This window comes from Reyranella humidisoli (genome assembly GCF_019039055.1).
GTDB classification, from domain to species: domain Bacteria; phylum Pseudomonadota; class Alphaproteobacteria; order Reyranellales; family Reyranellaceae; genus Reyranella; species Reyranella humidisoli.
Window position 1 is genome coordinate 893,598 of record NZ_JAHOPB010000001.1, and the last position, 56,672, is coordinate 950,269.

Consider the following 56,672-nt stretch of genomic DNA (forward strand, 5'->3'; position numbering starts at 1 on the left):
GGGTGCAGCCAACCGGCAATCTCCATCTCGGCAACTATCTCGGCGCCATCCGCAACTTCGCGCGCCTGCAGAACGATTACGAATGCCTCTACTGCGTGGTCGACCAGCACGCGATCACCGTATGGCAGGATCCCGCCCAGCTCGCCGCGCAGACGCGCGAGATCGCCTCGGCCTTCCTCGCGGCCGGCGTCGACGGCAACAAGCAGATCATCTTCAACCAGTCGATGGTGCCCGAGCACGCGCAGCTCGCCTGGATCTTCAACTGCGTCGCCCGCATGGGGTGGATGAGCCGCATGACGCAGTTCAAGGAGAAGGCCGGCAAGGACCGCGAGAACGTCTCGCTGGGCCTGTTCGCCTATCCGGCGCTGATGGCCGCCGACATCCTGATCTACAAGGCTACGCACGTGCCGGTCGGCGAGGACCAGAAGCAGCATCTCGAGCTGACGCGCGACATCGCCATCAAGTTCAACAACGATTTCAGCCAGCCCGACTTCTTCCCGATCACCGAGCCGCTGATCTTCGGTGCGGCGACGCGCGTCATGAGCCTGCGCGACGGCACCAAGAAGATGAGCAAGTCCGACCCGTCGGACTATTCACGCATCAACCTCACCGACGACGCCGATGCGATCGCCCAGAAGATCCGCCGGGCCAAGACCGATCCGCTGCCGATGCCGGACACGCTAGAGGATGCGGAGAAGCGGCCCGACGCCGACAACCTGCTGGGCATCTATGCCGCCCTCGCCGACCAGGAGAAGGACGCCGTCGTCGCCCAGTTCGCCGGCAGGCAGTTCTCCGAGTTCAAGACGGCGCTGACCGAACTCGCCGTCGCCAAGCTCGGCCCGATCGGCGCGGAGATGCAGCGGCTGATGAAGGATCCGGGCCATGTCGACGGCGTGCTGCGCAACGGCGCCCAGCGCGCCCGTGCCATCGCCGCGCCGATCCTCGACGAGGTTTATCGGACGGTGGGATTCCTCAGGCCGTAAGCCTCAGCCTTCCATGCGCGTGAGGGCCCACTTCACCGTGGTGCCCTCCGGCGGGACCTGGCCGACCAGCACGATCTGCTCGGTGCGGCGCACGCGGCCCTCTTCGCCGAGATAGATGCTCTCGGCGAGGCCGATGCCGGCGCCGGTCGCGCGCAGGCGCCAGCCGCGGCCGCTCGGCAGGCGCATCAGCACCGCCTGGCCGCTCTGGGCGAGGGTGGCCTTCACCGTCGGATGCAGGTGGAAGCGCACGATGTAGCGCTGGTCCGGCACCGTCACGGGGCGGCCCTCGTAGCCCAGGAACGAGTCTTCGCCGCGCAGGTCGCCGCCGTCGGGCGAGAGCCAGAGGCGACGGCGGTGGATGATGCCATAGAGCGAGCGATAGCCGTCGTGGCACATGTCGAGCCATTGCGCGCCGCCATCGTCGGCGCGATCGATCAGCACGTTGCCAGCGCGATATTCGAGCGCGCCATGATTGGTGATCTCGGTCGAGTTCACGTCGTCGACCACCGCCGTCGAATGCGCGGCGGTGAAGCGCATGAAATGCTGCCAGTCGCGCGGAGCCCCCGGATAGGTGCCGCAGTTCACGATCAGCCGCTCGTGCGCCGCGCTCATCTCGAAGCTCAGCGTGCCAGCGTGCGCGATGCCGTCCATCCCGCGCCCCGGCGGGCTCCCGGCATCGGCGATCACCAGCGAGGTACCGGCCGACAGCCGCTGGAAACCGCTCGCCAGTGCCATGGTCGGCGCGACTTCGCCCGAACCCGAGCGCGCCAGCACGAGGTCGATCAGGCGGCGGTCGCCTTCCCAGGTGCCGTTGAACAGCGACAGGCCGCCGTCGCCGTGGCGGAAGAAGCGCAGCATCGGCGCCATGCGATCGATCGCGGCAACCAGTTCGGCGGGCGCCCGGCGTTCGGCCGAGGCCAGCGCCGCGCGCACGTCGATCAGGTGGCGCAGCACCGCGAGTTGCAGGTGGGGCGCGCGTTCGGAAACGATGCCGTCGTGCAGCACGTAGCGCTTCACGAACTTCGCCAGCCGCGACAGCGACTGGTCGAGGCTCTTCTCGAAGTGCTTGCCGTCACGGATGAAGGCCAGGTCGGCGAAGATCAGCGCCTTGTAGACGGCGACGGCCTCGTGGCCGACCATGCCGCGGCGCGCGACGCGGCGCAGATGGACGCGCTGGCGGCCTAGCGAGAAGACGAAACGCGCGGCGAAGCCGGGGTCGGCCGCCGAGGCCAGCCATTCGTAGTGGCGGATCCAGGCGACCATGCGGGCCGCGAGCACGTCGCGCTTCCACGTCACCGGCGACCAGCGCCATTCGCGATTGGTCCAGTCGTCGACCAGCTTGGCGGCCAGCATCGCGCCGTGCGGGTCGCCATTGTCGCGCAGGTCGCGCAGCCAGGCGAAGCCGTTAAGCGCATCGAGCCAGAGCGGGGCGGCGCCGGGGCGCTGCCAGGGGGGATCGTCCGATTCGGGCAGGACCGTCCCGACGCTGCCGGCGGCGGCAAATTCACCGGCCTGGAGCAACCGCTGGCCCAGCACCGGATCGCCCGGCCAGGAATCGGAGGCGACCGCGAAGAAGCTACGCGGCGTGTTGTAGCCCAGCGTGAGCGAATAGAGGGAGGAGCCGAGGAGCCAGCGTCCGAATGCCTGCCGCTCCCGCTTCGCGGCCGCGGAGGGGCGTGCCGGCACCGAGCGGATCGGCCGGGCTCCGGAAACCAAAGGCTCACCGGGCCGTCTTGTGTCAGAGGCGACCAGCGTCATCGTTTCTGTTCTTTGGCCCGGGAGGCTCGAGCGGCCGGGCGGTGGAGGGGTTTTTTTGTATTTTAGCCCAGTCGGAGCCCGGTGGCGATGGGCAGCAGGGCCCGCGACCAGCCCTTGAACCGCAGATCACGCACACCAGATTCATTCCAAGGGAACGCCCGAACGGGGTTCCCGGCCACTCGCTCCACGGAGGAGGGTTACATGAGTCGCGTAACGATGTTCAATTCGCCCTTGTTACTGGGCTTCGACCAGCTCGAGCGGACGCTCGACCGGCTGGCCAAGAACGCCGAGGGCTATCCCCCCTACAATATCGAGCGGATCGGCGAGAACGGACTGCGAATCACGCTTGCGGTTGCCGGCTTCACCAGCGACGGCCTGACGATCGAACTGGTCGAGAATCAGCTCACGGTGCGCGGCAAGCAGACTGACGACAGCGACCGGATTTATCTCCATCGCGGCATAGCGGCCCGCCAGTTCCAGAAGGCGTTCATGCTCGCCGACGGGATCGAGGTGGTCGGTGCCCGGCTCGACAACGGCCTTTTGTCGATCGACCTGGTCCGGCCCGTCGTGGAGCCCCGAATTCGAACCATTCGCATCGATGCTGGCCAGGCGGCCGGTGCTGCGGATCAGACGATCGATATTACCGCGCGTCGCAGCCGTTGAGGCGGAGCGCGTTGATGCTGCCAAGGAGGTAGCCATGGAAAACAATGTTCTGAGCTTCACGCCGCTCGCCGACGAGGCTTTCCTCAGCCTGGGCGCGGAGCAGATCGCCTACGTGAAGGCCATCAACCTGCCCGACGGCGCCCATGCGGTCGGCATTTTCTCGGCGGACGGCAAACCGATGGCGTCGGTGCCTTCAATCGAGATCGCGCAGGCGCTCATCCGCCAGCACGAGCTGGAGCCCGCGCTGGTCCACTGAGGAAAAGTCGGCGGAAAGCGGTTCAGGCCGCGCTTTGGGTCTGGACCGTCTCGATGAGCAGCGCATACAGCGCCTCGGCATTCTCGGTCGCGCGCAGCTTCTCGACGAGGCTGCGATCACGCAGCAGACGTGAAACGCGGGCCAGCGCCTTCAAATGGTCGGCGCCGGCACCTTCCGGCGTGACCAGCAGGAACACGATGTCCACGGGCCGCTCGTCGATCGCATCGAAGTCGACGGGATGCGCCAGGCGGGCAAACAGGCCGAGCGGCCGGGTCATGGTCGAGAGCCGCCCATGCGGGATCGCGATGCCGCCACCGATACCGGTCGACCCGAGGCGTTCGCGCTCGAGCAGACGGTCGAACAGCCTGCGCTCGTCGATCTGGAAGAGACCGGCCGCGCGGCTGGCGATCTCGGCCAGCAGCGCCTTCTTGCCGGTCGCCTTGGCGCTGGCCAGAACGGCATCCGGGCCGGTCAGCAAATCGGCGATTTCCACAATGTCACCAATGGGTTAGCAAGCGCGAACTTGAATCCGCCCTGCGAGGGGTGCGCCCCTATAAGCGCCTCCCCCGACCGGGTCAAGCCATCGCTCGGCAGCACGGGTGAGCCCGCCGCGCGTGGCGTGTCAGTCGGCCGGACCGGTCATCGCCTCGATGGCGACGGCGGCGGACGAGAGGCCCGGCATCGGGCGGTTCATCCCGAGGCGGCCCAGTCGGCGGCGCTCAGCCGACGAGGGGATGCGCATGGCTTCGCGATACTTGGCGACCGTGCGTCGCGCGATCTCGACGCCCTCGCCCTTCAGCAGATCGACGATGCGATCGTCGCTGAGCGGCTGGTGCGCATTCTCGCCGCCAACCAGGTGACGGATGCGCGAGCGCACCGACTCAGAGGAGACGACCACGCCCGGCGTGCGCGCCGGCAGGGACGAGGTGAAGAAATATTTCAGCTCGAAGATGCCCCGCGGCGTGTTGATGTACTTGTTCGAGGTGACGCGGCTCACCGTGCTCTCGTGCAGCTCGGTGGCGATGGCGATGTCGCGCAGCACCAGCGGCTTCAGCGCGCTGACGCCGTGGCGGAAGAAGCCGTCCTGCTGGCGCACGATCTCGCGCGCAACCTTGAGGATCGTGGTGGCGCGCTGCTCCAGTGTCTTCACCAGCCAGTTGGCCGACTGGAAACGCTCGGCGACGAAATCGCGATCGGGCTTGGCGCGCGCGCCCTTCATGAGCGTGGCGTGATAGTTGCGGTCGACCAGGACCTTGGGCAGCGCATCGGTGTTGAGTTCGATGTGCCAACCGTCCTCGCCGGTCTCGGGATCCTTGGCCGGCGTCAGATAGAGGTCGGGCTGCACGGGCTGGATCGGTTCGAAATCGAAGGCCTGGCCGGGGCGCGGATCGAGCGTGCGCAGCTCGGAGAGCATGTCGCGCAGGTCCTCGTCGTCGACGCCGCAGCGGCGGCGGAGCTGGCCGAGTTCGCCGGCAGCGACGAGTTCCAGATTGTCGAGCAGGGCCTTCATCGCCGGATCGAGCCGGTTGCGCTCGGCGAGCTGGGCGCCCAGGCATTCGGCGACGGTGCGCGAGAACAGACCGGCCGGCTCCATCTGGCGCAGGCGCGCCCAGATCTTCTCGACCAGCGCGATATCGGTCGCGACGGCTTCGGCCACCGCCGCCGCCTCGAGACGGCAGTAGCCGGCCTCGTCGAGCCCTTCGGCGATCTTCAGGGCGATGCGGCGTTCGGCCGGGTCCTCGAACATGAGTTCGAGCTGCTCCAGTACATGGACGGCCATCGACCGCGGACGCTCGGCCACGAAATCGAGGGCGTCGGGCGCATCCTCGCGCTGGCCGACGCGGCTGGCCGATGCATCGCCGCCGCGATCGGCGTGTTCGCGGGTCCAGCGATCGTCGGCGTCCGCGAGGGCCGGCGCCGCGGCCTGCAGGGCTTCGGCGGTGTCGCGGGGCGCTTCGACGGGAGGCGCCTCGTATTCGGCGGCGGCGCCATCGTCCGCGGCGCCCTCGGACAGCAATGGGTTCTTTTCCAGCTCCTGCTGGATGAAAGCCGCAAGCTCCAGATGCGAAAACTGCAGCAGCTTGATGGCCTGCTGGAGCTGGGGCGTCATCGCCAGGGTCTGGCGCGACGCAAGAATGAGACTCGGACCGATACGCATGTCACCCCGCCCCGAAGGTCGTTGGACCTCCCCGATGGGCAGTCTTATGCAAAAACCATGCCAATGTCAGCATGGTTCATCTTATCAGTGAGCGAAAATATCCGTTTCGGGCCAGCCGGCGACGTCCAGGCGCGCGCGGGTGGGCAAGAACCGGAAGGCGGCGTCCGCCAGTTCGCGACGGCCCTCGCGCTCGAGAAGCGCGTCCAGTCGGGCTTTCAGCGCGTGCAAATGCAGCACGTCGGAAGCGGCATAGGCAAGCTGCTCGTCGGTCAGGCTGTCGGCACCCCAGTCGGAGGTCTGCTGCTGCTTGGACAGGTCGACGCCCAGCAGCTCGCGACACAGGTCCTTGAGGCCGAAACGATCGGTGAAGGTGCGCACCAGCTTGGCCGCGATCTTGGTGCAGTAGACCGGCTCGCAGCGCACGCCCAGCGAATGCTCCAGAACGGCAATGTCGAAACGGCCGAAATGAAAGAGTTTCAGCACCTTAGGATCGGCGATCAGGGCGGCCAGCCGCGGCGCCTTGGCCGCGCCTTTGGGCGCCCCACGCGGGATCTGGACCAGATGGGCGTTGCCGTCGCCGCCCGAGAGCTGGACCAGGCAGAGCCGGTCGCGATGGGGGTTGAGACCCATGGTCTCGGTATCGATGGCCACGACGGACCCAAACGAAACGTCCGCGGGAAGATCGCCGCGGTGAAGGCTGATCGCCATTAGGGGGTGCTCCGACTGACCTGCATGGTGCCCAGGAGAAGACTCGAACTTCCACGCCTCGCGGCGCTAGTACCTGAAACTAGTGCGTCTACCAATTCCGCCACCTGGGCACGGCATGCGGTCTAGTGCGGGCGCTGAGTTAGGGCTGTGCCGCCCGGATGTCAACCGCGCTGCGCTCCCCAAGGTCACGCCAGGGCGCTACACCCCTTGCGCCGTCGTGGCTTTGGGCTATAGGCAGCTTCCATGAACATCAAGCAGGTCACGGTCTTTGGTGGCAGCGGCTTCGTCGGCCGCGCCATCGTACGAGCGCTCGCGCAGCAGGGCTATCAGGTCCGCGTGGCCTGCCGGCGCATCGAACTGGCGGAACGCATCAAGACGGCCGGCGATGTCGGCCAGATTACCATTATGCGAACCAATTTGCGCGTGCCCGCGTCCGTGGCGGCAGCCATCGCCGGCAGCCACGCCGTGGTCAATGCCTCGGGCATCGCCTTCCAGCGCGGCCGGCAGAATTACCGGAGCGTCCATGTCGACGGCGCCAGGGCGATCGCGGAAGCCGCGAAGGCCGCCGGGGTGCAGCGCCTCGTGCACATGTCGGGGATCGGCGCGGACCAGCGCAATTCGACCAACAAGTACATTCGCTCCAAGGTCGACGCCGAGGATGCGATCGTCGCGGGCTTCACCGACGCCACGATCCTGCGGCCCAGCGTGATCTTCGGGCCCGAGGACGCGATGTTCAACCGCATGGCCCAGATCGCGGCCAAGGCTCCATTCGTGCCCGTGGTTGGCAACGGATCGGCCAAGGTCCAGCCGGTCTATGTCGGCGATGTCGGCAGCGCCGTCGTGGCCGTGCTGGCGCGACCCGACACCGCCAAGACGGTTTTCGAGCTGGGCGGCCCGCACGTCTACACCTATCGCGAGATCGCGGCGCTGGTGCTGCGCGAGATCGATCGCAACAAGCGGATCGTCGGCGTGCCGGCCGGCCTGATGCGGGTGGCCGGCTTCTTCGCGGAATTCCTGCCGGTGCCGCCGCTGACGCACGACCAGGTGGATCTGCTGATCACCGACAACGTCGCCCGCCCCGGCGCGCCCGGCCTTGCCGCCCTCGGCATCGAGCCGACCGCCGCCGAGGCCATCCTGCCGATGTACCTCGACCGCTATCGCGTCGGCGGTCGCTACAACCTGCACGCCCCGGCCTAAGCACCCCAAATCACGGCGTCACAAGCGGCCATTATGCTCGCCTGAATCATATAGTCCGAAATCGGTAATATATTTTGAGAAATAGATCCTCATCGGGGTGTTCAAAATAGTAATGGGACCGCCCTCGTTATAATTAGGTCAGTATAGTTGACTATCGTCCATTGGCATGGTTAAACACGCCAACAAAGCAGCAAAGGCGCGATCGGCGCGCTTCTTGCGTAATAAAATTTCACAAAATATTCCGAGGAGGCCGGGGATGGCCGAGAGGATGCTGAAGTTCGTCGGAACGCCGCAAGCCATGCCCGACAAGCGGCCGGCAGCCGAGCGCCGTCGCGACTTCGACGAGATCTATCAGAGCTATGCCCAGCAGAAGGCCGGCGAACAGGCGTCCCGCTGCTCGCAGTGCGGCGTGCCCTTCTGTCAGATCCATTGCCCGCTGCACAACAACATCCCGGACTGGCTGAAGCTGACGGCCGAGGGCCGGCTCGACGAGGCCTATGAACTCTCCTCGGCGACCAACAACTTCCCGGAGATCTGCGGCCGCATCTGCCCCCAGGACCGGCTGTGCGAGGGCAACTGCGTCATCGAGAAGGGCTTCGAAGCGGTCACCATCGGTTCGGTCGAGAAGTACATCACCGACACCGCATGGGAGCGCGGCTGGGTGAAGCCGATCCAGCCGCGGCGCGAGCGGCCCGAAAGCGTCGGCATCGTCGGCGCCGGTCCCGCCGGTCTGGCGGCCGCCGAGCAGCTTCGACGCAAGGGCTACCAGGTCGCGATCTACGATCGCTACGATCGGGTCGGCGGCCTGCTGATCTACGGCATCCCGAACTTCAAGCTCGAGAAGGAGATCGTGCAGCGCCGCGAGACGCTGTTGCGCGACTCCAAGGTGACCTTCCATCTGAACTGCGAAGTCGGCCGCGACGTCACGCTGGAGGAATTGCGCGCACGCCACGGCGCGGTCCTGATCGCAACGGGCGTCTACAAGGCGCGCGACATCGCGGCTCCCGGCGTCGGCCTCGCGGGCATCGCGCCGGCGCTCGACTATCTCACGGCTTCGAACCGCCAGGGTCTGGGCGACACCGTGCCTGCGTTCGAGTCGGGCGTGCTGAACGCGGCGGGCAAGAACGTCGTGGTGATCGGCGGCGGCGACACGGCGATGGATTGCGTGCGCACGGCGGTGCGCCAGGGCGCCAAGTCTGTGAAGTGCCTCTATCGCCGTGACCGCGCCAACATGCCGGGCTCGCAGCGCGAGGTGAAGCACGCCGAGGAGGAAGGCGTCGAGTTCGTGTGGCTGGCCGCACCGCAGGCCTTCCTCGGCAACGAAAAGGTGAGCCACGTCCGCACCGTGCGCATCCATCTCGGCATGCCCGACGCCTCGGGCCGCCAGACACCGCAGGAGATTCCCAACAGCCATATCAACATCGAGGCCGATCTCGTGCTGATGGCGCTGGGCTTCGATCCCGAGGACCTGCCGGCCGCGATGAACGCGCCGGACCTCGGCGTAACCGGCTGGAACACGCTCAAGATCGACTGGAAGAGCATGATGACGAGCCTCGACGGCGTGTTCGCCGCCGGCGACATCGTGCGCGGCGCGTCCCTCGTCGTGTGGGCGGTGCGCGACGGGCGCGATGCCGCGGAGCGCATCCACACCCATCTGACCACCAAGGCGCTGGCCGCCCAGCGCATCGCGGCCGAGTGAGGATCCGATGCTCAAGGTTTACGACTTCACCGGATCGGGCAACGGCTACAAGGTCTGGCTGCTGCTGTCGCAGCTCGGCGTGCCATTCGAGCGCATCGAGCGCGACATCCTGAAGGGCGAGACGCGCACCCAGGAGTTCCTGAAGAAGAACCCGAACGGCCGCATCCCGACCCTCGAACTCGCGGACGGTACCTTCCTCTTCGAGTCGGGCGCGATCGTCTGGTATCTCGCCGAGGGCACTGAATTCGCGCCGAAGGACCGGCTGGCGCGCGCGCAGACGCTGCAGTGGATGTTCTTCGAGCAGTACAGCCACGAACCCTATATCGCCGTCGCGCGCTTCTGGAAGCACTTCCTCGACAGGCTCACGCCGCAGCAGGAAGCCAACCTGCCCGACATCATGAAGAAGGGCTATGCCGCGCTCGACGTGATGGAGAAGCATCTCGCGACGCGGCAGTTCTTCGTCGACGACCGCTACGGCCTCGCCGACATCGCGCTCTATGCCTACACACATGTCGCCGACGAGGGTGGGTTCGACCTGTCGGATTACCCGAACCTCACGGCCTGGCTCGCGCGCGTGAAGGCGCAGCCCGGCCATGTCGCGATCGACCACAAGTTCTAACCAAGGGAGAAGAAGAAGATGCCGATGATCAACGTCCAGATGTTCGAGGGCCGCACCATCGAGCAGCGCCGTGCGCTGGCGAAAGAGCTGACCGAAGGCACCTGCCGCGCGCTGGGCTGCACGCCGGACGCCGTGCAGATCGTCCTGACCGACATCAAGAAAGAGAACTGGGCCGAGGCCGGCAAGCTGTTCTCAGACACGTAGCAACATGACCCCTCCGCCCGCGTAAGACGCGGGCACCTCCCCCGCTGACGGGGGAGGAAAGCTTCCTCCCCATTCAAATGGGGAGGTGGCGCGAAGCGCCGGAGGGGTCAGGAGCCAAAGGAAGATCGTCCCATGTCCACCCTTCCCTTCGATGCCGAGCAGTTCGTCCGCGACTACAAGAGCGGCACCGAGAAGCTCACCGCCGCCTACGGCTACAACCCCGCCGAGGGACTCGATTCCTGCGGCGTCGGTCTCGTGGTCGCGCTGGACGGCAAGCGACGCCGCGACGTCGTGGCGGCGGGTATCGATGCCCTGAAGGCTGTGTGGCACCGCGGCGCCGTCGACGCCGACGGCAAGACGGGCGACGGCGCAGGTCTCCACGTCGAGATCCCGCAGGACTTCTTCAAGGAATATATCCGCGACGCCAGCGGCGAGCTCCCGCAGGTCGGACGCATCGCGGTCGGCATGGTGTTCCTGCCGCGCACCGACCTCGGCGCGCAGGAGCGCTGCCGCACCATCGTCGAGACCGAGATCCTGCGCTTCGGCCACACGATCCTGGGCTGGCGCCAGGTGCCGGTCGACATCTCGGTCATCGGCGCCAAGGCCAACGAGACCCGGCCCGAGATCGAGCAGATCCTGATCGGCCGCGGCGATGCGAGGCTCGACAACCGCGAGTTCGAGAAGCAGCTCTACATCCTGCGCCGTCGCATGGAGAAGGCCGCGCTCGCCGAGAACATCGCCGAGTTCTACGTCTGCTCGCTCTCCTGCCGGTCGGTCGTCTACAAGGGCATGTTCCTCGCAGAGCACCTGTCGACCTTCTATCCCGACCTGCTCGACGAGCGCTTCACCTCGCGCTTCGCGATCTTCCACCAACGCTACTCGACCAACACCTTCCCGCAATGGAAGCTGGCGCAGCCCTTCCGCGTGCTCGCCCACAACGGCGAGATCAACACCATCCTGGGCAACGTCAACTGGATGAAGAGCCATGAGGCACGGCTCGAGCACGAGACCTTCGGCCGCTTCATCGAGGACCTGAAGCCGATCGTGCAGCCCGGCGCGTCGGATTCGTCGGCGCTCGACAACGTCTTCGAGCTGCTGGTGCGCGGCCATCGCAACCTGCCGATGGTCAAGACGATGATGATTCCCGAGGCCTCGGCCACGAACCCCAACGTGCCGGCCGATCATCGCGCCATGTACAACTACGTGAACGGCGTCATGGAGCCGTGGGACGGGCCGGCCGCCATCGCCGCCGTCGCCGGCAAGTGGGCGCTGGTCGGGCTCGACCGCAACGGCCTGCGGCCGATGCGCTACGTCATGACGTCGGAAAACCTGCTGATCGCCGGCTCCGAGGCCGGCATGGTGCCGCAGGACGAGGCCAAGATCGTCGAGAAGGGCCGCCTCGGCCCCGGCGAGATGCTGGCCGTCGATATGGACCAGCCCCGGGTCTACAAGGACCGCGAGCTGAAGGACATGCTGGCGGCGACGCACGACTATGCGAGCTGGACCGAGCGCACGGTCGAGCTCGATTCGCTGATCCGCCAGGATGCGCCGGCCACCGAGCACTTCCCGGCCGACGAATTGCGCCGCCGCCAGTTCGCGGCGGGCTGGTCGATCGAGGACCTCGAGACGATCCTCCATCCCATGGTCGAGGACGCCAAGGAGGCTGTCGGCTCGATGGGCGACGACGCGCCGCTCGCTGTACTGAGCGACACCTATCGCGGCATGCACCATTACTTCCGGCAGAACTTCAGCCAGGTGACGAACCCGCCGATCGACTCCTTGCGCGAGCGCAACGTGATGACGATCCGCACCCGGCTGGGCAATCTCGGCAACATCCTCGACGAGACGCCCGACCAGAGCGAGATGCTGTCGCTGCAGTCGCCGATCGTGCTCAACGCCGAGTTCGAGGCGATGCGCAAGTACATGGGCGACACGGTCGCGCGCATCGACTGCACCTTCGATCCGAAAGGCGGCCTCGATGCGATGCGCCAGTCGTTCGAGCGCATCTGCAAGGAGGCCGAGGACGCCGTGCGCAGCGGCTGCCTGCACATCGTCCTGACCGACGCCAACATCGACTCCGAACGCGCCGCCCTGCCGATGATCCTGGCGGCCGGCGCCGTGCACTCCTATCTGGTGCGCCAGTCGCTGCGGACCTTCACGTCGCTGAACGTGCGCTCGGGCGAGTGCCTCGACGTGCACTATGCCGCCGTCATAATCGGCGTCGGCGCGACGACGGTGAATCCCTACCTCGCCGAGGAGACGATCGCGGCCCGCCATGCGCGCGGCCTGTTCGGCAAGCAGTCGCTCGGCCAGTGTCTTGCCAACTTCAAGAAGGCGCTGGACGAGGGCCTGCTCAAGGTGATGTCCAAGATGGGCATCTCGGTCCTGTCGTCCTATCGCGGCGGCTGCAACTTCGAGGCGGTCGGCCTGTCGCGCTCGCTGGTCGCCGAGTTCTTCCCCGGCATGCCGTCGCGCATCTCCGGCATCGGCCTGCGCGGCGTGCAGGCCAAGATCGCCGAGCAGCACGCCCGCGCCTTCGACGAGGACGTGATCGCGCTGCCCATCGGCGGATTCTACAAGGCCCGCCGCGGCGGCGACCGCCACAACTTCGAGGGCGCGCTGATCCACATGCTGCAGGATGCGGTGAACACCGAATCCTATGCGAAGTACCGCAAGTACAGCGAGGCGGTGCGTCGCCAGCCGCCGATCAACCTGCGTGACCTGCTCGACTTCAAGACCGACCGTGCGCCGATCGCGCTCGACGACGTCGAGTCGATCACCGAGCTGCGCAAGCGCCTGGTGGCGCCCGGCATCTCGCTGGGCGCGCTGGGACCGGAAGCGCACGAGACGCTGTCGATCGCCATGAACCGCATCGGCGCCAAGTCCGACTCGGGCGAAGGCGGCGAGGATTCCGCGCGCTACAAGCCGCGGCCGAACGGCGACAATGCCTCGTCGGCCATCAAGCAGGTCGCGTCGGGCCGCTTCGGCGTCACCGCCGAGTACCTGAACAACTGCCGCGAGCTCGAGATCAAGGTGGCCCAGGGCGCCAAGCCCGGCGAGGGCGGGCAATTGCCTGGCCTCAAGGTCACGGAGATGATCGCGAAGCTGCGTCACTCGACGCCCGGCGTCACGCTGATCAGCCCGCCGCCGCATCACGACATCTACTCGATCGAGGATCTGGCGCAGCTCATCTACGACCTGAAGCAGATCAACCCCGAGGCACGCGTGACCGTGAAGCTGGTCGCGCGCTCCGGCATCGGCACGATCGCGGCCGGCGTGGCCAAGGCCAAGGCCGACGTGATCCTGGTGTCGGGCCACAACGGCGGCACCGGCGCCTCGCCCCAGACCAGCATCAAGTATGCCGGCATCCCCTGGGAAATGGGCCTGTCGGAGACGCACCAGGTCCTGACCTTGAACCGGCTGCGCGACAAGGTGCTGCTGCGCACCGACGGCGGCATCAAGACCGGCCGCGACGTGGTGATCGCCGCGATGCTCGGCGCCGAGGAGTACGGCCTCGGCACCGCCTCGCTGATTGCCATGGGCTGCATCATGGTACGGCAGTGCCATTCCAACACCTGTCCGGTGGGCGTCTGCACGCAGGACCCGAAGCTGCGGGAGAAGTTCGAGGGCTCGCCGGAGAAGGTGGTGAACCTGTTCAGCTTCGTGGCCGAGGAGGTGCGCGAGATCCTGGCGCAGCTCGGCTACAAGTCGCTGCTCGAGATCGTCGGCCGCTCCGATCTTCTCAAGCAGGTGAGCCGCGGCGGACGCTATCTCGACGATCTCGACCTGAACCCGCTGCTGACGCGGGCCGATGGCGGCCACGAGGCCGTGCACTGCACGGTCGAGGGCCGCAACGAGGTGCCCGACACGCTCGACGCCCAGATGCTGCGCGATGTGCAGCCGCTCTTCACGCATCGCGAGAAGATGCAGCTCCAGTACAGCGTGCGGAACACCCATCGCGCCGTGGGCACGCGCCTCTCGGCGATGATCACGCGCAAGTACGGCATGACGGGACTTCAGCCGGACACCGTGACCGTGCGCCTGCGCGGCACGGCTGGCCAATCGCTCGGCGCCTTCGCCGTGCAGGGCATGAAGCTCGAAGTGTTCGGCGACGCCAACGACTATGTCGGCAAGGGATTGAGCGGCGGCACCATCGTGGTGAAGCCGACCATCTCCAGCCCGCTGGTGCCGGAAGCCAACGCCATCATCGGCAACACGGTTCTGTACGGCGCGACGGCCGGCAAGCTGTTCGCCTCGGGCCGCGCCGGCGAGCGCTTCGCCGTGCGCAACTCGGGCGCCGACGCGGTGGTCGAGGGGCTGGGCTCCAACGGCTGCGAATACATGACCGGCGGCACCGCGGTGATCCTGGGACCGATCGGCGTTAACTTCGGCGCCGGCATGACCGGCGGCATGGCGTTCCTCTACGACCCGGAAGACGCCTTCAAGCTGAAGGTCAATCCCGAGACGGTGACGTGGCAGCGTATCGACCATCCGCACTGGGAGGCCGTGCTGAAGGCACAGGTCGCAGAGCATGTCGCGGAGACCAAGTCGCCGCTGGGCGCGCGCCTGCTCAACGACTGGAACCGCCAGCTCGAACACTTCTGGCAGGTCGTGCCGAAGGAAATGCTGACGCGCCTGCCGCAGCCGCTCACCGTCGCGCAGGAGAAGCGCGCCTAGGCTCGACGAAGGATTTGACCTCTCCGCCCCTGCGGGGCACCTCCCCATCTGAATGGGGAGGAACGAAGAACCTTTGCCTCCCCATTCAAATGGGGAGGTGGCCGAAGGCCGGAGGGGTCAAAGGGACGAACGCAGTATCAGCCGACGCGCCGGGCAATGAATAGTTGCGCGCCAAGCGCGCACCACAGGAGGAAACGTCCATGAGCGACGCGCGGCCCTCGCGCGTGGCCTGGCTGCAGCTCGGCCTCGTCGTCGTGCTGTTCGGCCTCGCCTGGCCGGTCATCAAGATCGGCCTCAGCGCCGGCACGCCGATCTGGTTGGCGGCGGCGCGCGCCACGCTGTCGGCCGCGACCGCCTTCGTGCTGGTCGCGGCGCTGAAGCGGCTCGCCTGGCCGGGCCGCGCCGACTGGCCGATCATCCTCTCGGTCGGCGCGCTGCAACTCACCTGCTTCTTCGCCTTCGCCAATCTCGGCGTGCAGATCGTGCCGCCGGGCCGCTCGGGCGTGCTGGCCTACACGACCATGCTCTGGATGGTGCCGCTCTCCTGGATGATCGGCGAGAAGGTCGGCCGCCGCGGCTTCGCGGGTGCCGCGCTGGGTGTCGCCGGCATCGTCGTGCTGGTCGATCCGGTGCGCTTCGACTGGAACGATCGCCGGGTGATGCTGGGCCATGCCTGGCTGCTGGCCGCGGGCTTCACCTGGGCGCTCGCCATCCTGCACGCGCGCCGCCATTCCTGGCGCATGCCACCGCTCGACGTGCTGCCGTGGCAGATGGGCGTCGCGACCGTGCTGCTCTGGATCCTGGCGTTCACGCTCGAACCGACCGGCCATCTCGACCTGCAGCAACCCTCGCTGTGGATCGCGCTGCTCTATCTCGGCGTGCTGGCCGGTCCGACCGCGACCTGGGCCGCCGTCTCGGTGGCCCGCGCCCTGCCACCGGTCACCGGCTCGCTCGGCATGCTGGGCGTTCCGCTGCTCGCCATCGCCAGTTCGATCGTGCTGGTCGGCGAGCCCGTGACCTGGCCGCTGGCGATCGGCACCGCGCTGGTGATCGCGGGAATTGCCATCGTGATCCTGGACAGGAACAATTGAGCCCATGTCCCTGATCGAAATCGAACGGCGCGACGCCGTCGCCATCGTCCGCTTCAACAACCCGCCCAAGGGCTACATGAACGCCGCGATGGTCGGCGAGCTCGACGAGGCGGTCGACCGCCTGCTGACCGACGAGGCCGTGCGTGTGCTGGTGTTCACCGGCGCGCTGAAAGGCGTGTTCATCGAGCATTACGACGTCTCGGAACTGCTCGGCCTCTCGGAGAAGCTGCGCGCCAAGGGCGCGAGCTTCTCGCTCGACCGGCTCTCACCCGAGAGCACCTATCACAGGATCCTGACGCGGCTCGAAGCGGCGCCCAAGCCGGTGATCGCCGCCATCAACGGCACGGCGATGGGCGGCGGCTTCGAATTCTGTATGGCCTGCGACATCCGCCTCGCCGAGCGCGGGCCCTATTGGCTGGGCCAGCCCGAGATCAACATCGGCATCCTGGCCGGGGCCGGCGGGACGCAGCGCCTCGCCCGGCTGGTCGGCGAGGCCCGCGCCCTCGAATTGTCGCTGATGGGCCGCACGGTGTCGCCCGACGAAGCCGCGTCCCTCGGCATGGTTCATGCAGCGGTGGACGGGCCGGTGCTCGACCACGCGCTGGCGATGGCGCAGCGGCTGGCGACGCAACCGCCCAAGGCGGTGGCACACATCAAGCGGCTGGTCCGCTCGGCGGCTGAAACGCCTTTGTCACAAGGTCTGGCCCACGAGCGGACGCTGTTCATGGACCTCGCGGTGAGCGACGATGGACACCGGTTGATGGGCGAATTCGTCACCGGAAAGCGCACGATTCGCGACTGATTGACAGGCAAGCGCCAGCCCTTCCATATGCCGACACCCCCAGAGTGATTACGGGCCCGCGAGGACGGAACACAGCGATGGCGAACAAGGTCTACAAGGATGCGAAGTCGGCCCTCGACGGCCTGCTGCGCGACGATCTGATGCTGATGTGCGGCGGCTTCGGCCTGGTCGGCATCCCCGACAAGCTGATCCGCGCGGTGCGCGACTCCGGCGTGAAGGGCCTCACCTGCGTCTCGAACAATGCCGGCATCGACGGCGCGGGCCTCGGCCTGCTGCTCGAGACCGGGCAGGTCAAGAAGATGATCAGTTCGTACGTCGGCGAGAACAAGACCTTCGCCAAGCTGTACCTCGACGGAAAGCTCGAACTCGAATTCAACCCGCAGGGCACGCTGGCCGAACGCTGCCGCGCCGGCGGCGCGGGCATCCCGGCCTTCTATACCAAGACCGGCGTCGGCACGCTGGTCGCCGAGGGCAAGGAGACCAAGGTCTTCGACGGCGAGGAATATGTGATGGAGCGCGGCCTGTTCGGCGACATCGCGCTGGTGAAGGCCTGGAAGGGCGACACTTCGGGAAACCTGATCTACCGGAAGGCCGCGCGGAACTTCAATCCGATGATGGCGACGGCCGCGAAGATGTGCGTTGCCGAAGTCGAGGAACTCGTGCCGGTCGGCGAGCTCGATCCCGATCACATCCACACGCCGGCGGTCTTCGTGAAGCGCATCTTCTGCGGTGCGCCCTACGACAAGCAGATCGAACAGCGCACAATCCGCAAGGCTTGAGGAGAGAACGATGGCCTGGACCCGCGATCAGATGGCGGCGCGCGCCGCCAAGGAACTGGAAGACGGCTTCTACGTGAACCTCGGCATCGGCATTCCGACCTTGGTGTCGAACTATGTGCCCGAGGATGTCGACATCACGCTGCAGAGCGAGAACGGCATGCTGGGCGTCGGCCCCTTCCCCTATGACAACGAAGTCGACGCCGACATCATCAATGCCGGCAAGCAGACCGTGACCGAGGTCAAGGGCACGTCCTACTTCAGCTCGGCCGACAGCTTCGCGATGATCCGCGGCGGCCATATCGACCTGTCCATCCTGGGCGCCATGGAAGTGGCGGAGAACGGCGACCTCGCCAACTGGATGATCCCCGGCAAGATGGTGAAGGGCATGGGCGGCGCCATGGACCTGGTCGCCGGCGTGAAGCGCGTGATCGTCACCATGGAGCATGTCTCCAAGGACGGCGCGTCGAAGCTGCTGGCCGAATGCACCCTGCCGCTCACCGGCCGGCGCGTCGTCGACATGGTGATCTCCGAACTGGGAGTCTTCAGCGTCGACAAGAAGGGCACCGGCGGCGTGACGCTGATCCAGCTCGCCGACGGCGTCACCGTCGACGAGGTCAAGGCGAAGACGAAGGCCAAGCTCTCGATCGCCGCGGGCCTGAAGGTCGCTTAAGTCCTCCTCCCCATTCACATGGGGAGGTGTCGCGCTTTGCGCGACGGAGGGGTCATGACCCCATCGCCCTCGCAAGACGAGTGCACTTCCCCTTTGCGGAGTCCGCAAAGGGGAAGGGATCAGATCACCACTTCGACAGATATTGCCGCAGCGGCTCGGCGCCCGGGTTGGTGTAGCGGCGGTCGAGGATGACGCCCTTCGCGTTCGCGCCGCCACCGTAGTAGAGCGCGTTCCAGTCGTTGTCGGCGTCGATGTAGGAGCCCTCGATCGAGGCGCCGGCGAACAGGCCCTGCGAGTTCGCGAAGGCCACGATGTCGGCACCGCCGGCGCCCGTCGTGGCGCCTTCGAGGCCGATGCCGACCGCGACCATGGTCACGCCCGCTTCCGCACCGACCTTGAACTTGTGGTCGATGATCGCCTGCAGGCCCTTCTCGGTCCGGATGATGAACACGATCTCCGAGACCTTGCCACCGACCTGGAGGCCGACGCTGCCGGAACCCATGATGTAGAAGGCCGGGAAGCTCCAGTTGTTCGGCGAGTTGCGGCCTATCAGGACACCGCGGCCACCGGCGGCGCCGAAGATGAAGCCGCCCTGCACCAGCTCGGGGATGATCAGGACGCCGCGCGCCGTGGTCATGAGCTTGGCCGCGTCGGGAAAGTCCGGCCCCCCCAGGACCTTGCGCGCCGTGGCGAGACAGGAATCGACCAGCGACTGGCGCTTGGCGTCGGCGCGGGCCGGCATGGACGTGAGAAACGGCGCGGCGAACGCGGCCGCAGTCCCCGAAAGGACGGTTCGGCGATCGAGCTTCATTTTATGCTCCGTGTGGCTGGCGACCGACGCCGAGGGAGCGCCTTGATGGTCACAAGAGCTGAATCATACCATGTTTCGGGCCGCGATTCCCGGGCCCAATTGCGGTGTTCAGCGACCGGAGGCCGGCCGGTCCTTCATCACCAGGGGCAGTCCGGCGGCCATAAAGATCACCCGGTCCGAGCGCTCGGCAATGCGCATGTTCATGCGGCCCATCGCGTCCCGGAAGGATCGGCCGAGCGGCGTCTCCGGTACCAGTCCGAGACCCAGTTCGTTGCTCACGAACACCACCGGCTGGTTGTGATCATCCAGTGACTGCACCAGTTCGTCGGTCGCCTGGTCGACGTCCTCGCCGGCATGCATGAGGTTGGAGAGCCAGAGCGTCAGGCAGTCGACCAGGATCGGCTGGCCGTGCGAGGCGGCCTGCTCCAGCACCTCGGCAAGCTTCAGCGGCTCCTCGATGGTGGTCCAGCCGACGCCGCGACGGGCACGGTGCGCCATGATGCGGGTCGCCATCTCGACGTCGCCCGCCTCCGCCGTCGCGATATAGACCGCCGGCCGCGGCGATGCGCCGTGCAGGGTGCCGGCGACCATCCGCTCGGCATGGGTGCTCTTGCCCGAGCGCGCGCCGCCCAGGACGAGGCTCACCGGCGGCAGCGGAAAGGTCGAGACGTGTTCCATCAGCCGCGCGTCGTGCTCGCCAAGCCAGGAAGCGAAGGATCCCTCACTGCGTTCGGGATGACACTGTTGGGGAGATGGATGCCGTGCGCCAATGCAGAAATCGGTGTCATCCCGAACGCAGTGAGGGATCCTTGAGTCATGTGCGATAGCCCAAGGCGGTCACGCAGGCCCGCCGCGGGCGAAGGCGAGGGCGCGCGGCATGTAGTTCACGAAGGCCACGCGCCAGGCATGTTCGGGATTGGCCTGCTCGAAATGCTCGATCATCGTGATCGAGACATTGTCGATCTCGAAGCGCACCGCCGCCTCGGGATGCAGGTCGAAGGCGTGCGCCAGCGCCGCGCGGATCGTGCCGCCATGCGCCGTCGCCACGATGTCGCGGCCCTTATGCTCGGCGGTCAGTCGGTCGATGCTGCGCACGGTGCGGTCGCGCAGGTCGACGAAACTCTCGCCGCCCTCGGGCCGGAACTCCGGCGGTCCCAGCCAGAACAGATGGTTGTCGGCATGGTTCTCGGCGATCTCGACATAGGTGAGGCCCTGCCACTTGCCGAAATGCTGCTCGGCGAGATCGGGATCGATGTGGAGCTTGTCCATCTCGGCGCCGGCCCTGGCGAGATGCTCGGCGGTCTTGCGCGCGCGCAACAGGTTGGAGGCGTACCAGACCGCGCCCTTGGGCAGCAGCTTCGCCTGGTGACGGAACAGTTCCTCGTTGCTCACGTCGCAGTCCATGTCCGACTGGCCGTAGCAGCGGCGCTCCGGATTGGGGACCACGGCATGCCGCACCCACCACCACCGCGTGACCGCACCCGTGATCTTGGCGCCCGTCGCCATGCTCGTCCTCCGATCCCTTTACAGCGGCCGCCTTCTTAGCGGCCGATGAAGAGCGCCGCCACCACGAGGAAGACGATCTCGGCCTTCTGCTGGACCGCGCCCAGCGTGTCGCCGGTGTAGCCGCCGAGCCGCTTGGCGATCCAGTGCGTGGCGAACCAGGCCGAGGCCATGACCGCGAGCGGCGCCAGGATCGCCACGAACAGGCCCTTGCCCAGCATCAGCAGGAAGGCGAGCCCCGCGCCGATGGCGATGGTGAGCCAGACGTCGTTGTCGGTCGGCTTGCCGGCCTTCGAGCCAAGCCCGTTGTCATGGACGGGCGAGAAGGCGAGCAGCGGATAGGCCAGCACCGACCGCGACAAAGCATGCGCCGAGATCAGGACGACGAGGCCGGTCGCGGCGCCGAACTGCGCCAGGCAGGCGACCTTGATCAGCACGCCGAGCGCCAGGGCCAGCACGCCGAAGGTGCCGTTGCGGCTGTCGCGCATGATCTCCAGCCGCCGCGCCGGCTCCAGCGCGTGCGGCCCCAGCCCGTCGGCGGTGTCCGCCAGCCCGTCTTCATGCAGGGCACGCGTCAGGATCACCGCCGCTCCCACCGCCAGAACCGCTGCCAGCCAGCCCGGCCCGGCGATGCCGCGCACGATGGCGAAGACCAGACCGGAGGCCAGCCCGATCGCGGCGCCCACGAAGGGCAGCACCGGCAGGACGTCGGCCAGCGGCCAGCGCGGCAGGCCGACATCGAGCTTAAGCCCGGTGAAGAACGTCATCTGCTCCTTGAAGGCCTGCAGCCATTCGTCGAACGAGGTGGGCCGGTTTGCGCCGCCGCTCTCGAAGGAAGGGGAAGAGGGTTCGTTGGGACTGGTCATGATCCCCCGAATATAGGATGGTCCGGCCCCTTCCAGAATGCCCCCGGACGAACAATGTCGGCTGCCTCCTTCGACGAAATACGCCGGATCCTGCGCGAACTGCCGGGACCCGACCTCACCGCCCAGACCGAGGTGGTCCGCCGCCAGTCCGAACTGACCAAGCCGCAGGGCTCGCTCGGCCGGCTGGAGGAGATCGCCGAATGGCTGGCCTGCTGGCAGGGCCGCGCCCAGCCGCGGGTCGAGCGGCCGCGCGTCGCGGTGTTTGCCGGCACCCATGGCGTCGCCGCGCGCGGCGTCTCGGCCTATCCGCCCGAAGTCACCCAGCAGATGGTGAAGAACTTCCTGAACGGCGGCGCGGCGATCAACCAGCTCGCCGCCGCCATCGACGCCGACCTGCGCATCTACGAACTCGACCTCGACCATCCGACCGCCGACTTCACGCAGGGCCCGGCGATGGACGAGACGCGTGCCGCCAACGCCATGGCCTACGGCATGATGGCGGCCGAGCCCGGCATCGACGTGCTGTGCCTGGGCGAAATGGGCATCGCCAACACCACCGCCGCCGCCACTTTGTGCGCCGCGCTCTATGGCGGCACGGGCGCCGACTGGGCCGGCCCCGGCACCGGCGTCACCGGCAAGGCGCTGGCGCACAAGATCGCGGTGATCGATGAGGCGCTGGCCCGCCACAAGGACGCGATCGCACGCCGAGATCCGCTCGAACTGCTGGCTGCGGTCGGCGGCGAGGAGTTCGCGGCCCTGACCGGCGCCATCGTCGCTGCCCGCATGGGCCGCATCCCGGTGCTGCTCGACGGCTATGCCTGCACCACCGCCGCCGCGGTGCTGCACTCCGTGGACCGCCGCGCGCTCGACCATTGCCTGGTGGCGCATCGTTCGGCCGAGCCCGGCCACACGCGCCTGCTCGACGCGCTGAAGATGCGCCCGCTGCTCGACCTCGACATGCGCCTGGGCGAAGCCTCGGCCGCCGCGCTGGCCGTGCCGCTGCTCAAGGCCGCCGCCGCCTGCCACAACGGCATGGCGACCTTCGCCGAGGCCGGCGTATCCTCGAAGGATGCGTAGACGCACCCTGCTCGCGGGTCTCCCGTTTCTACTCCTGGCTCCTGAAGCCTTCGCCCATCCGCCGCGCCAACCCGATTCGGCGGAAGCGAAGAAGTTCATCCAGGAAGTCACCGACTTCCGCAGCAAACTCGCGAAGGCCGTCCTCGCCAAGGACTTCGCCGCGATGCGCCCGCTCTATGCCGACAGCTTCACGCACACGCACGACTCGGGGAAACTCGACAACAAGGATGCACGCCTGGTCGCCGCGATGGCCGGCGAACCGCTGATCGAAGCCGCTCCCGTCTCCGACCTCGTCTTCCGCGTCTTCGCCGGTCCGACTGTGATCGTGACCGGCAAGAGCCCGATCCTGAACGTCAAGGAACAGAAGACCTACGACTTCCGCTGGGTGAGCGTTTACGTGACAGCGCAGGACGGCTGGCAGCTGGCGGTGAGTCAGGCGACGCGGCTATCCTGACCACGTCGAAGAGCAAGGTCGTGAAAATAGCACTCGCCATCCTTACCCTCCTCTCAAGCTTTTCACTTCTCTATTTCTTTGTGGTGGCCGCCCTTGCGATCGTCGGCGCCCGGCTGGAGGTGAAGCTTCCTTCGTCTCAATCGTCGCTTCTTCGCGGCTCGCGGGACGGCGGCCCGTATACGGAGCGCGGCAAGGAACTGATGGCGCGCTACTATCGCAGCCTCTTTCTCGTCTTCGCTTCCGGCGCAGTCATGGTCGCATCGGGTGCCGGCTATGTTTACCTGCGGGACGGCGCAGTTGGACCATCTCCGTTCAAGTCTCCAGCCTTCATCGCAGCACCGGCGATTGTGTTTGGCAATGCGCTGATAGCCTTTCTTGGTTGTGCCGTATGGTTGCTGGTGTGCTTGGCCGGTGCCACCCTTCGAAAGCGGCGCAGCCAGCCAACGAGCGACGCTCAACGCCGACAGATCATCAAGAGCTTGCAATGGACGGCCGGCTGCTTTGTCGTTGCGGCGTTGTCGCTCGTGATAATGCGGCACCAGTAGGACCAATCCGCCAGGCAAATCAGACGTCTCACTGGCGGCCAGCTTCTGTTGACACCGCCCCACCCCGCCCGCTTCATCGACGCAACGAATAATGTCGGGCAGAAACAATGGATCTTCTCAAGACCCTGTCGGCGGCGGGTGAGTTCGCGACGCCGATCGTCGATGCGCATCATCATCTGTGGGACCTGAAGGCCGGGCACTATCCGACCAAGACGGACCAGTACGACAAGAACTTCTTCCTCGGCGACTATCGCGCGATCTGCCGCGACTACATGCCGTCGGATTATGTCGCGGCGCTCAAAGGCTTCAACGTCGTCGGCAGCGTGCACATCCAGGCGGCGCGCGCGATGGACGAGCAGGTGGCCGAGACGGAATGGCTCGGGACGATGAACGAGCAGTTCGGCCTGCCCTCCGTCGTGGTGGGTCACGTCTCGTTCGTCCAGCCCGATTGCGCGGCGATCCTCGAAGGCCATGCGAAGTCGCCGTTGATGCGCGGCATCCGTTCGCGGCCCACGACGTCGCCGGGGCCGCACGCCTCGGTCGCGGGCGCGCCGGGCACGATGCAGGACGATCACTGGCGGCGGAACTTCGCGCTGCTGGAGAAGCACGGCATGTCGTGGGACATGCGCATTCCCTACTGGCATCTCGAGGAAGGCGCCGAGGTCGCGCGCTCGTTCCCGGGCATTCCCATGGTGGTCAACCATACCGGCCTGCCGCTCGACCGCTCCGAGGAAGGGCTCGCGATCTGGCGCAAGGGGCTGGCGGCGCTGGCCGACTGTCCGAACGTCGTGATCAAGATCTCGGAACTCGGCCTACCGCACGGCAAGTGGGACGTGCCGAGCAACGTCCGCGTGGTGCGCGAGGCCGCGTCGATCTTCGGGCCGGACCGCATCATCTTCGCGAGCAATCTTCCCGTCGCGAGCCTCAGCACGACCTTCGGCGGCATCGTCGCGGTCATGCGCGAGGCGCTGGCGAAGGAGACACCGGAGACGCTCGCGAAGTTCTTCGCGCGCAACGCCATCCGTTTCTATCGAATTCCGATCCAACTGCCCTGAAGGCAGGCCGACACAACAACCAGTCCCGGGAGGACGAACGATGGCCCATCGAGTGACGAGACGAAACCTGCTGGCCACCACGGCCGGCGGCCTCCTGGCGACTGCTGTGCCACTCGCCGGCGCGAACGCCCAGGATGCCTGGCCCAACAAGCCGATCAAGGTGATCATGCCGTTCGGCGCCGGCGGCTCGATGGACGTGCTGTCCCGCCTGCTCGCGCCGATCGTGTCGGAATCGCTCGGACAACAGGTCGTGGTCGAGAACCGGCCCGGCGCCACCGGCACGGTGGCGATGGCGGCGGTCGCCGCGGCACCGGCCGACGGCTACACGCTGATGTTCACCGGCAGCAGCTACTCTATCATCGCGCTGCTGATGCCCAACCTGCCCTTCAAGATGGACGCCTTCACGCCCCTGTCGCGGCTCACCGTCGGACCGACGTTGATGGCAGTACCGGCGCAGCTCGGCATCAAGACGATGGCCGAGTTCGTGGCGGCGGCGAAGAAGCAACCGGGCAAATGGTCGTACGGCAGCTCGGGCATCGGCACATCGGTGCATCTGGGCGGCGAGCTGTTCAAGATGGCGGCGGGCGTCGACCTGGCGCACGTCCCCTATCGCGCCACGCCCGCGATCGTCGCAGACCTGCTGGAGAACCGCCTGCAGATGTCGGTGCTGGGCGTGGCGGATTGCCGGCAGTACGTCGCCTCGGGACAGCTGCGCGCGCTGGCGGTCAGCTACACCGAGCGGATGCCGGAATTCCCCGACGTCCCGACCTTCGCGGAAGTGGGCTATCCCAACGTCCGGGCGAGCAACGACTTCGGCATCTCGATCCGCGCCGACACCCCGGCCCCGATCAAGGCGCGGCTTGAGGAAGCCTACCGGTCGGCGGTGCGCCGGCCGGAGATCGTGCAGCGGCTGAAGGACTTCGGCCTGATCGTCGTGGCCACGTCCTCGGCCGACTTCACCCGCGTGCTCGCCGAAGACGCCGCGCGGTACAGCGAGGTCATTCGGGTGGCCAACGTGAAGCTGGAGTAGACCCACCCACCTCATCCTGAGGAGACGTGCGCAGCACGTCGTCTCGAAGGATGGGCAACAGGCGTGGTGCGCGTGCCGACCCTTCGAGACGCACTGCTACGCAGCGCTCCTCAGGGTGAGGTGATTGTTGAAAACAAAAAGCCCGCCACGGTTTTCACCGGGCGGGCTTTCCGTTCTCTGGTGACGCGGCTCAGGCGCGGACGTCGAAGCGGTCGAGGTCCATGACCTTGGTCCAGGCGGCGACGAAGTCCTTCACGAACTTCGCCTTCGAGTTGGACTGGGCATAGACCTCGGCCAGCGCGCGGAGCTGGCTGTGCGAGCCGAAGATCAGGTCGACGCGCGTGCCGGTCCACTTCACGGCGCCGGACTTGCGGTCGCGGCCCTCGTAGATGCCCTCCTCCGCGGCCGGCTTCCACTCGGTCGCCATGTCGAGCAGGTTCACGAAGAAGTCGTTGCCGAGCGTCTCGGTCTTCGCGGTGAAGACGCCGTGCTTCGACTTGCCCGTATTGGCGCCCAGCACACGCAGGCCGCCGACCAGCACCGTCATCTCCGGCCCCGTCAGGGTGAGACGCTGGGCATGGTCGACCAGCCGTGCCTCGACCGGCTGCTGTGTCTTCGTGCCGACGAAGTTGCGGAAGCCGTCCGCTGTCGGCTCCAGCGGCGCGAAGGAATGGACGTCGGTCTGCTCCTGCGTCGCGTCCATGCGGCCCGGCGTGAACGGCACCTTCACGTCATGCCCGCCGGCCTTCGCTGCCTTTTCGATGGCGGCGGCGCCGCCCAGCACGATCAGGTCGGCCAGCGACACCTTCTGGCCACCCCCCACCGCCGACGCGTTGAACTCCTTCTGCACCGCTTCGAATTTCTGCAGGACCGCCGCCAGTTCGGCCGGCTGGTTGACCGCCCAGTCCTTCTGCGGCGCGAGGCGGATGCGGGCGCCATTGGCGCCGCCGCGCTTGTCGGCGCCGCGGAAGGTCGCGGCCGAGGCCCACGCGGTCGCGACGAGCTGCGACACGGTGAGGCCCGAGGCCAGGATCTTCGCCTTGAGGGACTCGATCTCGGCCTCGCCGATCGGCGGATGGTCGGCGGCGGGGATCGGGTCCTGCCAGACGAGAGGCTCCTTCGGCACGAGAGGGCCGAGATAACGGGCGACCGGGCCCATGTCGCGATGCGTGAGCTTGAACCAGGCGCGCGCGAAGGCATCGGCGAACTGATCCGGGTTCTCGTGGAAGCGGCGCGAGATCTTCTCGTAGGCCGGGTCGAAGCGCAGCGCGAGATCGGTCGTCAGCATCGACGGCGCGTGGCGCTTCGACTTGTCGAAGGCGTCGGGCACCGAATCGGCGCCGGCACCGTTCTTCGGCCGCCACTGGTGCGCGCCGGCCGGGCTCTTGGTCAGCTCCCAGTCGTAGCCGAACAGGTTCCAGAAGAAGTTGCTGCTCCACTTGGTCGGCGTCGAGGTCCAGGTGACTTCAAGACCGGAAGAGATCGCATCATGGCCCTTGCCGGAGGCATAGCTGCTCTTCCAGCCGAAGCCCTGCTGCTCGATCGGCGCGCCTTCCGGCTCCGGGCCGACCAGGGCGGCATCGCCCGCGCCGTGCGTCTTGCCGAACGTGTGGCCGCCGGCGATCAGCGCCACCGTCTCCTCGTCGTCCATCGCCATGCGCGCGAAGGTCTCGCGGATGTCGCGCGCCGCCGCGACCGGATCGGGATTGCCGTTGGGGCCCTCGGGATTGACGTAGATCAGGCCCATCTGCACGGCGCCCAGCGAGCCCTGAAGCTCGCGGTCGCCGCTGTAGCGCTCGTCGGCCAGCCACTTGCCCTCGGGGCCCCAGTAGATGTCCTGCTCGGGCTCCCAGGTGTCGACCCTGCCGCCGCCGAAGCCGAATGTCTTGAAGCCCATCGACTCGAGCGCGACGTTGCCCGTCAGGATCAGCAGGTCGGCCCAGGAGATCTTGTTGCCGTACTTCTGCTTGATCGGCCACAGCAGGCGGCGCGCCTTGTCGAGGTTGACGTTGTCGGGCCACGAGTTGAGCGGCGCGAAGCGCTGCTGGCCGCCACCGGCACCGCCGCGGCCGTCGCCGACGCGATAGGTGCCGGCGCTGTGCCAGGCCATGCGGATGAAGAACGGGCCGTAATGACCGAAATCGGCCGGCCACCAATCCTGCGAGTCCGTCATCAGGGCGTGCAGGTCCTTGATCACGGCGTCGAGGTCGAGGCTCTTGAATTCCTTTGCGTAGTCGAACGCCTCGCCCATCGGATTGGACAGGTCGGAGTGCTGGTGCAGCACCTGCAGGTCGAGCTGGTTGGGCCACCAGTTCCGATTGGAGGGTCCTTTGGGGCCGCCGCTGAAGGGGCACTTGCTTTCGGTCGTCATGGTCCATCCCTCGCGTTTTGATCGTCCGTACTTTAGAATGATTCCAGACAATACGTCACGTTCATTTTCGAACGGAGCGACGGGCGACGCCACCCAGCCTTGGCACGGTTCTGGCCTTCCAGCGTCCTGCAACGATCTCGCAAGAAGGACAGGAACCGTCGTCATGATCATCCAGAAGAAGGCGCTGCTGGGCGCCGCCGCCGCATTTGCGGCATTTTCCGCCGCGCCGGTGCTGGCACAGGGCACGCTGCGCATCGGCATGACGGCCTCGGACATTCCGCTCACCACAGGCCAGACCGACCAGGGCGGCGAGGGCATGCGGTTCATGGGCTATACCGTCTACGACGCGCTCATCAACTGGGACCTGTCGTCGGCCGACAAGGCGTCGGTGCTGGTGCCGGGCCTCGCCACCTCGTGGAAGGTCGACGAGGCCGACCCGACACGCTGGGTCTTCACCCTGCGCGACGGCGCGAAGTTCCACGACGGCAGCGACTTCAAGGCCGACGCCGTGGTGTGGAACCTAGAGAAGCTGCTGAACGACAAGTCCCCGCAGTTCGACCCGAAGCAGGCCGCACAGGGCCGCTCCCGCATTCCGGCCGTCGCCTCCTACAAGGTAATCGACGACAAGACCGTAGAGATCCGGACCAAGACGCCCGACGCGTTCCTGCCCTACCAGATTTCCTGGATCATGATGTCCAGCCCGGCGCAGTGGGAGAAGGTCGGCAAGGACTGGAACAAGTTCGCGCAGACGCCGTCGGGCACCGGCCCGTGGAAGGTCACGGCCTTCCAGCCGCAGACCCGCGCCGAGCTGTCGCCCAACAAGGACTATTGGGACAAGGCGCGCGTGCCGAAGCTCGACAAGATGGTGCTGCTGCCGATCCCGGAGACGGCGACTCGCACGGCGGCGCTGCGGGCGGGCCAGGTCGACTGGATCGAGGCGCCCTCCCCCGACGCGATCCCGAGCCTGGAGAAGGCCGGCCTCAAGATCGTGAGCAACGCCTATCCGCACAACTGGACATGGCATCTCTCCTTCGCCGACGGCTCGCCGTGGAAGGACGTGCGCGTGCGCAAGGCCGCCAACCTCGCGGTCGATCGCGACGGGCTGAAGGTTTTGCTCAAGGGCCAGATGATCCCGGCCAAGGGCTTCCTGACGCCGGGCAGCCAGTGGTTCGGCACGCCCAGCTTCGACGTGAAGTTCGATCCGGAAGCGGCGAAGAAGCTGCTGGCCGAAGCGGGCTTCAGCAAGGCAAAGCCGGTCACGGCCAAGGTGCTGATCTCCAGCTCGGGCTCGGGCCAGATGCAGCCGCTGGCGATGAACGAGTACATCCAGCAGAACTTGGCCGACGTCGGCATCAAGATCGACTTCGAGGTGGCCGAGTGGAACACGTTGATCAACCTGTGGCGGGCTGGCGCGAAGTCGGACCTGGCCAAGGGCGCGAGCGCGCTCAACTTCAGCTACTTCATCCAGGATCCGTTCACCGCCTTCATCCGCCATCTCGATTCGAAGCTGGTGGCGCCGAACGGCACCAACTGGGGCTTCTACCAGGACCCCGGCATGGACGCGCTGCTGGAAACGGCACGCACCACCTTCGAAGCGAAGGCGCAGGACGAGGCGCTGAAGAAGGTCCACCAGAAGATCGTCGACGACGCGCTGTTCCTGTTCGTGACCCACGACGTCGCCCCGCGCGCCATGTCACCCAAGGTGACGGGCTTCGTGCAGGCCCAGAACTGGTTCCAGGACTTCTCGCCGATCACGATGAAGTAGGACTCATGTTCCTCTCCCCCGATCGGGGGAGAGGTTAGGTGAGGGGGTTACAGGGGGTGCGTCGCCCCCTCACCCAGCCTCTCCCTCTGACGGAGGCGAGGAGCATGAAAGCTCAAGCCCGCACCCGATCCCACCAGTCGCGGGTGCGGTACCAGGCGCCGACGAAGGGGAGCACCCATTCGGGGTTGCCGCTGTAGAAGGGGACGGTCGGGAAATCCTGGCCGTCGAAGGCGTTGACCGGCGCATTCGAGCCGCCGGCGATCTTCCGGGCGGTCTGGTAGCCGAGATAGGACATCATCGCGACGCCCGAGCCGTTGCACGCCATCAGGTAATGCATGCCCTGCTCCATGCCCATGTGCGGCAGGAAGTCGAAGGCGAAAGCGACGTTGCCGGTCCAGGCGTGGGTCACCTTCACGCCCTTGAGCTGCGGCCAGCGCTCCAGCATGTAGCCGTGCAGCACCGGCGCGCTGACCTCGGGCGTCACCTGGGTGAAGCGGGCGCGGCCGCCGAAGATCACGCGCTTGTTGTCGGGCGATTGCCGGTAGTAGCAGAGCACCCGCTTGGTGTCGGAGACGACGCGGTTCTTCGGGATCAGGCTCTGCACCAGATCCTCGGGCAGTTCCTCGGTCGCGATGATGTGGCTGGCGACCGGCACCACCTTGCGGCGCAAGGTCGGCGTCAGCTCGGTCGTGTAGCCGTTGGTGGCGATCACCACTTCGCGCGCCTCGATCGGCCCCTTGCTTGTCAGCACCCGGAAGCCGCCGGGCTTGCGTTCGATCTTCTCGGCGTCGCAGTTGGCGCAGAGCTTCGCCCCGGCGCGATGGGCCGCTTTCAGCAGGCCGCCATAGTAGAGCGCGGGATGGAGCTGGCCGGTGCGCTCCACGACCATGCCGCCATAGTAGTAATCCGAGGCGATCTCCTCGCGCTGGCGCTCGCGCGGGATCATGTAAGTGCCGAGTGCGGCCTTCTCGTTGTAGGTCGCGACCTTGGCCTGCTGCTCGGCGAAATGGCGGGGCGTGTAGGCGCCGCTGAAGCGGCCGTTCATGCGCCAATGGCACTCGATGCCCTCGCGCTGGATCACCGTCTCGACCTGGCTGAGCGAATCGGCGGCGTCGCTCAGCATGCGCGCCATCACCTTCTTCCAGGCCTCTGGATCGCCGCCGACGCCCTTGCCGGAGAAGCCCTTGCCCATGGTCGTGCCGCCGCTGACGCCGCCCCCGTTGCGCGTCGAGGCGCCAACGCCGAAATCGCCGCGCTCCAGCACCGTGACGTCGACGCCCGAGCGCGCCAGTTCCAGTCCGGTCGACAGGCCGCCATAGCCGGCGCCCACCACCAGCACGTCTGTCTTGAGCGGCGGATCCTGGCTCAGCTCGTTGGAGGGATGCCACCATTCCCACCACCAGGGCATCGCCTTGAAATCCTTGTGGAAGACGCTGTCAGCCATCATCTGCTCCTCGGCCCATCCTTCGAGACGCGGTCCTTCGGACCGCTCCTCAGGATGAGGGTTTCACTACACTCCCACCTCACCCTGAGGAGGCCGCACCGCGGCCATCTCGAAGGGTGGGCAACATCGTCATCTCGCACTATCCTTGAGGCCGCGGCCGAAGCGGCCGATCAGCACCAGCACGACCGACACCAGAAGGATCTGCATCACCGACACGGCCGCGATGGTGGGGTCGATCTCCATCATGATGTTGTCGAACATCTTCTTGGGCAGCGTCATGTTCGCGCCGGCCAGGAACAGCGCCACCACGACCTCGTCGAACGAGGAGATGAACGCCAGCAGCCCGGCCGAGACGAGGCTGGGCCGCAGCAGCGGCAGGGTGATGCGCGTGAGCGTGTTCCAGCGGCTGGCGCCCAGACCTTCGGCCGCCTGCTCCAGCGAACGGTCGAAGTCGCGCAGGCCGGCAGCAATCACCAGCACCACAAAAGGTAGCGCCAGCACGGTGTGGCCGACCACCAGCCCGTACCAGGTGCCGATCAGCTTGAGCTTGGCGAAGAGGCCATAGACCGCAACGGCGAAGATGATGTGCGGCACGATGATGGGCGCAAGCGCCACGCGATCGAGGATCGTGCGGCCGAAGAAACGGCCGCGCACCAGCGCGAACGCCAGCGGCACGCCGAGCGCCAGGGCAAGGACCGCGGTGGCGCCGCCGATATAGAGCGAGCGCCAGGTCGCATCGATCCATTGCGGATCGTCGAGATAGCGCTCGTACCACTGCCAGGAGAGGCCCGGCGGTGGGAACTGCATGTAGGGCGCCGACGAGAGCGAGATCGGAAAGACGACCAGCAACGGCAGCATCAGGAAGAAGTAGATCAGGCCGCAGGAGACGACGAGAAGACGACGGCTCATCGCGTCGCCTCCACCGGCTGGCTGTAGCGTTGCGCCAGCGCGTAGACGGCGAAGGTCGCGGCCAGCAGCACGGCCGACAGGGCCGCGGCGAACGGCCAGTTCAACGCCTCACGGACCTGCTGCTCGATCAGCACGGCGATCATGATCACGCGACCGCCCCCCAGCAGGGCGGGCGTTATGTAGAAACCCAGCGACAGCACGAACACCAGGACCGAGCCCGCGAAGATGCCGTTCAGGGTGAGCGGCAGATAGATGCGCCGGAAGATGGCGAAGCTCGAAGCGCCGAGGCCGGCGGCGGCGGCCGGAATGGCGGGATCGACCTTGCGGACGGCGCTGTAGATCGGCAGCACCATGTAGGGCAGCAGCACATGCACCATGCCGATCAGCACGCCGGTGAAATTGTGCAGCATCGGGATCGGATCGGCGATGATGCCGGACTCGATCAGCGTGCGGTTGAAGACGCCGTTGCGGCCCAGCAGCACCATCCAGGCATAGGTGCGCACCAGGACCGAGGTCCAGAGCGGCAGCAGCACGAAGATGAAGCCCATCGTCGCCCAGAAGGGCGTCGTCGTGGCCATCAGGAAGCCGAGCGGATAGCCCAGAAGCAGGCAAAAGAAGGTGACCAGCAGCGCGATCTCGAACGTGTTCCAGAAGACGCGGAGATAGAGCTGCTCGCCCAGCGCCTTGGCATACCAGTCGAACGTGCCGCCCTCGACACTGAAGCCCAGCATGCGCACGACCGGGAACAGGAAGAACACGAACAGCAGGATCAGCGCCGGCAGCGCGGGGAGGAAGCCGCGGGCCTTCATGGCGCGACGCCTCTCGACCCCAATCGTGTCATCGCGCGCGGAGTAGTCTCCGCGCTGGAGCGAGCGAAGGATCCTTCGCTGCGCTCAGGATGACACGGAAAGCAATTGAGCGAGCCGTGCGTCCCAGAACCCATGAATCGGCTCAAGCGCGATGCCGACTGCAGTGCATAGAGGAAGCTATGGGGTTTCATGGCGCGACTCGCCTCAAAACCACCGGTGTCGTGCGTCCTAGAACACATGGATCGACTCGGGGTCGATGCCGACCGTCACGCGCGTGCCGGCGGCGGGCAACGTACCGCGGGCGGGCTGGCGGACCAGCAGTTCGAGGCCGCCGTCGCAGGCCAGCCGCAGCTTGAACGACGTGCCGAGATAGACCGATTCGATCACCTCGCCGCCGAACGCGTTGGCGCCCGACGGTGCGAAACGCTCGGGGCGCATCAGCACGCCGACCTTCGCCCCCGCCGGCCTGTCGCTGCGCACCTGCAATGCCCGGCCGCCATCCAGCGTTACCGTGCCGGGCGCGCTCATCGTGCCGTGGAAGATGTTGCTCTCGCCCACGAAGTCGGCGACGAAATCGTTGGCCGGGCGTTCGTAGATCTCGGTCGTCGTGGCGATCTGCTGGATCGTGCCCCTATTCATCACCGCGATGCGGTCGGACAGGACCAGCGCCTCCTCCTGATCATGAGTGATGAAGATGGTCGTCAGGCCGAGGCGACGCTGCAGGCGGCGCACCTCGAGCTGCATCGTCTCGCGCAGCTTGCGGTCGAGCGCGCCGAATGGCTCGTCGAGCAGCAGGAGCCGCGGGTTGAACACGATGGCACGCGCCAGCGCCACGCGCTGCTGCTGGCCGCCGGAGAGCTGCCGCGGCAGCCGCGCCTCGTAGCCTTTCAACTCGACCATCGCCAACGCCTCGGCGACGCGACGCTCGATCTCGGGCTTGGCGACGTTTCGCATTTCCAGCGGAAACGCCACGTTGGCCGCGACGCTGAGATGGGGGAACAGCGCGTAGTTCTGGAACACCATGCCGATGTCCCGCTTCGCGGGCGGCAGCGCGGTGATCTCGGTACCGCCTACCGTCACCCTGCCGCCGTCGGGCGTCTCGAACCCCGCGACGACCTTCAGCAACGTGGTTTTCCCCGAGCCGCTGGGACCCAGGATGGTCAGCAGCTCGCCCTGGGCTACCTGCAGCGAGACGTGGTCGAGCGCGACCACGTCCCCGAAACGCTTTCCGACACCCTCGATGAGCAGGTCGGCCGATCCGCTTGCACTCAAGGGAGGTCAGCCCTTCTTCAGCATCCAGGCATTCCACAGCTCGGCGGCCTTGGTGCCGTTCTCGGCATACCATGCGTCGCTGACCCAGAATTGCTGGTCGAGATACGCGGTCGGCAGGAACGGCTTCACCTTCGGGTCGACGAAATTCAGCGATTCGAGGTTGAGGCCGGGATAGCCGAGTTCCGACGCATAGACCGCCTGCTGCTGCGGCACGGCGAGTTCGGCCAGCATCTTGTTCGCCCAGTAGGGGCTCTTGGCGCCGCGCGGGATCGCGAAGCTGCCCTGCTTCAGGGCGCCTTCGTTCCATTCGATACCGACCGGCGCGCCCTTCTTGATGATGTCGTAGAAGCGGCCGTTCCATCCGGTCGCCAGCACGACTTCCTTGTCCAGGAGAAGCTGAGCCGGCTGCTGCCCGGTCGACCACCAGACGGTGACGTGCGGCTTGATCTGGTCAAGCTTCTTGAAGGCGCGGTCGAAATCGATCGGATAGAGCTTGTCCTTCGGCACGCCGTCGGCGATCAGCGCGAACTCGAGATTGTCGGTCGGATGGTTGCGCATCGAGCGCGCGCCCGGGAACTTCTTCACGTCCCACCAGTCGGCCCAGCTCTTGGGCTGGCTGCCGTTCTTGAAGACGTCGTTCCGGAATCCCATGATGGTCGTATAGACGGACGAGGCGAAGACATAGGGATTCTGCGCCGTCGCCGGATACTTCGAGCGGTCGACCACCTTCGTGTCGATCTTCTCGAGGAGGTTCGCCTTGCCGGCGCGGATCGCGTCCTGGCCGCCGATCTCGGTCAGGTCCCATTCGACGTTGCCGGAGTCGACCATGGCGCGCAGCTTGCCGAAGTCAACCGGGCTCGTCTCGACGACCTTGATCCCGTACTTCTTCTCGAAGCCGTTGAAGAAGGCCTTGCGCATGGCCGTGCCCATCGAACCGCCGGAATGGTTGACCACGAGCTGCGCGGGTTTCGGCGGCTCGGCCTGTGCGAAGGCCGAGCCCGTGGCGCCGACGGCGGCGGCACCTCCCAGCAGCGAAAGAGCGTGGCGGCGGTGCAGGCGCTTGATGTCCATGGCAGTCCCCTTCGAAATCCCCGCACCGACTGTAGAAGTGAGTTTCAAGCAGAGCAACAACCAAGCCCATAACTTTCCGGAATGACCAGAAGGGACGAATGAATTTCTCTCGCAATGCAGGAGGCGTCTAACGTTGCGGTAACGAGACAACGGCGGGGGCCTGCGATGATGAACCGTTTGAAGGCGCTTATCTGCGGCGCGATTCTCGCCTGCACGGGCGCGGGGGCCGCGACGGCCCAGGAACTCACCATGGCGGTGTGGGGCGGTGGTGGCGCGAACACCTGGCGCGAGGCCTTCATCAAGCAGTTCAATCCGGGCAACGGTTCCACCATCAAGATGGTCGAGGTGCCGAATCCGGCCGGCGCGCTTCGCTCTCCGGCGGCGGCCAACCAGTACAACCTGGCGCTGGTCACCTATTTCGAGGCGATCGCGCTCTCCAATGCGGGCCTGATCGAGAGCTTCGACGACAAGCAGCTGCCAGGCATCGGCGACGTCGATCCGAAGTACCTGACCAAGGACAAGGCCGGTCGCCATGTCGGCCTGCCGGTCTACTTCACCTACTACGGCATCGCCTACAACACCGACCTCGCCAAGGCGGAGGACTTTGCCTCGTGGCAGGGGCTCGCCGACCCGAAGTGGAAGGGCAAGCTGTCGCTGACGCGGCCGGTCTATCTCGCCCCCTACGACGCGGTGATCATGGCCAAGGCGATGGGCGGCAGCGAGAAGGATATCGATCCCGGCTTCAAGCTGCTCGAGAAGATCGTGCCGAACGTGCTGGCGACCTACACCTCGCTCGCCCACATGAACACGCTGCTGACGCGCGGCGAGGTGGCCGCCGTGCCGTTCTACGCCTCGCGCGTCTGGGCGCTGCGCCGCCAGGGCGCCGCCAATGTCGGCATCGTGATCCCCAAGGAGGGCGCGCTGATGCTGCCCTACGTGGTGGTCGTGCCGAAGGCCGCCAAGAACCAGGACAAGTCGCTGGTCTGGATGAACTACATCGCCGGCGCCGAGCCGCAACTGCGCGCCGCCCTGCTCGACGGCTGGCTGCCGATGAACGCGAAGGTCAAGCTGCCCGAGGACTTGCAGAAGACGCTGGGCCAGCCCTACGAGCAGATCGTGAAGTCGCTCTATTCCCCCGACTGGCGGATCGTCGTCGAGCACAACGAAGCCCGCGTCGACCGCGCCGAGAAGCTGCTGTCCGGCGTCAAGCAGTGAGCCGAGGCACCATCCAGGTCGCCGGCATCGGCAAGGAGTTCGGCGCCGCTACGGTCCTCGACGGGGTGGATCTCACCATCGCCGGCGGCAGCTTCGTCACCCTGCTCGGCCCCTCGGGCTGCGGAAAGACGACGCTGCTGCGCCTGATCGCCGGGTTCCTCGAGCCGAGCCGTGGCAGCATCGCCATCGACGGCGCGCCCATGGGGGGCGTGCCGCCGCGCCGGCGCCCTCTCGGCATGGTGTTCCAGAACCTGGCACTATTCCCCCATCTCGACGTGTTCGAGAACGTGGCCTACGGCATGCGAATCCGTGGCATGGCGGCGGCCGAGATTTCCGGCCGCGTCTCCAAGTTCCTGGCCCTCGTCGGCCTCGCCGGATTCGAGAGCCGCCGCATCGGCCAGCTCTCCGGCGGCCAGAAACAGCGCGTGGCGCTGGCGCGATCGCTGGCCCTCGAACCCGCCATCCTGCTGCTCGACGAGCCGCTGAGCGCCCTGGACCTGCAGCTCCGCCGCCAGCTCCAGGTCGAGCTGAAATCGATCCAGCGCCAGCTCGCCACGACCTTCGTCTTCGTCACGCACGACCAGGAAGAAGCGACAATGCTGTCGGACACGATCGTCGTGATGAACGGTGGCCGTGTGCAGCAGGTCGGCACACCCGGCGAGATCTATCGCCGCCCCGCCTCGCCGTTCGTCGCGCGATTCGTGGGCGACATCAACATGCTGGACGGCCGGATCTCCGCCGTCGACGCGACTTCAGTTGCCGTCTCTCTCGGCGGCACGAAGATCTCGGTGCCACGCTCGACGTTGGTGGGCACGCCCGGCATCGGCGCCGCCTGCCAGATCGCCTGCCGCCCCGAAGCGGTGCGCCTCGGCCATGCCGCCGAGGGTGCGCTGTCGCTCGACGCCCGCATCTCCGCCCTGCATCGCCTCGGGCCCACGGTAAAGGCCGTACTCGACACGCCGCTGGGGCCGCTCACCGCGCTGTCCATGGCCGACACGCCCCAGGGTGCGGAACTCGCCGAAGGAAAGACCGTGCGTCTTTCCGTGCCCTCCGACAGTTTCACCGTCTTCGCTTCAACCTGAAAGACCGATCATGCCCGCTCAGGATTTCGCCGGCCGCACCGTCGCGGACCACGTAGAAGCCTTCACCTCCGGCAAGGTCGCCGCGCGCGACATCGTCGAGGGCCTGCTGGAACGCACGAAGAAGGCCGAGCCGTTCAACCCCATCGCGACACTCGACGCAGACGGAGCCCGCGCCGCGGCCGATGCGCTCGATGCGCGGCGAAAGAACGGCGGCTCGTTCGGCGCGCTGGCCGGCGTGCCGGTCTCGGCCAAGGACCTGATTCTGACCAAGGGCCTGCGCACCGCCTTCGCCTCGATCACGATGAAGGACAACGTGCCGTCGATGGACGCCGAGGCCATCGCCCAGTGGCGCGCCGCCGACGCCGTCCTGTTCGCCAAGACGACGACGCCGGAGTTCGGCCACAAGGTGCTGACGGACAGCCCCCTGCACGGCATCACGCGCAACCCCTGGAACCGCGAGCATACGAGCGGCGGGTCGAGCGGCGGCGCAGCCGTCTCGGTGGCGCTGGGCCTCGGCCCGATCGCCATGTCGACCGACGGCGCGGGCTCGGGCCGCATCCCGGCCGCCTGCTGCGGTGTCTACGGGCTGAAGGCGACGCTCGGCCGCGTGCCGCACGAAGTGCCGCCGGACCAGTTCGGCCAGCTCACCTATCTCGGCGTCATGGCGCGCCATCCGGGCGATCTCGGCGCCGGCCTCGCCTCGATGTCGCGCAGCCACCCCAACGATCCGTGGACGCTGGCCATCGGCCGCGAGCCTTTCGCCTGGCCCGACAAAGCGGGCGGGCATCCCATCGCCGGCAAGCGGATCACCGTGATCCGCCGCATGACCGGCGGCTATCTCGATCCGGACACCGAGGCCCGCCTCGATGCCGCACTCGCCTTCCTCGACAAGCAGGGCGCGAAGATCAAGGAGATGGACGGCCGCGAGATCGACTGGAAGCTCGACGTGGCGCGCATCATCCTGCGCGCCAACCAGATCGAGCGCTTTGCCGACATCCTGAAGAACCGGCGCGGCGATCTCGACCCGTCCTTTGCCAGGACGCTCGACGAAGGCAACGCCGTCGACGTCGTGGCCCTGCGCCGCGCGATCGTCGATCGCACCACCGCCTTCAAGGCCGTGCAGGGCCTGTTCGCCGATTGCGACCTACTGCTGACGCCCACCGTCGCCACGCCGGCGCCGCCCGCCACCCAGAACCAGTTCGAGCCGCTGGTGGTCGACGGCAAGCCGCTCGGCGACCTGCGGGCCGCCTGGTACACCTACACGATCCCCTTCAACATGACCGGCCATCCGGCGATCTCGATCCCGTTCGGCCGCTCGAAGGCGGGCCTCCCCATCGGCATCCACTTCGTGGCGCCGTGGTACGCCGAAGGTCACCTGATCAAGCTCGCCCAGGCGTTCGACGCGGAGACCGGCGCATCGGCCGAGTTCCCGCCGGGCTTCGCCGCCGGCGCCTGAGATGCGCGGCGCCACCTCCGCCCCTCGAAGCCTGGGTTGGCTGCTGCTGCCGGCCCTGCTCGTGCTCGCCCTCTTCCTGGGTTCGGTGGCGCTGCTCTTCTTCCATGCCTTCTGGGGCAAGGACGGCTTCTCGCTGATCTACTTCCGCCAGATCCTCGATCGCGCGGACTATCACGAAGTGTTCCTGCGCACCGTGTCGATCGCGGCCATCGTGTCGGTTGCCGCGGCGGTGCTCGCCTATCCGATCGCCTGGCTGCTGTGGCGCCTGCCGCGCTGGCGCAACCTCCTGCTGGTGATCGTCCTGGTGCCATGGCTCGTCAGCCTCGTCGTGCGCACCTACGGCTGGCTGGTGATCCTGGGGCCCAAGGGCTTTCTCAACGAGACGCTGAAATGGGCCGGCGTCATCCAATCGCCGCTGCCGCTGATCTTCAACGATCTCGGCGTGGTGATCGGCCTCACGCATGTGCTGATGCCGTTTGCCGTCATTTCCACCCTGTCGGTGCTGCTGCAGATCGACAACCGGCTGGAGGAAGCGAGCGAATCGCTGGGTGCCGGCGGCTTCGAGACATGGCGCCGCGTCGTGCTGCCGCTGTCGCTGCCCGGCGTCTTCACCGGTCTTAGCATCACCTTCCTCACCTCGATGGGCGCCATCGTGACGCCGATCCTGCTGGGCGGCATCCGCCAGAAGATGGCGGGCACGCAGATCTATCAGGAGGTCGTCTACAACTTCAACATGAGCAAGGCCTCGGCCTGGGCGATCTGCCTGCTGCTGCTGAGCGCCCTCGGCCTCGCTCTGCTGCGCGCCGCCGAGGCGGCGCTCGTGCCGAAGGCCGACCGATGAACGCGCCCCTGATCAAGCTTGGCCGTGCCGGCTCCTTCGCGCTGCTGCTCTTCCTGCCGCTGCCTATCGTGGTGATTGGCGCGACCTCGTTCGCGGCCGCCGGCTATCTCCGCTTCCCGCCGGGCGAACTCAGCCTGCGCTGGTACGCCGAGGCCGCCACCGATCCGCGCTGGATCGAAGCCTTCGCGACCAGCCTCGGCATCGCCGCGGTGGTTGCCGTGCTGGTGACCGCCATCGCCTTCGCCGGCGCCTATGCCTGCCACCGGCTGCGGCCGCGCTGGCTGCCGGCCTTCGAGCTGGCGGTCATGTCGCCGCTGTTCTTTCCGCACGCGGCGCTCGGCGTGGCGCTGGTGAACGTGCTCGCCATGGCGGGCTATCTCGGCACGGCAACGGGAATCGTGATCGCCCACATCGTCTGCACGCTCCCCTTTGCGTGGCGGCCGATCGTGGTCGCCCTGCAGAAGATCGACGGCGAGATCGTCGAGGCGGCCTCGCTGCTGGGCGCCGACGAACGGCGCATCGCGCTGGGCATCGCGCTGCCGCTGGCGCGCTCGGGCCTCGTCACCGCGCTTCTCTTCTCCTTCATCATCTCGTTCGACGAGGTGACGGTGACGATGTTCCTCACCGGCCCGCAGGTCACGACCCTGCCGGTCCAGATCTATGCCTTCATCCAGGAAAACGCGTCTCCGGTGCTGGCGGCGATCTCGACCGCGACAGTCGTCGTCACCCTGCTGGTGGTGATGCTGCTGGAGCGTCTGATCGGCCTCGAATTCTTCGTGGCCCATGACCCGGCATAGGTCATCACGCCCAGCCCTTGGCCTTGAGGTGAACCTTCACGGCATCGAGGAACGCATCGGCCAGACGCGACGGCTTGCGGTAGCGTGGCCGCATGGCGCGGAACAGGTAGCGGATGCGCGGCTCGAACGGCACGACCGCGATGCCCTGATCGAGATGATCGCGCGCCGTGAACGGCTCGACGATCGCGACTCCGAGCCCGCGCGCCGCCAGGGCGCAGGCGTCGGCCGAGGAATAGACGTCGATCTGCAACTGCCGCTCTATCCGCTCCTGCTCGAAGGCCGCGTCGATCAGGTGCCGCATACGGCCGTCGAGCGGGAAGGACAGGAAGCGTTCACCGCGCAGATCGACAGGCCGAATCACCTTGCGCCGCGCCAGGCGATGGTCGCGCGGCAGCACGCAGACGGCGGTCGCCCGACTCAACTCCTCGGTGACCATCGACGGATGCTCGAACGGCATCATCGAGAAGCCGAGGTCGATCTGCTGATCGACCATCTTCTGGTTGATGTAGGTCGAGCTGCGGACGTGAAAAACGATGTGCGCCTTGGCGTGGCGCTTCATGAAACCCGCCATGACGTCGGGCAGCACGCTGCGCCCGAGCGCCGGTGTCGAGTAGATCAGCAGGTCGCCGACCTGGCGTTCGCGAATCTCGCGCGCCACCTCGGTCACTCGTTCGAGACTGTGATAGAGTCGAGTCACCTCCTGCTCCAGAAGCCTCGCCTCGCTGGTCGGCGCCAGCCGCCGCTTGATGCGCGTGAACAGCGGATAGCCGATCTCGTGCTCAAGGCCCGCCAGGATCTTGCTCACCGCGGGCTGCGAGACGCCCAGCCGCTCGGCGGCGGCGGTCACGGTGCCGTGCGCCATGATGGCGCGAAAGGCTTCGAGCTGGCGCGACGTGATCATCATAACCTCACGGACTTAACCACACCGGACAATGACTTTGACCGGATCCTCTCTCAAGCCGTAACTCCGTCCTGTCAACGTTTTGCGTGCGAGCCTCTTCATGCCTGCGGTTAATCAGTCGATCTTCTCCAGTGACTTCAAGGATCAGCCCTACTGGTGGGAGGCGTTCCGTCCGCAGGCCATCACCGCCCCGGCGCTGCCGGCCCGGACCGACGTCGTGGTGGTTGGCGGCGGCTATGCCGGGCTGGCGACGGCCCGCGCGCTGGCGGACGGCGGCGTACAGAGTGTGGTGCTCGAAGCCGACGAGTTCGGCTCCGGTGCCTCGACCCGCAGCGGCGGCGCCCTGAGTGCCGGCCTGTCGATCGGCAAGAGCTTCACCGGCCGCACGCTCGACTACAAACCGGAGCTGGTGCGCGACGTCGTGGGCTGGGCGATCGACGCCTATCGCGCGCTGATCGACCTGGTCGAGCAGGAGAAGATCGACTGCCATCTGGAGCAGCGCGGCCGCTTCCTCGGCGCCTGCGCCGCCTCGCACTACGAGGGGCTGCGCACGCGCTTCGCCAAGCTGCGCGATGGCGGCGCCACCGACTGCCGCCTGATCACCCGCGAGGAGCAGCGCGAGGAAATCGGCAGCGACTTCTATCATGGCGGCATGGTCTTCGAGACGGCGGGCAAGCTGCACCCGGCGCTGTTCTACGGCGGCCTGCTGGCGGCGGTGCGCCGGCGCAATTCCATCACCCTGGCCGGTCATTGCCGCGCCACCGGCCTCGCACGCGACGGCGAGGGCTGGCGGGTCAGCACCAGTCAGGGCGAGGTGCGGGCGCGCCATGTCGTGGTCGCCACCAACGGCTATACGTCCAGTGTCACGCCGCGCCTGCAGAAGCGCCTCGTGCCGATCGCCAGCCACATCATCGCGACCGAGGAACTGCCGGCCGACCTGATCCGCGAGCTTTGTCCCAAGGGCCGCACCTTCTCCGAGACGCGGCGCGTACTGCACTACTACCGGATCTCGCCCGACGGAAAGCGCGTGATCTTCGGCGGTCGCGCCCGTTTCACCGAGATCCCCGGCGAGTTGCGCGCCCAGCTCCTGCACCAGGCGCTGGTCGAGCGCTTCCCGCAGCTCAGGGACACCAAGGTCACCCACACCTGGCAGGGCAACGTCGCCTTCACCTATGACGCCCTGCCGCATGCCGGCGAACTCGACGGGCTGCACTTCGTGGTGGGCTGCAACGGCTCGGGCGTGTCGATGATGCCGTTCCTCGGCAATGCCATGGGCCAATCGATCGCCGGCCGCCTGCATGGCAAGGTGCCCTTCGCCGAGACCGAGCTGCCCTCCATTCCGCTCTATTCCGGCAAGCCATGGTTCCTGCCGGTGATCGGCGGCGCCTTCCGCACCCTCGACTACATCGACGAGAAGATCAGATGAGCGCCGCCTTCTTCTCCGCCACCTACGACGAGGCGCGCCAGCGCTTCCTGGACGCCGCGACCAAAGCCGGTGCCGCCGTCCGGCATCACGTCCATCCGCTGAAGGGCGCAGCGGGCGAGGAGATCGGTACAGATACCGCGCTGCTGGGCCCGGCCGACGCCGCCAGGCTGTTCATCGTCAGCTCCGGCACGCACGGACCGGAAGGTTTCTCCGGCTCGGCCTGTCAGCTCGCGCTGCTGAACGACGAGCTGGCCAGACGCGCCGCCGATCGCGGCATCGCGCTGTTGCTTATCCATGCCGTCAATCCGTTCGGCTTCTCGCATCTGAAGCGGACCAACGAGGACAACATCGACCTCAACCGCAACTTCAACGACTTCGCCACGCCCTATCCCGACAATCCGGTCTATGAGCAGATCCACGACCTGCTGGTGCCCGCGGCCTGGCCGCCTTCTCCCGACAACGAGGAGCGGCTGAACGCGGCGATGGCGCGGCTCGCCGGGCAGCGCAATCCCGGTGTTTCCAGCGGCCAGGACAAACACCCCGACGGACTCTTCTACTGCGGCACGGCGCCGGCCTGGAGCAACGACACCATCCGCGCGATCCTGCGCAGCTACGGCACGACGCGACGCCACATCGCCTGGATCGACGTCCATACCGGCCTCGGCCCCTATGGCCATGGCGAGAAGATCTTCGGCCGCCATTCCGAGGAAACGACCCGACGCGCCAGGGCCTGGTGGGGCAGCGACCTGATCGTCAGCACCACGACCGAATCGGTTTCGCCGCGGACGGTCGGCCATATCACCGGCTGCGCGCCGGAAGAATGTCCCGACGCGGCGATCACCCCGACGACCCTGGAATACGGCACCGTGCCCAATCCCGTCGTGCGGCGCGCGCTGCGCGGCGAAGCCTGGCTGGCCGGCCATCCCGACGCGCCAGAAGCGCTGGTGCGCGAGATTCGGCGGTCGGTGCGCGATGCCTTCTACGTCGATGCCGACGACTGGAAGGGCATGATCCTCGGCCAGTTCCGCAGTCAGGCTCTGCAGACCATCAACGGCCTCACGGCCGAGCAATAAACAAAGGAAACGTCCATGAAGCTTCGTCATCTGCTTGTTGCCGCTGCCGTCTTCGCTCTTGCGACGCCCGCCGCCGCGCAATCGACGCTCAAGATCGTCATGCATTCGGATCTGAAGATCCTCGATCCGATCTGGGCGTCGGCGCAGATCAGCCGAACCCACGGCTATCTCGTCTACGACACGCTGTTCGGCCTCGACGGCGATCTCAAGCCGCAGCCGCAGATGGTGGGGAACTGGACCGTCGATGCGGCGAACCTCATCTACACCTTCACCCTGCGCGACGGGCTGAAGTGGCATGACGGCGCGCCGGTCACGGCGGAGGATTGCGTCGCCTCGCTGAAGCGCTGGGGCAGCCGCGATCCGGTCGGCCTCAAGCTGATGGCGAACGTGAAGGAACTGAGCGCACCCGACGCGAAGACGATCCGCCTGGAGCTCGCAAGGCCCTACGGGCTGGTGATCGATTCGCTGGCCAAGCCGGCCGGCATCGTGCCCTTCATGATGCCGAAGCGGGTCGCCGAGGCGCCGGCCACGCAGCAGATCAAGGATCCGACCGGCTCCGGCCCGTTCATGTTCAAGGCCGACGAGTGGCGGCCCGGCGACCGGGTCGTCTACGTGAAGAATCCCGGCTACGTGCCGCGCGCCGAGCCGCCCGCCAACTTCGCGGGGGGCAAAGTTGCGAAGGTCGACCGAGTCGAATGGGTCTCCATCGCCGATCCGCAGACCGCGGTGAATGCACTGGAGAACAGCGAGGTCGATGCCCTCGAATCGGTGGCGCACGACCTCTTGCCGCTGCTCGAGAAGAGGAAGGGCATCGAGGTCCAGCGTGGCGCCTATGCCAGCCAGTATGCGCTGCGGCCCAACTGGCTCCATCCGCCGTTCAACGATCCCCGGATGCGGCTGGCACTCGGCTACGCCATCGACCAGAAGGGCTTCCTCGACGCCGCCGTCGGCGACCCGAACTTCTGGCGCTTCTGCAAGACCTACTATGGCTGCGGCACGCCGCTGGCCTCGGACAAGGGCACCGCAGGCCTGCTCGAAGGCAACGTCGAGAAGGCCAAGGCTCTGATCAAGGAAGCGGGCTACGACGGACGACCGATCATCCTGCTGCAGGTGACCGACCTCGCCTCGCTCGCCAACCTCGGCCCCGTCGCCAAGGCACAGCTGGAGCGGGTCGGCTTCAAAGTCGACATGCGGCCGGCCGACTGGCAGACGCACCTCGCGCGCGTCATGCGCAAGGAGCCGCCGGAGGATCGCGGCTGGAACATCACCCTGTCGAGCACCGGCGTCATCGACGTGGTGAACCCGATCACCTCGCTGTTCCTCAATTCCGCCTGCGAAAAGGCCTCGGCGGGATGGTCGTGCGACGAGAGGATCGAGGCGATGCGCGAGGCCTATGCGCTGGAGCCGGATGCGGCGAAGCGCAAGGCCATCGCGGAGGAAATCCAGGAGCGTGCGCTTCAGCTCGGCACGCACTATCCGCTCGGTGAATGGTACAGCGCCTCGGCCGTCAGCGGCCGCACGAAAGGCTGGATCCGCCCGCCCTCGACGACCGCCTTCTGGAACGTCGAGGTTACGAAGAGATAAAACGCCAATACAACCTCTTCCTGAGGAGCGCTCCGTAGGGGCGCGTCTCGAAGGGTGGGCACGAGCACCACGTTCGCTGCCCATCCTTCGAGACGGTGCTGCGCGCCTCCTCAGGATGAAGTCAAGGCGGACAATGCCCCTACTTCTTCTGGGCACCCGGCAGGAAGTCGTCGAGCGGCACGCCGAAGCTGTTCAGCGCCCACGAGACGAGATTGTACTGGCCGACCGTGAAGACGGCGTCCATGAGCTGCTCGGTCGAGTAGGTCTTCGAGAGCGTCGCCCAGGTCGCGTCCGACGCGACCGAGTTCTCGAACAGATCGTCGGCGAGCTGCATCAGCGCGGCCTCGTGCTCGCTCCAGCCCTTGGCCTTCGGACCTTCCTTGAGATTGGCGATGTCGCCATCGGTGACGCCGCCGCGCTTGGCGATCAGCTCGTGCTGCGCGAACTCGTATTCCGCCTGGTTCAGCCAGCCGATGCGCAGGATCAGAAGCTCGCGATCGCGGAACGGCAGCGTCTGCTTCGAGAGGATGTGGCCGGCGAACGGCGTCCAGCGCTTGGTCAGCGCGGGGTGATTGGCCAGCACCTTGAAGATGTTGAACACCTGGCCGTTCATGGCGTTCTTCTCGATGGCCTCGCGATCCTCGGGCTTCATCGTCGAGAGGTCACGCAACGGGATACGCTGCTTGCGCTTGATCACTGATTTCCTCCTTGTCGGTCCTGATTGGACTAACGCTCCCTCAGGCGACCGACAAGGCGAAAGACATTACTTGGCAAGCAGGCTTTCGCGCGGCGGCTGGAGCCTGGCCGCGGCGAGGCGCGCCTGACCGGGCGTGCTGAACTGATGCCCCTCGAGCTCGAAGAACGGGCGCGTGAAGGCATGGAAGCGGAAGGCATTGCCTTCCTTGAGGACGACACCGGCGGGCTTTCCCCAGATTTCGACGACGAAGGGTTCGGGCATGGCACGGTCTCCTTCAGGCTGAGCGAACTGCGACCCAATGCTTGATGGGCCGGGCTGAGATGGGGGCGGCATGACGGGATGGCAATGACGGGAGCGCCTGAACTGCGAACGGTCACAGCAAACGCTTTGCGTGGGGCATCAATATGGCAGAAGCACCTTTCCACGCTGGCGTTGCGGTCATCATTGCTGAACAATGACACTTGCATGTCACGCACTCTCACCCGCTCGCGACTGATTGGCCTCGCCGGTGCCGGCCTGCTGGCCGCTAAGGGCAGCGCCGCCCAGACAGGAGCCCGCATGCATCAGCGCAGGATCCCCGCTTCGGGGGAGATGTTGCCCGTCGTCGGCGTGGGGACTTGGCGCACCTTCGACGTGGGTGGCAAGCCCGAGGATCGCGCACCGCTTGCAGAAGTGCTGCGGCGGCTGTTCGACGCCGGCGGCTCGGTGATCGATACCTCGCCGATGTACGGTTCGGCGGAGGCCGTGGTCGGAGACCTGCTGTCCGCCGCCGGCACGCGCGACAAGGCTTTCATCGCCACCAAGGTCTGGACCACCGGCCGCGACAGTGGCCTCGCGCAGATGCGGGCGTCCTTGCGGCTGCTGAAGACCGACCGCATCGACCTGATGCAGATCCACAATCTCGTCGACTGGCGAGCCCATCTTCCGACCCTGCGCGCCTGGAAGGCCGAGGGCCGCATCCGCTATCTCGGCATCACCCACTACACGCAGAGCGCCCACGACGAGCTGGAAAGCGTGATGCGGTCGGAGAAGTGGGATTTCATCCAGATCAACTACGCGCTCGACGATCGCGCCGTAGAGCGCAGGCTGCTGCCATTGGCGGCCGAGCGCGGCATCGCGGTGATCGTGAACCAGCCCTTCGGCGGCGGCGGCCTCCTGCGCAAGCTCTCCGCCCGCAAGCTGCCCGACTGGGCCGGTGAGATCGGCGCCACGAGCTGGGCCCAGATCCTGCTGAAGTTCGTGCTGGCCAATCCCGCCGTGACCTGCGTGATCCCCGGTACCAGCAAGCCCGAGCATATGACGGACAACCTGCAGGGCGGCTTCGGAGTTTATCCCGACGCGGCGTTGCTCAAGAAGATGATCGCCGACGTTCCAGTCTAGAGCGGCAGTTCGGCCTCGATCCAGGCCGTCGCCGAAGCGTGCTTCGGCTGCCAGCCCAACTCGCTACGGGCGCGCCTGGCCCTGACGCGGCTGTTGGAGCCGAACGTGTAGGCCGCACTGCTCTCGCCAAGTTCCTTTGCGGCCTCCGCGAAGGGCCAGACCTGCGGCGCCCCCAGATTCAAGCGGCGCGCAATGGCAGCGCAAATGTCGCGATACGAGGCCTCGCCGTTCTCGGCGAAATAGAAGGCACCAGCCGGCGCCCTGGTGAGCGCCAGGCGGTAGATGTCGGCCACGTCCTCGACATGGACATTCGACCAGACGTTCAGCCCCTTGCCGACATGGCGCACCACGCCCGAGGCCCTGGCCCGCTTCGCGAGGCCGGGAATCTGGGCGCTGTCGCGCGCCAGGCCGAGGCCGTTGCCGTAGATCATGGTGGGACACACGACGATCGAGCGCACGCCGCGTTGGCTCGCGCCGCGAGTCGTGCGGTCGATCTCGACCCTTGCCTTCTTGCCCGGCACCGGATCGAGCGGCGTGTCCTCGTCGTAAATCTTCTCCGAGGCGACATCGCCGTGGGCATCGTCGGCCACGATGCTGGAGCCGCTGGTGTGGATGAACGGCTTGTTCGAGCCGGCCAATCCTTCGAGGAATGCCTCCACCGCGCCGCGATGGTCGCTGTTGGCCGTGTTGATCACCGCATCGGCCCGCCTGGCCTCGGCTGTGAGGATCGCGGCATCGTCGAGACCGCCGATCACCGGTTCGACGCCGAAAGCCGCGAGCTTCTTCGCCTTCTCCTCGTCGCGCACCAGGCCACGCAGCGTGTGACCCTCATCGAACAGACGGCGCGCGATGGTTCCGCCGATATAGCCGGTCGCACCGGTCATGAAGATGTTCATGGTCGTACCTCCCAGAGACTTTTCGCAGCGAGATTTCGGCTCGAGCCGAAGCCACAACATAGACCTCATGCTGAGGAGGCCCGAAGGGCCGTCTCGAAGCATGGGCTACATGCACCGTCCGTCGCCCATCCTTCGAGACGCAGCCTGTGGCCGCTCCTCAGGATGAGGGTGTGCGGGTGCACTTGAAACGTAGAGATCCTAGAGAGCCAGCGTCATCTGGGGCGGCACCTTGCGTTCCTCGCGCTGGTGCAGGTTATGGAGCGAGACGCCGAGCAGCCGCACTTTCTTTTCCAGCGGGAAGATCGTGCGGACCAGTTCGCGCGCGGTGCGCTCCAGCACGTCGCGGCTGTCGACGCTCTCCTCCAGCGTGCGGCTGCGCGTCACGATCCGGAAGTCGGCATACTTGATCTTCACCGTCACGGTGCGGCCCAGGATGCCGGTGCGCTCGCAATAGGCCCAGACATCCTCGAGCACGGAGGCCACCCCCTCCTCCACCGCCGCTGGCCGGTCGAGATCCTCCATGAAGGTCGTCTCCGAACCGACCGACTTGCGCGGCCGGTTGGGCACGACGCGACGTTCGTCATGGCCACGCGCGATGGCGTGGTAGTAGGTGCCGGAGCGGCCGAAATACTGTTCGAGGAATTCCAGCGTCTGCGCCTTGAGGTCGGCACCGGTCTGGATGCCAAGCCGGTTCATCTTTTCCGCCGTCTTCGGCCCGACGCCATGGAAGCGGCCGACCGGCAGGCTCTCGACGAAGGCCGGGCCTTTCTCGGGAGGGATCACCGTCTGGCCGTCGGGCTTGCGATGGTCGGAGGCGAGCTTGGCCAGGAATTTGTTGTAGGAGATGCCGGCCGAGGCGGTGAGGCCGGTGCGCTCCAGGATACGGGCGCGGATCTCGCGCGCGATCTCGGAGGCGAGCGGCATGCCCTTGAGGTTGGTGGTGACATCGAGATAGGCCTCGTCGAGCGACAGCGGCTCCACCAGCGGTGTGTAGTCGAGGAAGATCTCGCGAATCTGGCGCGACACTTCCTTGTAGACGTCGAAGCGCGGCTTCACGAAGACGAGCTCCGGGCACAGGCGCTTGGCCGTGACCGAGGGCATGGCCGAGCGCACGCCGAATTTGCGCGCCTCGTAGCTCGCGGCCATCACGACGCCGCGCTGCCGCCCGCCGACCGCGACCGGCTGGCCACGCAGCGCCGGGTCGTCGCGTTGCTCCACGGACGCGTAGAAGGCGTCCATGTCGACATGGATGATCTTGCGGACGTTTTCCGCCATGGGACGAGTATAGGCTCCTGCAGCCGGCCTGCCGAAAGTTGCAACTGACAATCGTTCGCATGTCGGAGTAGTCTGCGGCCATGCCTGACATCACCCATGCGCGCGAGCCTCGCCTGCTCGCCCTCGACCAGTTGCTGGCCCGCCGTTCGGTCGGCCCGCTGCAGGAACCGGCGCCCCAGGGCGCGGACCTCGACCTGATCCTCGACGCCGGCCTGCGGGCGCCCGACCATGGGCGTCTGAAGCCCTGGCGCTTCGTCGTCATTCGCGGCGACGCGATGCTCGCCTATGGCGAGAAGCTGGCCGAAGCCGCCACGGTTCGCGATCCGGTCAACGCCGCCGCGCTCGCCGAGCGCTATCGCGCCTGGGTCCGTCGCACGCCGATGCTGATCGCGGTCGGCGCCGTCATCAAGCCGGGCAACATTCCCGAGATCGAGCAACTGCTCGCCGCCGGCGCGGCGGCGATGAACATGCTGAACGCGCTGCACATGCTGGGCTATGGCGGCATGTGGGTGACGGGCCCGAATGCCTACGACGCCAACGTGAACAGGCTGCTGGGCTTCGAAGCTCCGTCGCGCCTCGTCGGCTTCCTCACCGCCGGCACGCCCGCTCCCTCGACCGCCCCGGTCCCGGCGCGGCCCGACCGGGCCGCGCACGTCGCCGAGTGGAAGGCCGAGTGAAACTCGGCCTCCTGAGCGTCAGGACATCGCTCGCGATGTCCGGGAGCGCCGAAGGACGAACGGCCAGCTCATGACCCCTCCGTCGGCGTAAGACGCCGCCACCTCCCCATTGGAATGGGGAGGAAAGTCGATGCTAAGCCGCGCTCTTCAGCTTGCCGGCCGCATCGAGCGCCTGCGAGAGATCGGCGAGGATGTCGTCGATATGCTCGATGCCGATCGACAGGCGCACATAGCCGTCCGACACGCCCGTCGCGAGCTGCTCCTCGGCGGTGAGCTGCGAGTGCGTGGTCGAGGCGGGATGGATCGCGAGGCTGCGGGAATCGCCGATATTGGCGACGTGATAGAGCAGCTTCAGCGAATCGATGAACCGGCGCCCGGCCTCCCGGCCCGCCGCCAGTTCGAACCCGACAAGCCCGCCATAGCCGCCCTTGAGATAGGCGTCGGCCCGGCGGCGCGTCTCGCCCTTCTGCTGCGACGGATGGATGACCTTCGCGACTTCCGGCCGCTTGGCCAGGAAATCGGCGACGGCCTGCGCATTCTTCACATGGCGTTCCATGCGCAGCGTCACCGTCTCGATGCCCTGCAGGATCAGGAAGGCGTTGAAAGGCGACAGGGCCGAGCCGAGATCGCGCAGCAGGGTGGTGCGCGCCTTGATGATGTAGGCCACCGGTCCGATCGGCTTCACCGCCTCGACCCAGACCGCGCCGTGATAGCTCGGGTCGGGCGTGTTGAGCGCCGGCTGGCGCTTCGGATGGGCGGCCCAGTCGAAGTTGCCGCCGTCGACGATCAGGCCGGCGATCGAGGTGCCGTGGCCGCCGAGATACTTCGTTCCGGAATAGACGACGATCGCCGCACCGTGATCGAGCGGCCGCGTCAGGATCGGCGCCGCCGTATTGTCGACCATCAGCGGAATGCCGAGCGGCCGGCCGATGTCGGCCACTTCCTTGATCGGGAAGACCGCGAGCTTCGGGTTGGGCAGCGTCTCGGCATAGTAGGCGCGGGTGCGATCGTCGGTGGCGCGGGCGAAGGCCTGCGGATCGCTGGGATCGACGAAGCGCACTTCGATTCCCTGGTCCTTCAGCGTGTGGGCGAACAGATTCCACGTGCCGCCGTAGAGATCGGTCGAGCTCACGATGTTGTCGCCGGCCTTGGCGATGTTCTGGATCGCGAAGGCGGATGCCGCCTGACCCGAGCTGACAGCCAGCGCCGCGGCACCGCCTTCGAGGGCCGCGATGCGCTGCTCCAGCACGTCGACCGTCGGATTGCCGATGCGTGTGTAGATGTTGCCCAGCTCCTTTAGCGCGAACAGGTTCGACGCGTGCTCGGTGTCGCGAAACTGGTACGAGGTCGTCTGGTGGATCGGCACCGCGACCGAGCCGGTCGTGGGATCGGCGCGCCAGCCGGCGTGCAGCGACAGGGTCTCGGGATGGCGGGAATTGGTCATGATCGGCCTCGCGGTTGCAACGAGCGGCCAACCTCGTGGCAGCAAGCGTCACAGTCAAAGGGAATGGCTGCCGACGCCCGACTGTTGGACGACAGGTCCGGCCTCCGGGCCGCGACGGGAGAAGAAAATCCTTCTCTCCGCGCCGTGTCGAGTCCTCGAAAGGGGTACCCGGAAGCCGCCTATCGTCCGGGTGGCGGAAACGCCGGCGGGGCGGGATTGGCCTGCTTGAGGCCGCCGATCGGCACCGGCGGCGGCAGGTCTTCCTGCCGCCAGCCGCCGCCCAGCGCCTTCACCAGGTTGGCGCTGGCGATGAGCCGGTTGAGACGGATCGTAAGCAGCGCCTGCTCCGCCGAGAGCGCGGCGGCCTGTGTCTGCACCACGGTCGTGTAGGGCACGGTGCCGACGCGATACTGGTTGAGCGAGAGCCGCTCCGCCTCGCGCGCGGCGGCGACGGCCGCGCGCTGCACCCGCTCCTGCATCACCAGGATGCGCTGCTGCGCCAGCGCGTCCTCGACCTGCTGGAAAGCCGTCAGGACGGTCTGGCGATAGGTCGCGACGGTGGCGTCATAACCGGCGCGGGCGCCCTGCACCTGGGCCGCCATCGCGCCGCCGTCGACCAGCGTGCCGGCGATCTGCGGCCCGACCGACCAGGCCGCCGTGCCGAGCTGCAGCAGCGAGCCCAAGCCACCGCTCAGGAAGCCGATGGTCGCGCCCAGCGAGATCTGCGGATAGAAGGCGCCCTTGGCCACGCCGATCTGGGCGTTGGCCGCCGCCATCTGGCGCTCGGCGGAAGCGATGTCCGGCCGCCGCTCCAGCAGGGTCGACGGCACGCCGGAATCGACCGTGGGGATCGTGAGGCGCGTGGGCGCCGGCTCGATGCTCACCTCGGAGGGCGCCTTGCCGACCAGAAGCGCGATCGCATGTTCGAGCAGCGCGCGGTTGATGCCTTCGTTCACCAGCTGCGCACGCGTCTGCTCGTACTGCGTCTGCGCCTGCACGAGATCGACGCGCGAGACGATGCCGGCGTCGACCTGGTTCTGCGCGATCTGCATCGATCGCAGGTAGGCCGCGACGGTGGCCTCGTAGAGGCGCTTGCGGTCGTCGGAGATGCGCAGCGACGCATAGTTCGTCACGAGATCGGTCTGGGCCGAGAGCCGCGCGTTGGCGAGGTCGGCGTCGCTCGCCTGTGCCGACGCCGAATCGCTTTCGACCTGGCGGCGCAGCGTGCCCCACAAGTCGAGTTCCCAATTGAGGGTGAAGCCGGTCGAATACTGGCCGATCGTCGAATCGTATCGCGTCACCGTCGCCGTGCCGCCGGCCGCCGTGGTGCCGCGCAGGCCGCCCGTGCCGGTCTGCTGCCCCGATCCGGTGCCCGAGAGGCTGGGATAGAGCGCCGACTGGTCCTGCCGGATGATCGCGCGCGCGCGGCGATAGTTGGCCTCGAAGATCTTGAGGTTCTGGTTCGAGACGTCGATCTGCGACGCGAGACTGTCGAGCGTCGGATCGCTGTAGACCCGCCACCACTGGCCGCGATCCGCGCCGTCGGCGGGCTGGGCCGGACGGAACACCGATGCCGCGCCCGTCGGAAGCTCGGCTTCCTTGTAGGCAGGCGCAACGGGGCTGGCCGGCGGCGCGCGCTCGTAGTCGGGCCCGACGAGGCAACCCGAAACGAGCAGAAGCGGAAGAAGCGACGCAGCGCTACGCCTCATGCCGGCGCTCCAGCGCTACCCATGACGCGGGCGACACGGCTCGGCTGGTCGCGGTCGCGGCGGCGGAAACGGTCGAGATAAAGGTAGATAACGGGTGTGGTGTACAGGGTCAGGATCTGACTCACGATGAGGCCGCCGATAATCGAGATGCCGAGGGGACGACGCAATTCCGCGCCGTCACCGTATCCCATCGCCAGCGGCAGGGCGCCCAGGATCGCGGCCATGGTCGTCATGAGGATGGGACGGAAACGCAGAAGCGCCGCTTCATAGATCGCCCTGCCCGGCTCGAGCCCCTCGGCGCGCTCGCGCTCCAGCGCCACGTCGATCATCATGATGGCGTTCTTCTTCACGATACCGATCAGCAGCAGCACGCCGATCATGGCGATGATGCTGAACTCCACGCCGGAGAACTGCAGCGCGAGCAGCGCACCGATGCCGGCCGACGGCAGGGTGGACAGGATCGTGATGGGGTGGATGTAACTCTCGTACAGGACGCCGAGGACGATGTAGACGGCCACCAGCGCGGCCAGCACCAACAGAAGCTGGTTGCCCAGGGATTGCTGGAAGGCGCGCGCCGTGCCCTGGAAGGAACCGTGCAGGGTCGTCGGCACGCCGATCTCGCGCATCGTGTCGTTCACGTACTGCACGGCGTCGCTCAGGGTCTTCCCGGGCGCGAGATTGAACGAGACGGTGCTGGCCACGAACATGCCTTGATGGTTCACGGCGAGCGGGGTGGTGCCGTAGTCCCAGCGCGTCACCGACGACAGCGGCACCAGTTTCTCCGGTGTCGTGCTGACCGCCGCACCCGTCGAGGCCGAGCCGCGCCCGCTCACGGCGATCTGGTTCGTTCGCAGGTTGCGCACCGCCTGGGCGGGATCGATCGTCACGGCCCCGGCGCCGGCCGCGCCCGTGGATGTCGAGGTCGTGGTCGTGGATGCGATGCTGCCGGTCGACTGGGTGCCGCTGAGTGCTCCGCCCGACGTGCTGACGTAGATCTCCTTCAGCGATTCCGGACTCTCCCACCACTGCGGCGCCACCTCCATGACGACATGGTACTGGTTCAGCGCGTTGTAGATGGTCGAGACCTGGCGCTGGCCGAAGGCGTCGTAGAGGGTCGCCGAGATGTTGCGGGTCGAGACGCCGAGCCGGCTCGCGGCATCGCGGTCGATGGTGAGATTGAGCTGCAAGCCACGCTGCTGCTGGTCCGAATCCACGTCTGTGATCACCGATGTGTCCGCCTGGAGCGCCTGGGTGAGCCTGGGGCCCCAGGTGTAGAGATCGGGCAGCGAATCGGCCTGCAGGGTGAACTGGTACTGCGCGTTGCCCTGGCGGCCGCCGACACGGATGTCCTGCACGGCCTGCAGGAACAGTATGGCCCCGGGCACCTGGGCGAGCTTGGGGCGCAGCCGCTGGATCACCTGGTCGGCGGTGACGTCACGCTCGGCGAGCGGCTTCAGGGTGGCGAAGATGAAACCCGAATTGGTCTGCCCGCCCCCCGTGAAGCCCGCCACGCTCTCGATGGCGGGATCGGAGCGCACGATCTCGACGAACTGCCGGAACTTCCGGCGCATCGCCTGGAAGGAGATGCTCTGGTCGGCACGGATGCCGCCCATCAGGCGGCCGGTATCCTGCTGCGGGAAGAAGCCCTTCGGAATCGTGACGTACAGGTGGATGTTGAGCAGCACCGTGGCCAGGAAGACCAGCATGGTGAGCAGCGGGTGGCGCAGCACGAAACCCAGGCTGCGGCCATAGAGCCATTGCAGGCCGCCCAGCCCCCGCTCGCTGAAGCGCGCGAAGAAATTGGGCCTGTGATGCTCGCCCGGCGCCCGCAGCACGTAGGCGCACATCATGGGCGTGGTGGTCAGCGACACGACCATCGAAATCAGGATCGCCACCGACAGCGTCACGGCAAACTCGCGGAACAGGCGACCGACGATGCCGCCCATCAGCAGGATCGGGATGAAGACCGCGATCAGAGAGATGCTCATCGACACGACGGTGAACCCGACCTCGCGGGCGCCCTTGAGCGCGGCGTCGATCCGCGACATGCCGGCCTCGAGATGGCGGGTCACGTTCTCCAGCACGATGATCGCATCGTCGACCACGAAGCCCGCGGCGATGGTGAGCGCCATCAGCGAAAGGTTGTTCAGGCTGTAGCCCAGCAGGTACATGCCCCCGAAGGTCGCAACCAGCGATACCGGCACGGTCACGGCGGCAATGAAGCCGGCGCGGGCCGAGCGCAGGAAGGCGAAGGTCACCAGCACCACCAGCACGACGCCGATCACCAGCGCCTGCTCGACTTCCTTGAGGGCGGCACGGATCGTCGTCGTGCGGTCGCTCACCACCTGCAGCTCGACGTCGTTCGGCATCGAGGCCTGCAACTCGGGCAGCAGCGCCTTGATCTCGTCGACCGTCTCGATGATGTTGGCGTTGGGCTGCTTGTAGATGATCACAAGCACCGAACGCTTGCCGTTGGCCTGCCCCTCGTTGCGGATGTTCTCCGTCGAGTCGAGCACCTCGGCCACATCCGACAGCCGCACCGGGGCGCCGTTGCGCCACGCGATGATCAGCGAGCGGTATTCCTCCGCTGCGCGGGCCTGGTCGTTGGAATAGATCTGGTAACGTTGATCGCCGACCTCGATGGCCCCCTTGGGCGAATTGGCGTTGGCGGCCGCCAGCGCGGCGCGCACGCTTTCCAGCCCGATGCCGTATTTGGTGAGCGCCGTCGGATTGAGCTCCACCCGGACAGCGGGCAGCGAGCTGCCGCCCAGCGTCACCTGACCGACGCCGCTCACCTGGCTGAGCTTCTGCTGCAGGATGTTGGAACCGGCGTCGAACAGACGGCCCTGGCCGATCGTGTTCGATGTGAGCGCGATCACCATCACCGGTGCATCGGCGGGATTGAGCTTGCGATATTGCGGGTTGCTGCGCAGGTCGGCCGGCATGTCGGCGCGGGCTGCGCTGATGGCTGCC

General features: G+C 66.9%; 50 protein-coding genes and 1 tRNA gene (2 of these 51 cut by a window edge). 28 read left to right on the top strand and 23 right to left on the bottom strand.

Features of this window, described 5'->3' with window-relative positions; all coding sequences use genetic code 11:
* A protein-coding gene (gene trpS / locus KQ910_RS04415; RefSeq protein WP_216957262.1) for a tryptophan--tRNA ligase crosses the window boundary here: on the top strand, positions 1-983 show its 3' portion. The gene continues 91 nt to the left of window position 1, outside the view; 983 of the gene's 1,074 nt are visible here — the last part of the coding sequence; its start codon lies off the left edge, out of view; it ends in the stop codon at positions 981-983.
* A gap of 3 nt (positions 984-986) precedes the next feature.
* Here trpS and KQ910_RS27130 read toward each other — a convergent pair whose 3' ends face one another.
* The gene (locus KQ910_RS27130) at positions 987-2,669 is read right to left on the bottom strand and encodes a heparinase II/III family protein (protein WP_216957263.1); all 1,683 of its coding nucleotides are present in this window, start codon (positions 2,667-2,669) and stop codon (positions 987-989) included.
* 273 nt (positions 2,670-2,942) lie between these two features.
* Between KQ910_RS27130 and KQ910_RS04425 the strand changes: the two genes are divergently transcribed.
* The gene (locus tag KQ910_RS04425) at positions 2,943-3,404 is read left to right on the top strand and encodes an Hsp20 family protein (RefSeq protein ID WP_216957264.1); all 462 of its coding nucleotides are present in this window, start codon (positions 2,943-2,945) and stop codon (positions 3,402-3,404) included.
* Between the two features lie 34 nt (positions 3,405-3,438).
* On the top strand, positions 3,439-3,660 hold the full coding sequence (locus KQ910_RS04430; RefSeq protein WP_068188221.1) for a DUF1150 family protein: 222 nt from the start codon (positions 3,439-3,441) through the stop codon (positions 3,658-3,660).
* 22 nt (positions 3,661-3,682) lie between these two features.
* Here KQ910_RS04430 and KQ910_RS04435 read toward each other — a convergent pair whose 3' ends face one another.
* From KQ910_RS04435 to KQ910_RS04450, 4 genes are all read right to left on the bottom strand, one after another.
* A complete protein-coding gene (locus KQ910_RS04435) occupies positions 3,683-4,153 on the bottom strand; it encodes a PTS sugar transporter subunit IIA (RefSeq protein WP_216957265.1) in 471 nt (156 codons plus the stop codon).
* A 129-nt stretch (positions 4,154-4,282) separates the two neighbouring features.
* Positions 4,283-5,818: an RNA polymerase factor sigma-54 gene (rpoN, locus tag KQ910_RS04440; protein ID WP_216957266.1), complete on the bottom strand. Its 1,536-nt coding sequence runs from the start codon at positions 5,816-5,818 to the stop codon at positions 4,283-4,285.
* A gap of 84 nt (positions 5,819-5,902) precedes the next feature.
* The gene (locus tag KQ910_RS04445; RefSeq protein WP_216957267.1) at positions 5,903-6,526 is read right to left on the bottom strand and encodes a ribonuclease D; all 624 of its coding nucleotides are present in this window, start codon (positions 6,524-6,526) and stop codon (positions 5,903-5,905) included.
* Positions 6,527-6,551: 25 nt separating this feature from the next.
* Positions 6,552-6,636, bottom strand: a tRNA-Leu gene (locus tag KQ910_RS04450).
* 133 nt (positions 6,637-6,769) lie between these two features.
* On the opposite strand from KQ910_RS04450, the gene KQ910_RS04455 reads away from it, so the two are divergent.
* The 9 genes from KQ910_RS04455 to KQ910_RS04495 all read left to right on the top strand — a co-directional run bounded on the left by KQ910_RS04455 (position 6,770) and on the right by KQ910_RS04495 (position 18,264).
* Entirely contained in the window at positions 6,770-7,723 is a 954-nt protein-coding gene (locus KQ910_RS04455; protein ID WP_216957268.1) for a complex I NDUFA9 subunit family protein, read from the top strand.
* A 256-nt stretch (positions 7,724-7,979) separates the two neighbouring features.
* Positions 7,980-9,422 carry an NAD(P)-dependent oxidoreductase gene (locus KQ910_RS04460; protein WP_216957269.1) on the top strand — a complete coding sequence of 481 codons (1,443 nt, stop codon included), beginning with the start codon at positions 7,980-7,982 and terminating at the stop codon, positions 9,420-9,422.
* A 7-nt stretch (positions 9,423-9,429) separates the two neighbouring features.
* The gene (locus KQ910_RS04465; protein WP_216957270.1) at positions 9,430-10,041 is read left to right on the top strand and encodes a glutathione S-transferase family protein; all 612 of its coding nucleotides are present in this window, start codon (positions 9,430-9,432) and stop codon (positions 10,039-10,041) included.
* Between the two features lie 18 nt (positions 10,042-10,059).
* Positions 10,060-10,245, top strand: coding sequence for a 4-oxalocrotonate tautomerase (locus tag KQ910_RS04470; RefSeq protein WP_068191259.1), 186 nt, complete (start codon positions 10,060-10,062; stop codon positions 10,243-10,245).
* Between the two features lie 132 nt (positions 10,246-10,377).
* Positions 10,378-14,922, top strand: a complete 4,545-nt coding sequence (gene gltB, locus KQ910_RS04475) for a glutamate synthase large subunit (RefSeq protein WP_216957271.1) — start codon at positions 10,378-10,380, stop codon at positions 14,920-14,922.
* Between the two features lie 200 nt (positions 14,923-15,122).
* Positions 15,123-16,013: a DMT family transporter gene (locus tag KQ910_RS04480; protein ID WP_216957272.1), complete on the top strand. Its 891-nt coding sequence runs from the start codon at positions 15,123-15,125 to the stop codon at positions 16,011-16,013.
* A gap of 4 nt (positions 16,014-16,017) precedes the next feature.
* On the top strand, positions 16,018-16,815 hold the full coding sequence (locus KQ910_RS04485; protein ID WP_216957273.1) for an enoyl-CoA hydratase/isomerase family protein: 798 nt from the start codon (positions 16,018-16,020) through the stop codon (positions 16,813-16,815).
* A 77-nt stretch (positions 16,816-16,892) separates the two neighbouring features.
* A complete protein-coding gene (locus KQ910_RS04490; RefSeq protein WP_068195336.1) occupies positions 16,893-17,594 on the top strand; it encodes a CoA transferase subunit A in 702 nt (233 codons plus the stop codon).
* A gap of 10 nt (positions 17,595-17,604) precedes the next feature.
* Complete coding sequence (locus KQ910_RS04495) at positions 17,605-18,264, top strand: CoA transferase subunit B (protein ID WP_216957274.1); 660 nt, start codon at positions 17,605-17,607, stop codon at positions 18,262-18,264.
* Between the two features lie 124 nt (positions 18,265-18,388).
* Here KQ910_RS04495 and KQ910_RS04500 read toward each other — a convergent pair whose 3' ends face one another.
* From KQ910_RS04500 to cobS, 4 genes are all read right to left on the bottom strand, one after another.
* The gene (locus KQ910_RS04500) at positions 18,389-19,075 is read right to left on the bottom strand and encodes a lipid-binding SYLF domain-containing protein (protein WP_216957275.1); all 687 of its coding nucleotides are present in this window, start codon (positions 19,073-19,075) and stop codon (positions 18,389-18,391) included.
* Positions 19,076-19,183: 108 nt separating this feature from the next.
* Entirely contained in the window at positions 19,184-19,753 is a 570-nt protein-coding gene (gene cobU, locus KQ910_RS04505) for a bifunctional adenosylcobinamide kinase/adenosylcobinamide-phosphate guanylyltransferase (protein ID WP_216957276.1), read from the bottom strand.
* Between the two features lie 159 nt (positions 19,754-19,912).
* Positions 19,913-20,581, bottom strand: coding sequence for a histidine phosphatase family protein (locus KQ910_RS04510; RefSeq protein WP_216957277.1), 669 nt, complete (start codon positions 20,579-20,581; stop codon positions 19,913-19,915).
* Between the two features lie 35 nt (positions 20,582-20,616).
* Positions 20,617-21,444 carry an adenosylcobinamide-GDP ribazoletransferase gene (gene cobS / locus KQ910_RS04515; protein WP_216957278.1) on the bottom strand — a complete coding sequence of 276 codons (828 nt, stop codon included), beginning with the start codon at positions 21,442-21,444 and terminating at the stop codon, positions 20,617-20,619.
* A gap of 54 nt (positions 21,445-21,498) precedes the next feature.
* Here cobS and cobT point away from each other — a divergent pair, with 54 nt between their 5' ends.
* The 5 genes from cobT to KQ910_RS04540 all read left to right on the top strand — a co-directional run bounded on the left by cobT (position 21,499) and on the right by KQ910_RS04540 (position 25,605).
* Positions 21,499-22,521, top strand: a complete 1,023-nt coding sequence (cobT, locus tag KQ910_RS04520) for a nicotinate-nucleotide--dimethylbenzimidazole phosphoribosyltransferase (protein ID WP_216957279.1) — start codon at positions 21,499-21,501, stop codon at positions 22,519-22,521.
* On the top strand, positions 22,514-22,975 hold the full coding sequence (locus KQ910_RS04525) for a nuclear transport factor 2 family protein (RefSeq protein WP_216957280.1): 462 nt from the start codon (positions 22,514-22,516) through the stop codon (positions 22,973-22,975). The genes cobT and KQ910_RS04525 overlap by 8 nt, the downstream gene beginning before the upstream one ends.
* Before the next feature lie 20 nt (positions 22,976-22,995).
* A complete protein-coding gene (locus KQ910_RS04530) occupies positions 22,996-23,520 on the top strand; it encodes a hypothetical protein (protein ID WP_216957281.1) in 525 nt (174 codons plus the stop codon).
* A gap of 107 nt (positions 23,521-23,627) precedes the next feature.
* The gene (locus KQ910_RS04535; RefSeq protein ID WP_216957282.1) at positions 23,628-24,575 is read left to right on the top strand and encodes an amidohydrolase family protein; all 948 of its coding nucleotides are present in this window, start codon (positions 23,628-23,630) and stop codon (positions 24,573-24,575) included.
* A gap of 40 nt (positions 24,576-24,615) precedes the next feature.
* Positions 24,616-25,605 (top strand): Bug family tripartite tricarboxylate transporter substrate binding protein, encoded by a 990-nt coding sequence (locus KQ910_RS04540; RefSeq protein ID WP_216957283.1) that lies wholly within the window; start codon positions 24,616-24,618, stop codon positions 25,603-25,605.
* A gap of 190 nt (positions 25,606-25,795) precedes the next feature.
* Here KQ910_RS04540 and katG read toward each other — a convergent pair whose 3' ends face one another.
* A complete protein-coding gene (katG, locus tag KQ910_RS04545) occupies positions 25,796-27,976 on the bottom strand; it encodes a catalase/peroxidase HPI (RefSeq protein ID WP_216957284.1) in 2,181 nt (726 codons plus the stop codon).
* 163 nt (positions 27,977-28,139) lie between these two features.
* Between katG and KQ910_RS04550 the strand changes: the two genes are divergently transcribed.
* Positions 28,140-29,741, top strand: a complete 1,602-nt coding sequence (locus tag KQ910_RS04550) for an ABC transporter substrate-binding protein (protein WP_216957285.1) — start codon at positions 28,140-28,142, stop codon at positions 29,739-29,741.
* 112 nt (positions 29,742-29,853) lie between these two features.
* On the opposite strand, the gene KQ910_RS04555 is transcribed toward KQ910_RS04550, so the two are convergent.
* The 5 genes from KQ910_RS04555 to KQ910_RS04575 form a co-directional block, all read right to left on the bottom strand.
* A complete protein-coding gene (locus KQ910_RS04555; protein ID WP_216957286.1) occupies positions 29,854-31,185 on the bottom strand; it encodes an NAD(P)/FAD-dependent oxidoreductase in 1,332 nt (443 codons plus the stop codon).
* Positions 31,186-31,314: 129 nt separating this feature from the next.
* Positions 31,315-32,094 carry an ABC transporter permease gene (locus tag KQ910_RS04560; protein WP_216957287.1) on the bottom strand — a complete coding sequence of 260 codons (780 nt, stop codon included), beginning with the start codon at positions 32,092-32,094 and terminating at the stop codon, positions 31,315-31,317.
* The gene (locus tag KQ910_RS04565) at positions 32,091-32,903 is read right to left on the bottom strand and encodes an ABC transporter permease (protein ID WP_216957288.1); all 813 of its coding nucleotides are present in this window, start codon (positions 32,901-32,903) and stop codon (positions 32,091-32,093) included. The genes KQ910_RS04560 and KQ910_RS04565 overlap by 4 nt, the downstream gene beginning before the upstream one ends.
* 228 nt (positions 32,904-33,131) lie before the next feature.
* Entirely contained in the window at positions 33,132-34,175 is a 1,044-nt protein-coding gene (locus KQ910_RS04570) for an ABC transporter ATP-binding protein (RefSeq protein ID WP_216957289.1), read from the bottom strand.
* 6 nt (positions 34,176-34,181) lie between these two features.
* Positions 34,182-35,246, bottom strand: a complete 1,065-nt coding sequence (locus KQ910_RS04575) for an ABC transporter substrate-binding protein (protein ID WP_216957290.1) — start codon at positions 35,244-35,246, stop codon at positions 34,182-34,184.
* Positions 35,247-35,411: 165 nt separating this feature from the next.
* Between KQ910_RS04575 and KQ910_RS04580 the strand changes: the two genes are divergently transcribed.
* The 5 genes from KQ910_RS04580 to KQ910_RS04600 are packed head-to-tail and all read left to right on the top strand — an operon-like array spanning position 35,412 to position 40,637.
* On the top strand, positions 35,412-36,461 hold the full coding sequence (locus tag KQ910_RS04580) for an extracellular solute-binding protein (protein ID WP_216957291.1): 1,050 nt from the start codon (positions 35,412-35,414) through the stop codon (positions 36,459-36,461).
* The gene (locus tag KQ910_RS04585; RefSeq protein ID WP_216957292.1) at positions 36,458-37,543 is read left to right on the top strand and encodes an ABC transporter ATP-binding protein; all 1,086 of its coding nucleotides are present in this window, start codon (positions 36,458-36,460) and stop codon (positions 37,541-37,543) included. Before KQ910_RS04580 ends, KQ910_RS04585 begins: the two co-directional genes overlap by 4 nt.
* Positions 37,544-37,553: 10 nt before the next feature.
* Complete coding sequence (locus KQ910_RS04590) at positions 37,554-38,999, top strand: amidase (protein ID WP_216957293.1); 1,446 nt, start codon at positions 37,554-37,556, stop codon at positions 38,997-38,999.
* A gap of 1 nt (position 39,000) precedes the next feature.
* Entirely contained in the window at positions 39,001-39,840 is an 840-nt protein-coding gene (locus KQ910_RS04595; RefSeq protein ID WP_216957294.1) for an ABC transporter permease, read from the top strand.
* Entirely contained in the window at positions 39,837-40,637 is an 801-nt protein-coding gene (locus KQ910_RS04600; RefSeq protein ID WP_216957295.1) for an ABC transporter permease, read from the top strand. Before KQ910_RS04595 ends, KQ910_RS04600 begins: the two co-directional genes overlap by 4 nt.
* 4 nt (positions 40,638-40,641) lie before the next feature.
* On the opposite strand, the gene KQ910_RS04605 is transcribed toward KQ910_RS04600, so the two are convergent.
* The gene (locus tag KQ910_RS04605) at positions 40,642-41,538 is read right to left on the bottom strand and encodes a LysR family transcriptional regulator (RefSeq protein ID WP_216957296.1); all 897 of its coding nucleotides are present in this window, start codon (positions 41,536-41,538) and stop codon (positions 40,642-40,644) included.
* Between the two features lie 100 nt (positions 41,539-41,638).
* Between KQ910_RS04605 and KQ910_RS04610 the strand changes: the two genes are divergently transcribed.
* From KQ910_RS04610 to KQ910_RS04620, 3 genes are read left to right on the top strand one after another with little or no spacing between them, the layout of a single operon-like run.
* Positions 41,639-42,964, top strand: coding sequence for an NAD(P)/FAD-dependent oxidoreductase (locus KQ910_RS04610; protein ID WP_216957297.1), 1,326 nt, complete (start codon positions 41,639-41,641; stop codon positions 42,962-42,964).
* A complete protein-coding gene (locus KQ910_RS04615; protein WP_216957298.1) occupies positions 42,961-44,037 on the top strand; it encodes a M14 family metallopeptidase in 1,077 nt (358 codons plus the stop codon). The genes KQ910_RS04610 and KQ910_RS04615 overlap by 4 nt, the downstream gene beginning before the upstream one ends.
* A gap of 15 nt (positions 44,038-44,052) precedes the next feature.
* Complete coding sequence (locus KQ910_RS04620; RefSeq protein ID WP_216957299.1) at positions 44,053-45,621, top strand: ABC transporter substrate-binding protein; 1,569 nt, start codon at positions 44,053-44,055, stop codon at positions 45,619-45,621.
* Positions 45,622-45,760: 139 nt separating this feature from the next.
* On the opposite strand, the gene KQ910_RS04625 is transcribed toward KQ910_RS04620, so the two are convergent.
* On the bottom strand, positions 45,761-46,318 hold the full coding sequence (locus tag KQ910_RS04625) for a carboxymuconolactone decarboxylase family protein (protein ID WP_216957300.1): 558 nt from the start codon (positions 46,316-46,318) through the stop codon (positions 45,761-45,763).
* A 66-nt stretch (positions 46,319-46,384) separates the two neighbouring features.
* On the bottom strand, positions 46,385-46,579 hold the full coding sequence (locus KQ910_RS04630; RefSeq protein WP_216957301.1) for a hypothetical protein: 195 nt from the start codon (positions 46,577-46,579) through the stop codon (positions 46,385-46,387).
* 204 nt (positions 46,580-46,783) lie between these two features.
* Between KQ910_RS04630 and KQ910_RS04635 the strand changes: the two genes are divergently transcribed.
* Complete coding sequence (locus KQ910_RS04635) at positions 46,784-47,698, top strand: aldo/keto reductase (RefSeq protein ID WP_216957302.1); 915 nt, start codon at positions 46,784-46,786, stop codon at positions 47,696-47,698.
* On the opposite strand, the gene KQ910_RS04640 is transcribed toward KQ910_RS04635, so the two are convergent.
* Together KQ910_RS04640 and dinB are read right to left on the bottom strand one after the other, a co-directional pair.
* Positions 47,695-48,594 carry an NAD-dependent epimerase/dehydratase family protein gene (locus KQ910_RS04640; protein ID WP_216957303.1) on the bottom strand — a complete coding sequence of 300 codons (900 nt, stop codon included), beginning with the start codon at positions 48,592-48,594 and terminating at the stop codon, positions 47,695-47,697. The genes KQ910_RS04635 and KQ910_RS04640 overlap by 4 nt on opposite strands.
* Before the next feature lie 198 nt (positions 48,595-48,792).
* Positions 48,793-49,869 (bottom strand): DNA polymerase IV, encoded by a 1,077-nt coding sequence (gene dinB / locus KQ910_RS04645; protein WP_216957304.1) that lies wholly within the window; start codon positions 49,867-49,869, stop codon positions 48,793-48,795.
* An 80-nt stretch (positions 49,870-49,949) separates the two neighbouring features.
* Here dinB and KQ910_RS04650 point away from each other — a divergent pair, with 80 nt between their 5' ends.
* Positions 49,950-50,546 carry a nitroreductase family protein gene (locus tag KQ910_RS04650; protein WP_216957305.1) on the top strand — a complete coding sequence of 199 codons (597 nt, stop codon included), beginning with the start codon at positions 49,950-49,952 and terminating at the stop codon, positions 50,544-50,546.
* A gap of 133 nt (positions 50,547-50,679) precedes the next feature.
* On the opposite strand, the gene KQ910_RS04655 is transcribed toward KQ910_RS04650, so the two are convergent.
* The 3 genes from KQ910_RS04655 to KQ910_RS04665 all read right to left on the bottom strand — a co-directional run.
* Positions 50,680-51,990, bottom strand: coding sequence for an O-acetylhomoserine aminocarboxypropyltransferase/cysteine synthase family protein (locus KQ910_RS04655; protein WP_216957306.1), 1,311 nt, complete (start codon positions 51,988-51,990; stop codon positions 50,680-50,682).
* Between the two features lie 179 nt (positions 51,991-52,169).
* A complete protein-coding gene (locus KQ910_RS04660; protein WP_216957307.1) occupies positions 52,170-53,699 on the bottom strand; it encodes an efflux transporter outer membrane subunit in 1,530 nt (509 codons plus the stop codon).
* Positions 53,696-56,672: the 3' portion of an efflux RND transporter permease subunit gene (locus tag KQ910_RS04665; RefSeq protein ID WP_216957308.1), read on the bottom strand. It continues 326 nt past the right edge of the window; only the last 2,977 of its 3,303 coding nucleotides appear in the window; its start codon lies off the right edge, out of view — the gene reads right to left on this strand; the stop codon is at positions 53,696-53,698. Before KQ910_RS04665 ends, KQ910_RS04660 begins: the two co-directional genes overlap by 4 nt.

What these genes read in the sequence shown, in the direction of transcription:
- KQ910_RS04425 (WP_216957264.1), top strand. Translation starts at nt 2,943, where the DNA reads ATGAGTCGCGTAACGATGTTCAATTCGCCCTTGTTACTGGGCTTCGAC.
- KQ910_RS04430 (WP_068188221.1), top strand. Translation starts at nt 3,439, where the DNA reads ATGGAAAACAATGTTCTGAGCTTCACGCCGCTCGCCGACGAGGCTTTC.
- rpoN (WP_216957266.1), bottom strand. Translation starts at nt 5,818, where the DNA reads ATGCGTATCGGTCCGAGTCTCATTCTTGCGTCGCGCCAGACCCTGGCG.
- KQ910_RS04445 (WP_216957267.1), bottom strand. Translation starts at nt 6,526, where the DNA reads ATGGCGATCAGCCTTCACCGCGGCGATCTTCCCGCGGACGTTTCGTTT.
- KQ910_RS04455 (WP_216957268.1), top strand. Translation starts at nt 6,770, where the DNA reads ATGAACATCAAGCAGGTCACGGTCTTTGGTGGCAGCGGCTTCGTCGGC.
- KQ910_RS04460 (WP_216957269.1), top strand. Translation starts at nt 7,980, where the DNA reads ATGGCCGAGAGGATGCTGAAGTTCGTCGGAACGCCGCAAGCCATGCCC.
- KQ910_RS04465 (WP_216957270.1), top strand. Translation starts at nt 9,430, where the DNA reads ATGCTCAAGGTTTACGACTTCACCGGATCGGGCAACGGCTACAAGGTC.
- KQ910_RS04470 (WP_068191259.1), top strand. Translation starts at nt 10,060, where the DNA reads ATGCCGATGATCAACGTCCAGATGTTCGAGGGCCGCACCATCGAGCAG.
- gltB (WP_216957271.1), top strand. Translation starts at nt 10,378, where the DNA reads ATGTCCACCCTTCCCTTCGATGCCGAGCAGTTCGTCCGCGACTACAAG.
- KQ910_RS04480 (WP_216957272.1), top strand. Translation starts at nt 15,123, where the DNA reads ATGAGCGACGCGCGGCCCTCGCGCGTGGCCTGGCTGCAGCTCGGCCTC.
- KQ910_RS04485 (WP_216957273.1), top strand. Translation starts at nt 16,018, where the DNA reads ATGTCCCTGATCGAAATCGAACGGCGCGACGCCGTCGCCATCGTCCGC.
- KQ910_RS04490 (WP_068195336.1), top strand. Translation starts at nt 16,893, where the DNA reads ATGGCGAACAAGGTCTACAAGGATGCGAAGTCGGCCCTCGACGGCCTG.
- KQ910_RS04495 (WP_216957274.1), top strand. Translation starts at nt 17,605, where the DNA reads ATGGCCTGGACCCGCGATCAGATGGCGGCGCGCGCCGCCAAGGAACTG.
- KQ910_RS04500 (WP_216957275.1), bottom strand. Translation starts at nt 19,075, where the DNA reads ATGAAGCTCGATCGCCGAACCGTCCTTTCGGGGACTGCGGCCGCGTTC.
- cobU (WP_216957276.1), bottom strand. Translation starts at nt 19,753, where the DNA reads ATGGAACACGTCTCGACCTTTCCGCTGCCGCCGGTGAGCCTCGTCCTG.
- KQ910_RS04510 (WP_216957277.1), bottom strand. Translation starts at nt 20,581, where the DNA reads ATGGCGACGGGCGCCAAGATCACGGGTGCGGTCACGCGGTGGTGGTGG.
- cobS (WP_216957278.1), bottom strand. Translation starts at nt 21,444, where the DNA reads ATGACCAGTCCCAACGAACCCTCTTCCCCTTCCTTCGAGAGCGGCGGC.
- cobT (WP_216957279.1), top strand. Translation starts at nt 21,499, where the DNA reads ATGTCGGCTGCCTCCTTCGACGAAATACGCCGGATCCTGCGCGAACTG.
- KQ910_RS04525 (WP_216957280.1), top strand. Translation starts at nt 22,514, where the DNA reads ATGCGTAGACGCACCCTGCTCGCGGGTCTCCCGTTTCTACTCCTGGCT.
- KQ910_RS04535 (WP_216957282.1), top strand. Translation starts at nt 23,628, where the DNA reads ATGGATCTTCTCAAGACCCTGTCGGCGGCGGGTGAGTTCGCGACGCCG.
- KQ910_RS04540 (WP_216957283.1), top strand. Translation starts at nt 24,616, where the DNA reads ATGGCCCATCGAGTGACGAGACGAAACCTGCTGGCCACCACGGCCGGC.
- katG (WP_216957284.1), bottom strand. Translation starts at nt 27,976, where the DNA reads ATGACGACCGAAAGCAAGTGCCCCTTCAGCGGCGGCCCCAAAGGACCC.
- KQ910_RS04550 (WP_216957285.1), top strand. Translation starts at nt 28,140, where the DNA reads ATGATCATCCAGAAGAAGGCGCTGCTGGGCGCCGCCGCCGCATTTGCG.
- KQ910_RS04555 (WP_216957286.1), bottom strand. Translation starts at nt 31,185, where the DNA reads ATGGCTGACAGCGTCTTCCACAAGGATTTCAAGGCGATGCCCTGGTGG.
- KQ910_RS04560 (WP_216957287.1), bottom strand. Translation starts at nt 32,094, where the DNA reads ATGAGCCGTCGTCTTCTCGTCGTCTCCTGCGGCCTGATCTACTTCTTC.
- KQ910_RS04565 (WP_216957288.1), bottom strand. Translation starts at nt 32,903, where the DNA reads ATGAAGGCCCGCGGCTTCCTCCCCGCGCTGCCGGCGCTGATCCTGCTG.
- KQ910_RS04575 (WP_216957290.1), bottom strand. Translation starts at nt 35,246, where the DNA reads ATGGACATCAAGCGCCTGCACCGCCGCCACGCTCTTTCGCTGCTGGGA.
- KQ910_RS04580 (WP_216957291.1), top strand. Translation starts at nt 35,412, where the DNA reads ATGATGAACCGTTTGAAGGCGCTTATCTGCGGCGCGATTCTCGCCTGC.
- KQ910_RS04590 (WP_216957293.1), top strand. Translation starts at nt 37,554, where the DNA reads ATGCCCGCTCAGGATTTCGCCGGCCGCACCGTCGCGGACCACGTAGAA.
- KQ910_RS04595 (WP_216957294.1), top strand. Translation starts at nt 39,001, where the DNA reads ATGCGCGGCGCCACCTCCGCCCCTCGAAGCCTGGGTTGGCTGCTGCTG.
- KQ910_RS04600 (WP_216957295.1), top strand. Translation starts at nt 39,837, where the DNA reads ATGAACGCGCCCCTGATCAAGCTTGGCCGTGCCGGCTCCTTCGCGCTG.
- KQ910_RS04605 (WP_216957296.1), bottom strand. Translation starts at nt 41,538, where the DNA reads ATGATCACGTCGCGCCAGCTCGAAGCCTTTCGCGCCATCATGGCGCAC.
- KQ910_RS04610 (WP_216957297.1), top strand. Translation starts at nt 41,639, where the DNA reads ATGCCTGCGGTTAATCAGTCGATCTTCTCCAGTGACTTCAAGGATCAG.
- KQ910_RS04615 (WP_216957298.1), top strand. Translation starts at nt 42,961, where the DNA reads ATGAGCGCCGCCTTCTTCTCCGCCACCTACGACGAGGCGCGCCAGCGC.
- KQ910_RS04620 (WP_216957299.1), top strand. Translation starts at nt 44,053, where the DNA reads ATGAAGCTTCGTCATCTGCTTGTTGCCGCTGCCGTCTTCGCTCTTGCG.
- KQ910_RS04630 (WP_216957301.1), bottom strand. Translation starts at nt 46,579, where the DNA reads ATGCCCGAACCCTTCGTCGTCGAAATCTGGGGAAAGCCCGCCGGTGTC.
- KQ910_RS04635 (WP_216957302.1), top strand. Translation starts at nt 46,784, where the DNA reads ATGTCACGCACTCTCACCCGCTCGCGACTGATTGGCCTCGCCGGTGCC.
- KQ910_RS04640 (WP_216957303.1), bottom strand. Translation starts at nt 48,594, where the DNA reads ATGAACATCTTCATGACCGGTGCGACCGGCTATATCGGCGGAACCATC.
- dinB (WP_216957304.1), bottom strand. Translation starts at nt 49,869, where the DNA reads ATGGCGGAAAACGTCCGCAAGATCATCCATGTCGACATGGACGCCTTC.
- KQ910_RS04650 (WP_216957305.1), top strand. Translation starts at nt 49,950, where the DNA reads ATGCCTGACATCACCCATGCGCGCGAGCCTCGCCTGCTCGCCCTCGAC.
- KQ910_RS04655 (WP_216957306.1), bottom strand. Translation starts at nt 51,990, where the DNA reads ATGACCAATTCCCGCCATCCCGAGACCCTGTCGCTGCACGCCGGCTGG.
- KQ910_RS04660 (WP_216957307.1), bottom strand. Translation starts at nt 53,699, where the DNA reads ATGAGGCGTAGCGCTGCGTCGCTTCTTCCGCTTCTGCTCGTTTCGGGT.